Below are 55574 nucleotides of genomic sequence, written 5' to 3'. Positions count from 1 at the left end.
TCGCTGCGGGAACGGGGTCGCCAGGCTACGCGCCCGCCCCCAGGAACACCGGATTCGTGAACGCCGCCAGCGCCCCGGGCAGCCCCGGGACCGTCGGCGCGTGCCGGACCTCCGCCCGGACATAGGCCGCGTAGGACGGTGTCGTGCGCCAACTCGCCGAGCCCGCGCCGGAGTCCGGCAGCGCCGGGGACGTGAACAGGGTGCCCTCGTCCGTGACGAGATGGAGCGTGCAGCCGGGGGCGCCCTTGACCTCAAGGGTCACCGTGACCGGGGTGTCGGGGCCGACCGGGAGGCGCTCGCCGATGCCCGCCAGCCCGCCCTTGCCGCCGGCCGCAGAGAAGGAGACCTCGACGTCCTTGGACTCGGCGACGTAGGAGCGGCCCGCCCGGATGCCCGCCTGGATGGCGTCGCGGGACAGGTCGTCGGCCAGCACCACCGTCTGGGGGCCGCCGACACGGTCCGGGTCGCGGTGCGCGTCGCTGTTGCCCATTGCCGGGATCCAGCCCGAGCGGCGGCCCGAACGGGCATAGGAGACGAGGGTGTTGTCCCAGTCGGCCAGCGAGATCTCGTCGTCCGGGGTGTACGGGCCGTTCCACACCTCCACCGCGTCCGCCTCGCCGAAGCCGAACTTCCAGCCGCAGCCGATGCACGTCGCGTGCGGGTGCGCGGGGACGACCAGACCGCCCGCCCGGCGGATCTCCTGCGCGTACTTCGCCCAGCGGTTGTCGCGCGCCCGGTAGCGCCAGTCGATGAACGTGTCGGGCTCGGTGCCCAGCGCCAGTACGTGGCCGTTGCGCGTGGTGACCTCCTCGCCGAGCATCACCAGCAGGTCGTCGCCCGCCACGTCCGCCCAGTGGGCCTGCGCGGAATGGGTGTTGTGGTCGGACGTGTTGATGAAGTCCAGTCCGGCCGCGCGGGCCAGCGCGCCGATCTCGGCCGGGGTGCGCTTCCCGTCCGAGTACCAGCTGTGCAGATGGCAGTCGCCCCGGTACCAGGCGCGGCCCCGGCCGCGGGCCCGGGTGGGCGGGTACGTGCGGGCCGGGGTCTCGCCCGGAGCGCCGTGCGTCAGCGTCACCGTGACCTCGTACGGCAGGCCCTCGGGCGCCACCGTGTACGGGCCGAGCGCGACGTGCCAGGTGCCGGCGCGGACCGGGCCCGGGATGTAGCCGGGCGTCGCGTCGTCCGCGCGCACGAAGAACTCCGTGCGGGCGCCGCCCGACCAGCCGCGGAAGCCCTTGCCGCCGAGCGCCGTGCCGCGCTCGTCGAACAGGCCGATGTCGAGGGCGTTGTTCTGCGTGCCCGCCGGGACCGTCGCCTTCGTGTACGTGTACGCGACGTGGATCTCACGGACCCCGCGCGGCACCTCCACCGGCAGGTACACGAAGTCGGGGGCGCCCGGCGGCAGGGTGCCCTTGAGCGTCCTGCTGGACTGCGAGCCCTCGGCGGCGCTGGCGAAGCTCATGGTGGTGAGCGTAAGCGCGCCCGCGGCCCCGGTCGCGAGCAACGCTCGTCTGCCGATGCCGTGTTCCTGCCCGTGCGTGTCGTCCTTGCACATATCGCGGCTCCCCAGGGTGTCGGGTGTGACAGGTGCGACCCTGGCATTGAGCCGTGAACTTCCCTCCAAGGGAAGGGGAGCGGCGGATTACGGGCGGCTACGACCGGTTCCGCCTGCGGAACAGGCCGGCGACGAGCAGCACGACGATCACGATCACCACGATCAGGATCCAGCCGAGGAACCCGAGCGACCCGCCCTTCTTCTTCCTCTTCTTCCTGCTCTTCGAGACCGTGCCCGACTCCGGGACCTTCTTGGCCGGTTTCGCGGCCGGCCGGTGCGGTGCCACGGGCGCCTGCCGGCCGGTGGCGACGGATGCCGTCGATGCCGCGGCAGGGTGCGCGGACGCCGCCGCCGGTACGCCGCCGAGAAGCAGCGCGCCCAGCAACAGCAGCACGGTCGTGGGACGTGAGCGAACAAGCATGACGAACCCCCCGGTGGCCCCCGTGGTGCACAACCCGGGTGAGCGTAGACGCGGGCATGGACTCCTGGAACCCCCGCAGATAGGAATGCCGCATGCGGATCTCGACCACGATCTTCCTGACCGACGAGACCATCACCCCCGTGCGCCTCGCGCGCGAACTCGAACAGCGCGGCTTCGCGGGCCTCTACCTGCCCGAGCACACCCACATCCCCGCCGAGCGCACCACCCCGTACCCCAACGGCGGGGACCTGCCCCGGGAGTACACCCGCACCCTCGACCCGTTCGTCGCCCTCGGCCAGGCCGCCGCCGTCACCGAACGGATCGCCCTCGGCACCGGCATCACCCTCGTCGTCGAGCACGACCCGATCGCCCTCGCCAAGCAGATCGCCACGCTCGACCACCTCTCCGGCGGCCGCTTCACGCTCGGCGTCGGCTTCGGCTGGAACAAGGAGGAGGCCGCCGACCACGGCGTCGAGTGGCGCACCCGCAGAGAGCTGACCCGGGAGCGGATCGCGCTGATGCGCGCCCTGTGGGCGGCCGAACCGACCGTCCACGAAGGCGAGTTCGGGCAGTCCGTGCGCGCCAGTCTCGCCTTCCCCAAGCCGGTGCGCGACGGCGCGCCCCGCATCCTCGTCGGCGGCGCCGCGGGCCCGAAGCTCTTCGACCACATCTGCGCGTACTCCGACGGCTGGATGCCCATCGGGGGCGGCGGCCTCAGCAGCACCCTGCCCGGACTGCGCACGGCCTGGGCGGCGGCGGGCCGCGACCCGGGCGGCCTCCAGGTCGTGCCGTACGCGGTCCTGCCGACACCCGGCAAGCTCGCGCACTACGCGGACCAGGGCGTCGAGGAGGTCGTGCTGCAACTGCCGCCGGGCGACGAGACGACGGTCCTCAAGGTCCTCGACGACTACGACCAGTACCTATGAGACTCCGGGGGCGATCGGTGCGGGGCGTCCGGGCGCCCTCGAACCGTGCCGGATCCGCTCGTATGCTCGCGTCATGAGTGATCCGGACGCCGTACCCCAGACGCAGGCAGAACGACCCACCGCCAACGCGATGCGCCGCGCGCTCAAACGGGCCGGCAACGGTGTCGCCCTCGACGTCACCGAGGCCGCCGTCCTGCTCCAGGCGCGCGGCGACGACCTGGCGGACCTCACGGCCTCCGCGGCCCGGGTGCGCGACGCGGGCCTAGACGCCGCCGGACGGCCGGGCGTCATCACGTACTCCAAGAGCGTCTTCGTCCCGCTCACCCGGCTGTGCCGCGACAAGTGCCACTACTGCACGTTCGTCACCGTCCCCGGCAAGCTGCGGCGCGCCGGGCACGGGATGTTCATGTCACCGGACGAGGTCCTCGACATCGCGCGCAAGGGCGCCGAACTCGGCTGCAAGGAAGCCCTGATCACCCTCGGCGACAAGCCCGAGGACCGCTGGCCCGAGGCCCGCGAGTGGCTCGACGCGCACGGCTACGACGACACCATCGCCTACGTACGCGCCATATCGATCCGCATCCTGGAGGAGACGGGCCTGCTCCCGCACCTCAACCCCGGGGTGCTGTCCTGGACCGACTTCCAGCGGCTCAAGCCCGTCGCGCCCAGCATGGGCATGATGCTGGAGACCACCGCCGAGCGCCTGTGGTCCGAGCCCGGCATGCCGCACTACGGCTCCCCGGACAAGGAACCGGCCGTGCGGCTGCGGGTCCTTGAGGACGCCGGCCGCTCGTCCGTCCCGTTCACCAGCGGGCTGCTCATCGGGATCGGCGAGACGTACGAGGAGCGCGCCGAGTCGCTGTTCGCGCTGCGCCGCGTCGCCCGCTCGTACCACGGCGTCCAGGAACTCATCATCCAGAACTTCCGCGCCAAGCCGGACACGGCGATGCGCGGCATGCCCGACGCCGAGCTCGACGACCTCGTCGCCACCGTCGCCGTCGCCCGGCACATCATGGGCCCCTCGGGCAATCTCCAGGCCCCGCCGAACCTGGTCGACGGCGAGTACAAGCGCCTCATCGGCGCCGGCATCGACGACTGGGGCGGTGTGTCCCCGGTGACCATCGACCACGTCAACCCCGAGAAGCCCTGGCCGCAGCTGGACGAGCTGGCCGCGCGGTCCCGGGACGCGGGCTTCGAGCTGCGCGAACGGCTGTGTGTGTACCCGGAGTTCGTCACGCGCGGCGAACCCTGGCTCGACCCGCGCCTGCTGCCCCACGTACGCGCCCTCGCCGACCCGGCCACGGGCCTCGCCGTCGCCGACGCGCCCGTCGTGGGCCGCCCCTGGCAGGAGCCCGACGAGGGCTACGTCGCCGCTTCGGGCCGCACCGACCTGCACCGCACCATCGACACCGAGGGCCGCACCGGCGACCGCCGCGAGGACTTCGACGTCGTGTACGGCGACTGGGAGGCACTGCGCGAGCAGGCCGCTCCCGGCATGGTGCCGTCGCGGATCGACGCGGACGTACGGGAGGCGCTGGCGGTCGCGGCCGACGACCCCACCCGGCTCACCGACGACCAGGCCCTGGCGCTGCTGCACGCGGACGGTCCGGCGCTGGACGCCCTCTGCCGGATCGCGGACGATATCCGCACGACGGTGAACGGCGACGACGTCACGTACATCGTCACCAGGAACATCAACTTCACGAACGTCTGCTACACCGGCTGCCGCTTCTGCGCGTTCGCCCAGCGCCGCACCGACGCCGACGCGTACACCCTCTCCCTCGACCAGGTCGCCGACCGCGCCCAGCAGGCCTGGGACGTGGGCGCGGTCGAGGTCTGCATGCAGGGCGGCATCCACCCGGACCTGCCCGGCACCGCGTACTTCGACATCGCGAAGGCGGTGAAGGAGCGGGTGCCCGGCATGCACGTCCACGCCTTCTCCCCGATGGAGGTCGTGAACGGCGCGACCCGCACCGGGATGTCCGTCCGCGAGTGGCTGACCGCCGCCAAGGAGGCGGGCCTCGACTCGATCCCCGGCACGGCCGCCGAGATCCTCGACGACGAGGTCCGCTGGATCCTCACCAAGGGCAAGCTGCCCACGGCGACCTGGATCGAGGTCATCAAGACGGCGCACGAGCTGGGCATCCGGTCGAGCTCGACCATGATGTACGGGCATGTGGACCAGCCCCGCCACTGGCTCGGCCACCTGCGGACCCTCGCCGGGATCCAGCAGGAGACGGGCGGCTTCACGGAGTTCGTGACGCTGCCCTTCATCCACACGAACGCCCCGGTCTACCTGGCGGGCATCGCCCGCCCCGGCCCGACCACCCGCGACAACCGGGCGGTCACGGCGATGGCCCGGATCCTCCTCCACCCGCACATCCCCAACATCCAGACCAGCTGGGTGAAGCTGGGCACGGAGGGCGCCGCCGAGATGCTGCGATCCGGCGCCAACGACCTCGGCGGCACGCTGATGGAGGAGACCATCTCCCGGATGGCGGGCTCCTCGTACGGCTCCTACAAGTCGGTCAAGGACCTGGTGGCCGTCGCGGAGGCGGCGGGCCGCCCGGCGAAACCCCGCACGACGCTGTACGGGGCCGTCCCGGAGGAGCGGGTGCGGGCCGCCGCCGCGTCCGACGGGCACCTGCCGGAGCTGCTGCCGGTGCTCGGGGACTGACCCCGGCTGGGACCGGGGCCGGGGCGTCAGCGTCCCAGGTCCCTGCCCAACTGGGCGTCGCTCTCAGGCACCTTGACCGTGTCGGGCCCGAACGACGTGATGCCCTCGACGGTGAGACCGCCCGTCGCGCCGCGCAGCACCCAGGCGGCGCCCGAGTCCCGGTACGTCCCGTCCTCCAGCGGCGCGGCGGCGGTCAGATCGGCGCGGCCGTCACCGTCGACGTCGGACAGCAGCACCTGCAGCCCGAACGCGTCGCCCTTCTCGCTCGCGCCGGGCACCCCCGCCGTCGACTGGTGGAAGGCCTGCGCCCCGGTGCCGCTCAGTCCGGCCCTGCCGCCCTTGAGGAGGACCACGGCGCCCGCGTCCGCGACCGTCCCGATGGCCTCGCCCGGCACGCCGACGGCGATGTCGGCGTACCCGTCGCCGTTCACGTCACCGGCGGCGATGTCCGTCCCGAACTGGTCGCCGCTCTCGCCGGTGCCCGGCACACCGCTCGTCTCCTGGGTGATCGTCTTCGTCCGCGTGGTGGAGGGCCCGGCCGCGGACCCGTACAGCACCCGCACGATGCCCTTCTCGTAGGCGATGTCCTCGTAGTTGTCGCCGATGTCGTGCACGACGAGGTCGCCGTACCCGTCCCCGTCCACGTCGGCGACAGCCCCCGCGAGGCTGGAGGTGAGGGCGGTGGCGGTGTGGCCGACACCGTCCTTCCCGCCCTTCCAGAACTTGCTGCCGTACGCCGACTCCTCGAAGCCGTGACTGGTCACGATGTCGTCGGCGCCGTCACCCGTGACGTCTCCGACGACGAAGTCGTGCGGCCCGAACGTCTGGCCGGTCACGATGGTGTCGGTGCGCGCGGCGGCCCCGGTCGCCCGGTCGAAGGGCCCGTACGAGACGGTCATCCCGGCGTCGTCGTCGTCCGGGTCGTCGCTGCGCGGGTAGTCGTCGGTGACCAGGTCGCGGTGGCCGTCCCCGTCGAAGTCGCCGACGGAGAAGAGCCCGGAGCCGCCCGGCAGGCCGACACTCCCGGCACCGCTCAGGCCCGTCGCGGACCCCCACAGCACCACGGGGTGCGAGCCGTTCACCGTGCCGACCACGAGATCGGTGAACCCGTCCCCGTCGAGATCACCGGTGGCGACCCGCTCCCCGAAGTACTCCCCGCCGGTCGCCGCCCCCGGCACCCCGGCCGACGCCCGCGTGACCGACAGGGCGTGCGCTACATCGGCCCCGCCCTTGCCCCCGTACACGACCGAGACGGCCCCGGCGGCCTGCTTCCCGCCCACCGTGCTCCCCGGCGCGCCGAGCGCGAGGTCCGCGTACCCGTCGTGGTTGAAGTCGGTGACGGGGGCGCGGGGCGGCACGGGAGCGGCGGCGGCCGACGTGACCGTCAGGGCGGACGTGGCGGTGAGTGCTGCGGTGACGGTCAGGGCGATGACGATGCTGCGGCGCACGGGGGCTCCCGGGTGTCCAGTGGGGGGATCTCAGGCTACGGAGAGGTACACAGGGGAGACGTGTGACGGGGGCGAAGCGTTGTACGGCGCCGCCGGCCGGTTCCGTCCCGCCCGTCTCCGTCGCCGTGTGCTCTCACGTGTCAGTGCCTGCTGTTAACCTCCTGCGACCCGTGTGCAGAGCGGGACGACAGGGGAGGGGCCAACATGCCACGTAGTAAGAGGACTTGGAGCAGACTCAGACGGGCGGCCGTCGTGTGCTCGGCGACAGTGACGGTCGTCGCGGCACCGTCGGCGGCCCTGGCGGCGGACAACCTGCCGCCGCTGCGGCCGCTCGTCCAGGATCTGGGGACCGGGGGGAAGGCGTGTGCGGCGGGGGAGGGGCGGCCGTACGTCTCGGGACCGCCACGACTGACCGCCGTGCTCCACGACCCCGAAGGCGACAACCAGCCCGCCGAGGCCAACCTCGTACAGGGCGAGTTCGAGGCGTGGTGGACGGATGCCGACGGCGCTGAGCAGCGCCGGACCCACACCTCGTACATGTCGCTGTCGGGCAGTTCGCAGTACTGGCAGCTGCCCGACGAGGTGCCGCCGAACATCGTCGTGTCGTGGCGGGTCCGCGCGAACGACGGCAAGGCGGCCTCCGCGTGGAGCTCCGAGGACGGCGGCTCCGTCTGTGAGTTCGTGTACGACGACGAGAGCCCGCAGAAGCCGGTCGTGTCCTCGACGGACTTCCCCGAGGACAGCTGGACCGCGCGCGTCGGGGAGTACGGCACCTTCACGGTGGACTCGGCCTCGGACGACGTCGTCGAGTACCGCTACTCGTACATCGGCGGTCCCTACGCGACCGCGTCGCCGAAGGTGCCCGGTGGGCCGGTCGACATCCGGTACCTGCCGGTGGAGAGGGGCCCGGAGACGCTGAGTGTTCAGGCCGTCGACCGGTCGGGCCGCATCAGCGGCCGCGTGGACCACTCCTTCTTCGTCGTCGCGGGCCGTGCGCCCGTCGCCCACTGGAATCTCGCCGATCCGGCGGGCACGGAGTCGGCCGCCGCCGAGACGGGTCCCGCCGCACGCGCCGGCACCGGCGTGACCTTCGGCGCGGCGGCCCCGGGCGGTACCGGTCTGACCGCCACCGCGAGCCTGGACGGCACGGGACACGGCTTCCTGTCCCCGGGCACGGCCGTGACCGACACGCGGCGGACGTTCGCGGTGGGCGGCTGGGTGCGCCCTGCCGCCACGGACGGGGTGCGGACCGTGGCGAGCCAGGACGCCGACGGGGCCCCGGGCTTCACCCTCGGGCTGCGGCCCGGTGACGGCTCCACGCCGGTGTGGTCCTTCCGGATCGGCGGCGCGCAGGTCTCCGGCGGCACTCCCGAGGCGGGCGAGTGGGCCCATGTCTTCGGCCTCTACGACAGTGAGACGGGGCTCGCCGCGCTGTATGTGAACGGCCACGAGGTCGGTACCCGTCAGAAGGCGACACCGGCCGAGGCCACGGGCGCCTTCCAGATCGGGCGGGCCCGCGGCGCCGCGGGATACCGCGACCGCTGGCAGGGCGAGGTGGGTGACGTACGGGTCCACGACCGTGTGGTCACCCCCGGCGAAGTGGCGGAACTGGGTGCCCGCAAGCCCGAACTGAAGGGGCACTGGTCCCTGGAGGACGCGGACGGCGGGGTGAGCCCCGAACTGTACGGTGGCGCGCCGCTGAAGCTGTCCGGCGGCGCGACGATCCGTCGCACCGAGGAGGACGACTGCCCGGTGAACCCGGACTGCACCCCGGTGACCGACTATCCGCTCGTGGGCGACGGAGATCTGGCTCTGGACGGGACAACCGCGCACGCGGCCACGGACCAGCCCGTCGTGGACACGGGCGACAGCTTCACCATCGGCGTGGTGGTCCGCCTCGCGGACACCGATCCCGACCACCCGATGACAGTGCTCTCCCAGGGCGGCGAGAACACGGACGCGTTCAAGGTGCGCTACGTCCCCACGAGCCACACGTGGCAGTTGATCGTGACCAGCGCCGATGAGGCCGGGGCAGCGGAGACCGTCGTCGGGAAGCAAGCCGTCGCGGACGGCGGTGAGGGCCGGGGCCAACGGCTGGCGGTCGTGTACGACGACGCGACCGACCAGATCAAGCTCTACGTGGACGGCTACACGAACTCCGAGGCGACCGCGTCCTTCCACGGCGCGTGGCACAGCAGCGGTGGGCTGCAAGTGGGACGGGGGCATGTCGACGGCGCCTGGGGCGAGTACCTGCGCGGTGTGGTCGACGAGGTGCACGCCTTCTCCGGAGCGCTGAACGATTCCGACATCGGCCCTCTCGGCTACGGCACCGAACCCTGCCTCTGCTGAGGACGGGTTGAAGGGCGGACGTACCGGTCGTGGTGCGTCCGCCCGGCCTCAGCTGTGGTCGACGAAGGAGACGAAGGCCTTCCAGGAGGCGGCGGGGACGGCGAACCGGCCGTCTTCCGGGCGCTTGGAGTCGCGTACGTGGACGGTGCCGGGGGAGGTGGCGACCTCGACGCAGTCCGAGCCGGCCTCGTTGCTGCTGTAGCTGCTCTTGAACCACTCCAGCGTGGAGTCGGTGCTGATCATGTCTCTCCCAGCAGTTTTTCGATGAACGCGAGGGACTCTCCTGGCCGGAGAGCCTCCGCTCGGATGTTCCCATACTGCATCTCGAGCGACTGCACCTCTTTGGGGGCAGAGAAGAACCGCGTGAAGTGCTGGACTTCCGTATAGCCCAGCGTCGTCCCGTTCCTGAGTTTGAACACTCGAAGGGAACCGCCGAGTCCCGGGTGGTTCTCGGTGTCCGTCGGCATCACCTGAATCGTGATGTTCGCCAACTGGCCTACGCGCAGGAGGTGTTCCAGCTGGCGGCGCTGCACCATCCGTCCGCCTACCGGCCGCTGAAGTGTCACCTCTTCCAGGACGAAGCTCATAACGGGCGAAGGGTGTGCGGCGTCGATGATCTCCCGCCGCGCCATGCGAGCCGTGACCTCTCGCTCGACGATCTCCTCGGTGTACACCGGTCGCCGCATCCGGAAGATCGTCCGCATGTACTCCTCGGTCTGCAGCAGCGCGTGGATGTTGTGCGTGTAGTACGCGCCCATCTCGACGGACTCGGCCTCCACCTTGGCCAGGTCGCGGAGGTTCTTGGGGTACTGGGCCTCTTCGACGTCCTTCCTCATGGCCGTCAAATGGCCACCGGCTCGCAGTAGTTCATCCGCCCGCTCAAGGAATTCGGGCTTGGGGACCCGTCGCCCCCGCTCCAGCGCCGAGATCGTCTCCTCGCTGTACCCGAGTGCCGCGCCCAGTTCCGCCTGGGTCAGCTGGGCGCTCTCCCGCCACAGCTTGATCTGTCGCCCAACCGCCTTGAGCATGGCGATGGACTCGTCGTCGTCGATCGTCGCCACAGGTCCGACACCTCTCGCGCGTACACCCCGGACAGCCCGGCGCGACACCCGGACCATCACGTTCCGTACGGGCGGCACCTCTGTTCAAGAGAAACACGCGTGACCACGCTGAGTGACATGAACGAGAAATTCACCGTGCTGCTGTCGTCCACGCCGCGTGGCGCCCGCCTTGCCCGACTCCTCACAGAGCGCCAACTCGCCGAGTGGAAACAGGAGTCGGCCGAGGCGGAACACGTCGTCGCCGAGCTGGCCGCCAACGCTGTGCGTCATGGCAGAGTCCCCGGCCGTGACTTCCGCCTGACGCTCACCCTCGACGCGGCGCGCACGCTGCGTATCGAAGTCACCGACGCGCGGGCCGACCGGATCCCGCGGATCCGCGTCGCGGACGCAGAAGGGGGACGCGGCCTGATGATCGTCGCGTCGTACGCGAATCGCTGGGGCGTGACCAGCGACGAAGCGACCGCGCCCCACAAGACCGTCTGGGCCGAACTCCACGTCCCGGAACCCGAGTCGGCGTGATCCGGTGATCCGGGACGCTAACCACCAAAGGAACCAGGGAAAGAAAAACCAACCCCCCCTCACCACACCCCGGCGGCAACCCCCAGGGCTGCGTCACCCGTGCGAGTGGCGAACGCCAACTCGGCTGGCGTGCAGGACAGTTCGTGGTGCAACCTCTGCCGCATATGCAAAACGGCCCCCGCCGGGACTGGCATCCCGGACGAGGGCCTGACCACCAAGGAAGAGAGACCTTCCCGATGTCTAGGTATCAGCCTAGCGCGCATGCGCGCGCCCATTCCGGCCGTTCGGCCACTCCGTCACCTGGTCTCCGCCAGCGCCGGGAGCGTCACATGGAACAGTTCACGGTCATCGGGCATCACCTGGCCCAGCACGCCGACCTCTCCCTCACCGCGATCGGCCTCGCCACGCACATCCAGTCGCTGCCCGAGGGATCGAAGGTCGGCATCAAGGATCTCGCGGCGAAGTTCCCCGAGGGGGAGGTCCGGGTCGCCGCCGCGTTGCGGGAGTTGGAGGAGCACGGCTACCTGGAGCGGGTCAAGGAGCGGCTGCCGTCCGGGCGGATCATCACGCGGACCACCTCGTACAACAAGCCTCCGCACCTGCGCGGCCAGGACGAGCAGCTGCCGCCGCCCGAGCCCCACCCTGCCGAAGCGCCCCGCGCCGAGCCGCAACCCCGCGCGCCGCGCCCGCAGCGCCGACGCCTGCGCACCCCGCAGCCCGACCCGCAGGACCCCGACCCCGAGCCGCTCCGCACCGCGGCCGCCGACCTCCTCGCGGGCCTGCGCACCCACGACTCCCGCCTCTTCCTCACCGAACAGGACGTACGCCGTCTCGCCCCCGCCGCCGCTGCCTGGCTGGAGCGGGGCATGGCCCCCATCGACGTGCAGCGCGCCCTGGCGGCCGGACTGCCCGCCGAGCCCGTCGTCCGCCCGGCCTCGCTCGTGGCCTTCCGCCTCAAGAACTTCCTGCCACCCGCGCTCCCGCCCGCGCCACACGTCCCCCGCCCGCTGCCGCTCCAGAACTGCGACGGCTGCGACCGGGCGTTCCGGGCGGCAGGGCCCGGGGAGTGCAGGGACTGCTCAGCGGCAGCGATGGTGACAGCCGCGTGAGAAGTTCTCGCGTCCGCTGTCACAGTCGCGCGTCGCGCTGTGTCCAACCCGAGTGAAGGCCCGGAGGAACCGGGCTCGATCCGCCGGAGGGCACGCTCATGTCGATCAGTACTGGCACCCGCACGCACACCACCCCCGTCCTCGACTCGTTCATGACCCACCAGGAGACCGGGCCGGGGAGCGGCTCGGGTGACGGGCCCGCCGTCGTCTTCCTGCACGGCAACCCCACCTCCTCCTACCTGTGGCGGGGCGTCGTCCCGTACGTCGCGGAGCAGGCCCGCGTCCTCGCCCCCGATCTCATCGGCATGGGCGCCTCCGGCAAGCCCGACATCGGCTACCGGTTCGCCGACCACGCCCGCTATCTCGACGCCTGGCTCGACGCGGTCGGGCTCGACGAGGTGGTGTTCGTCGGGCACGACTGGGGCGGCGCCCTCGCCATGGACTTCGCGGCGCGGCACCCCGGCCGGGTGCGGGGGCTCGCCCTCGTCGAGACCTTCCTCAGGCCCTTGACGTGGGTCGAACTGCCGCCGCTCGGGCAGGAGTTGTTCCGCGGGTTCCGTACGCCCGGCAAGGGTGAGGAGATGGTCCTGCGGGACAACATGTTCATCGAGTTCAACCTCCCGCACGGCATCGCCCACCTGTCGCCCGAGGACCACGACGTGTACCGCGCGCCGTATCCGACCGAGGCATCCCGCAAGCCGCTCCTCGTGTGGCCCCGCGAGATCCCCTTCGACGGCGAACCCGCCGATGTGCACGCGCGCGTGGTGGCGTACGGGCAGTGGCTGTCGTCCCCGGAGTCGGCCGCCGTGCCGAAGCTGGTCATGCATGTCGACGACGGTCTGGGCATGGGTTCGGCGGGGGTCGTGGCCTGGGCCCGGGAGACCTTCACCAGCGTCGAGACGGCGAACATCGGCGCCGCCGGGCACCACGCCCCCGAGGACCAGCCGGACGCGATCGGCACCGCCGTCTCCGACTGGCTGCGCCGGCACGCCGACGTGCTCACAATGTCCGTATGAGCGACGACCCCGCGCGCAGCACGGTGACCGACCCGGAACTCCTCGCCGAGGAGCGGGAGTTGGTGGAGCGCGCCGTCGGCGGTGACAAGGCCGCGCTGGAGGACGTCGTGCGCCGCGTCCAGGACCCCCTCTACCGGCTGGCCCTGCGGATGACGTGGCGGCCCGCCGACGCCGAGGACGCGGCCCAGGAGATCCTGATCCGCGTCGTGACCGGGCTCGCCACCTGGCGGGCCGAGGCGCGCCTGCTCACCTGGGCGTACCGCGTCGGCGTCAACCACCTGCTGAACCTGCGGCGCCGCACCCCGCAGGAGGCGGCGGGGCTGAGCCTGGACGCGTTCGGCGAGGACCTGGTCGCCGGGCTCGCGGCGAGCGACTACGTGGGCCCCGACGCCGAGCTGCTCGCGCGTGAGGTGCGGCTGACCTGCACCCAGGCCATGCTCCAGTGCCTGGAGCGCGGCGAACGCGTCGCCTTCGTCCTCGCCGAGGTCTTCGGCCTCGCGTCGGCCGACGCCGCCTGGATCCTGGACGTCTCACCCGCCGCGTACCGCAAGCGACTTGAACGCGCCCGCACGCGCCTGCGCTCCTTCATGGACGCCACGTGCGGGCTCGTCGACCCGGCCGCGCCGTGCCGCTGCGCGCGCCGGGTGACGCCCGCGGTGGCGGCGGGCCGCGTCGACCCGCGCCGCCCCGCCCTCGCGACCCACCCGGTCAGCCCGGGCGGCCGCGACCTGGCCCGGGCCTCGGCGCAGATGGGCCGGCTGCACGACGCGGCGACGGTGCTCCGCTCCCACCCGGACTACGCGGCGCCCCGGGCCCGGACGGAGGCGGTGCTGAGCCTGCTGGATTCCGGGCGGTTCCCTCTGCTCTCGGACGGCCGGTAGGCGGGACGGCGCCCGTCCGGCCGTCACGGGGCTCCGCTCCTCGAGCGCCGGAGGAGCGTGGTCTCATCCGACCAGCAACTTTTCACGCAGCTGTCGAAGCTGACGTGCGTCGAGCCCGAGCGCCCGCTTCTCGTACGCGCGGAACGAGCCGAACTTCTCCTCGACCTCGTCGAAGCCGGAGTTCAGGTACTCGGCGCGCACGTCGAGCATCGGCTTGTAGACCTTCGCCTGCTCCGGCGGCATCGCGGCGAGCGCCGCCGCGTTGGCCTCGGCCCGGTAGTCGTTCGAGGCGAGGTAGTCGGCCGTCACCGTCTCGCGGGGTACTCCGAGGGCGGTGAGGAGCGCGGCGCCCGCCCAGCCGGTGCGGTCCTTGCCCGCGGTGCAGTGGAACAGGTCGCCGCCGCCGTCCACGATGCCCGCCATGACGGTGCGGTAGGCCGCCTTGGCGGTGCCGGAGCTGACCATGGACTTCTCGCCCTGGACCATCATCTCGGCGGCCGCTGCCTCGGAGGCCGGCAGCTGGAAGACCGGGCTGTCGTCACCGAGGACGTTCGCGACGACGTACGAGGTGCCGGCGGGGACGCGGTCGGGCGCGGAGCTGCGCTCGCCGGTGGTGCGCAGGTCGTAGTCCGTGCCGATGCCGAGCCGCTTCAGCGTGGCGAGGTCGGCGGCGGTCAGCTTGTCGAGGGCGTCCGAGCGGTAGACCTCGCCCATCTTCACCCAGTGGCCGTCGGCGGTCCGGTAGCCGCCCGCGTCACGGAAGTTGACCGCGCCGTCCAGCTTGACGAGCCGGTCCGCGAGGTGGAGGCCGCGGCCGTGGTCGGGCACCAGGTCGAACCACTGGCGGTCGACGTCCGCCGGCAGACCGGTGACGGTGACCCGGCCGGTCGAGCCGCCGCGCGCCACGGTACGGCCGCCCGCCTCGACGGCGACGTGCCGCACACCCGGCGCCGTCCAGGTGATCTCGTACGTTCCCGGGGTCGCCGCCGCGGTCACGGTGGCCTGCGTGAACGGAATGCGGGCGGGGGCGTGCCCGGCGGAGCGGTGCCCGGCGTGCGCGGAGGCGGCGGGGGCGGCGAGGCCGACGAGGAGCGCGGCGGCCGACAGGGCGCAGAGCGAGGGAGCGGTGGCCCTGACACGAGTCATGTGCGTCATGGGGCGGATGTTTCGGGCCCCCGGGGAGCGGGACGCGACGGGGCGGTGAACAGCGGGCGAACCCGGGCGGAGCACCCGGGTGCGCGGGGCGCGTACGCCTTCGCGAATTGGGCAAATCCAGTCCGAAGCGACCTCAAGGGCGTCTCTTCGCATACCCGTTGAGGTCGCATGAGTCGCGCAAGCGAACGTTCCCGGTCGTGCTCGGTCGATTACAGTGCTGCCAGTCGGAGGGGAGGGGATCCCATGGGCGCACCGGTCGCCGCCGCGGCGGTCTGGGGCCGCGCCGAGCAGCAGGACTTCCGCAGCCGGGTGCGCGGCACGCTGCTCGGCAGCGCGCTGGGCGACACCCTCGGCGCCCCGCTCAGCGACCTCACGCTCGACGGGATCAGGGAGGCGCAGGGCCCCGACGGCCCGGCCCGGCTCCTGCCCGCGTACGGCCGTACCGGAGCGGTGACGGCGGCGACGCAGCTCGCGCTGTTCACCGTCGACGGCCTCATCCGCGCCCAGGTGCGCCGCGACACCGGAGCCTGGCACCCGCCGACCGATGTGCACCGGGCCTATCTGCGGTGGGCCGCGACCCAGCGCGACTGGGGGCCCGACGAGCGCCGCAAGGAGGACGGCTGGCTGGCCCGCGAGGAGTGGCTGTACTCCCGGCGCGGCGCGTCCCAGGCCTGTCTGCTCGGACTCGGCAACGACGTCATGGGCACCCTCGACAAACCCAAGAACCCGGACGCGGCGGGCCCGGAGGCGGTGACGCGCTCCGCGCCGTTCGGGCTCCTCGTCGGCTGGGAGCCGCAGCTCGTGCTCCAGCTGGCCGTCGAGTGCGCCGTCCAGACCCATGGCGCGCCCGAGGCCTATCTGGCCGCGGGCGCGTACGCCGTCATCGTGCACGCGCTGGCGCGCGGGGAGTCGCTGGACGCGGCCGTGCAGCGCACCCTGGTGCTGCTCGCGGCGCGGCCCGGGCACCCGCCGGTCGTGGGCGCGCTCAAGCACGCGGTCGGCGCCGTGCGCCAGGGCATGCCGAGCGCGGCGCGGGTCGGTGAACTGGTCGGCGACGGCGACGCCGTGGGCGCCCTCGCGGCCGCCGTGTACTGCACCCTGGTCGGTGAGGACATCCGGCACGGGCTGGGCCTCGCCGTCCAGCACGACGGCCCCTCGGCCCAGGTCGGCGCGTTGTGCGGCGGCCTGCTCGGCGCGCTGCACGGCGAGACGGCGCTGCCGCCCGCGTGGGTGGCCGAGCTGGAGGGCCGGGCCACGATCCTGGAGCTCGCGGACGACTTCGCCATGGAGATGACCCAGGGCGCGGCGCTGCACGGGCCGGGGGCCGCGTCGCCGGGCTGGCTGGCCAGATACCCGCGGGCCTGAACCACAGGGCAGCACGAGGGCCCGCGACCGGTCTCCCGGCCGCGGGCCCTCGTCGCGCACGGCCCGCTACAGCCGCTGCACGTCGTCCTGCGCGCCCGCAGGCGCCGGCACCGCGGCCGCGCCCGCCGTACCGGGACCGTCGTCGTCGGTGTTGATGCGCTCGATGATCGCGTCCCGCTCGGGGGTGTCCTCCGGCTTGACGAAGCCGATGACGATGTAGAGGACGAGCGAGACGGCCAGCGGGATCGACACCTGGTACTGGAGCGGGACGCCGCCCTCGACGTTCCAGTTGATCGGGTAGTTGACCAGCCAGAAGGCGACCAGGCCCAGCGCCCAGCTGGTGAGCGCCGCGGTCGGTCCCGACCTGCGGAACGGGCGGAGCAGACCCAGCATCATCGGGATCGCGATCGGGCCCATCAGACCCGCGACCCACTTGATGACGACCGTGATGATGTCCTTGAACGTGGGCGAGTTGACCTGCGTGGCGACCGCCATCGACAGCGCGAGGAAGACCACCGTGGTCAGTCGGGCCGCGATCAGTCCGGTCCGCGGGCCCCACTCCTTGGCCTTCGCCGACACCGCCGGCATCACGTCCCGGGTGAAGACGGCCGCGATCGCGTTGGCGTCGGACGAGCACATCGCCATGGTGTGGGAGAAGAAGCCGACGATGACGAGGCCCAGCAGGCCGTGCGGCAGCAGCTGTTCGGTCATCAGGCCGTAGGAGTCGGAGCCGTCCGGCTTCTGGGCGTCGACCAGCAGCGGCGACATCCACATGGGGAAGAACAGGACGACCGGCCACACCAGCCACAGGACCGCCGAGAGGCGGGCCGAGCGCGTGGCCTCGCGGGCGGAGCCGGTGGCCATGTAGCGCTGGGCCTGGTTGAGCATGCCGCCGTTGTACTCGAAGAGCTTGATGAACAGGAACGCGAGCAGGAACACCGCGCCGTACTCACCGACCAGCGGCTTGTCGTGGCCCTGCAGCTCGGGCTGGTTCCAGGCGTCGAGGAAGCCGATGTTCTTGTCGTTGAGCTTGACCACGACCGCGACGAACATCGAGACACCGGCCAGCAGCTGGATGATGAACTGCCCCAGCTCCGTGAGGGCGTCGGCCCACAGACCGCCGATGGTGCAGTAGACGGCGGTGATGGCACCGGTGATGAGAATGCCCTGGTTCAGCGAGATGCCGGTGAACACCGAGAGCAGTGTGGCGATGGCCGCCCACTTCGCCGCCACGTCCACGATCTTCAGCAGCATGCCGGACCAGGCGAGCGCCTGCTGGGTGCCGAGGTTGTACCGGTTCTTCAGGTACTCCAGCGGTGAGGCGACGTGCAGCCGTGAACGCAGTCGGTTGATGCGCGGCGCGAAGAGCTGCGCGCCGATGGCGATGCCGAGCGCGATCGGGAACGACCACGTGACGAACGACGTGATGCCGTACGTGTACGCGATGCCGGCGTAGCCGGTGAACAGCACCGCGCTGTAGCCCGACATGTGATGCGAGATGCCGGAGAGCCACCAGGGCATCTTTCCGCCGGCCGTGAAGAAGTCGGAGACGTTGTCCACACGCTTGTGGGACCAGATTCCGATCGCGACCATCACACCGAAGTATCCGATGAGCACGGCCCAGTCGAGACTGTTCATGTGCCCCCTCCAGGGGTCCGCCTTGTGAACGTTGCGGCTCTTCGTCAGTACGTCCGTGTCAGCGGGCGCCCCCGTGCGGGAGTGGGGACTTCGGGGATTGAACCGCCTGTCCGGTGGACCGGTCAAGAGTTCCACGGGTCACGGATGTGAACCGAGATCAGCAAGTCGAACGATTTTGCATTTTCGTTACTGGGCGGGGAGTTGTCGTGAACGTGACGTCGGACACACGATGAGCGGGCACTTCGTCAGTAGCCGCACAGACGCGAACGACCGCACGGGATGCGGGTCCCGTGCGGTCGCGTGCAGCAAGGAGGGGTCGTCACTCCCAGCGCATTCTCAGTACGTCGTCAACGCATCAACTCACCGGCGTTCACCAGCAGTTGCTGGCCGGTGATGGCGCGGGCCCGGTCCGACGCGAGGAAGACCGCGGCGTCCGCCACGTCGCCGTCGGTGGCGAGCTCCGGCAGCGCCATCCGCTCGGTGAGCCGTGCCAGCACCTCGTCCTCCGGCACGTTCTCGGTGTGCGCCGTGAACTGGACGTAGGCCTGTACCGGCGGCCCCCACATCCAGCCCGGCAGCACCGTGTTGACCCTGATCCGGTCCGGCCCGAGCTCCCGCGCCATCGAGTACATCGCACTCGTCAGCGCCCCCTTCGAGGCCGCGTACGCCGCCTGCCACACCTGGGACGGCGCGGCCACCGCCGACTGCGTCCCGATGATGACGACCGAGCCGCCGCGCACCTTCAGGGCGGGCAGGCAGGCCCGGGTCATCCGCAGCGTGCCGAGCAGATTGACGTCGATGACCTGGCTCCAGGTGTCGAAGTCGGCGTCCTCGAGACCTCCGAAGTAGCTGTCCCAGGCGGCGACATGGACCACCGCGTCCACCCCGCCGAACCGCTCGCGCGCCAGCGCCGCCAGGGCCTCGCACTGCGCCTCGTCGCCGATGTCGGTCGGCAGGTACGCGGTCCGGGTCCCCTCCGGGTCCAGCTCGGCCGCGGACTTGGCGAGATTGGCCTCCGTGCGCGCCCCGAGCACCGCGTTGCCGCCGTCGCGCACCACGGCCGCCGCCACCTGACGGCCGAGCCCGGCGCCGACCCCCGAGACGATCACGGTCTTTCCGGCGAGCAGCTCACCGTTCCCCATTGGGTGCCTCCCGGCTCTGGCCATCTTTCTGACGGGGCGTCAGAGTATGGGCGTCGGGCGGAGGACGGAAGGGGCTGGGAATGGACACCCACAGCGAGACGTACGCGGAACTGGCGGCCGTCGGCCCGTACGGGGTACGGCCGGGGCACGCCCTGATCACCATGGTCGAACCGCACCCGGGGCACGAGTACGCGTACAACCGCTGGTACGAGGACGACCACTACTACGCCGGCGCGATGGCCATGCCCTGGATGTACGCGGGGCGGCGCTGGGTCGCCACCCGCGACCTGCAGCTCCTGCGCTACCCGGAGAAGTCGGCGGTGGCCGAACCGGTCACGGCGGGCTGCTACCTCTCCACGTACTGGGTCACCGAGGGCCGCTACGACGACCACATGAAGTGGACCGTCGGCATCAACAAGCGGCTGAACCGCGACGGGCGGGTGTACCAGGACCGGACCCACGTCTTCACGGCCTTCCAGGACCACGAGGCGACGGTGTACCGGGACGGCGCCGCCGGGCCGCGCGACTTCCACGCGCTCGACCACCCGTACGCCGGTCTGGTGGTGGAGGTCATCGACGTCGAACCGGCCGAACAGCGCAGCGAGCTGCTGGAGTGGCTGCGCTCGCGTCACCTGCCGAGGGCGCTCGCCGGCTCACCGGCCGCGATGGTCACGATCTTCCGGCCGACGCCGCTGCCCGGCGACAGGATGACGTACGTGAAACAGGTGGAGGGCGTCGACACCCGGCTCACGCTGCTGTGGTTCCTGGAGGAGGATCCGCGCGCGTGCTGGCAGGAGCATTTCGCGGGGCTCGGGGAACAGGTGGCGGGTGCGGGGCTCGGGGCGCGGGTGGAACTCATGGCGCCGTTCGTCCCGACGGTGCCGGGGACCGACCGCTTCGTGGATCAATTGCGCTGAGAAAAATGCCGAGCCCCCTCGGCCGGGACGGCGGGCCAGTCGAGAGGGCTCCCACGTGGTGCTGGTCGTGCTAGTCGTGCTGGTGATGCTGAATGATGCCTGATGGTGCATATGTGATTGTTGTGCCGTTCTTCGTTCAGAACGAACCCGTGCTCACCTCGTGCACGAACGCATTCCAGGTCTCGGGGCCGAAGCCGATCGACGGTCCCTGTGTCACCTTCGAGTCGCGCACGGCGATCGCGTGCAGCTCGGGGGACTTGACCTCTACGCATGCGCCGTTCCCCGTGGAATACGAGGACTTGATCCAGGATTCCGTAGCGCCCTGCTGAATTGCCATGTCTGCTCCGGTCTAGCCAGTGGTCGTATGCATCCCCGCCCCGGGGTCCAGAGCGGTTCTCGCCAACGATGTTGTCCTGATGGCGTGATCGACGCTACTCGCCAACTCGACTGCGTGAAGCGGGCATTCACCCAACCGGATGGCATATTCCATAGGGGTCTTCCATTCCCCCGAGGCGAAGGTGTACCGTGCGGCGCCTTTGCCTCGGAGGCAGGAAAATCGGGGGATCCTGAGCGGAATCTGACCTTCCGGAGTTCGTCGGTACGCGCACTCAGCGCGCGTACTCCTTGGCGATCTCCGAGATGAACTGTCGCGATTGCTCCACATTCAGCGCCTGCGCCCTGAGATGCTCGTACATGACGCTGTACTTCTGGACATCATTGGCTTTCTCCAAGTAGAGATCGCTGGTGACGCCCTCGATGTAGACCACGCTGGAATCCGCCGCGTCGGGGAACTCCAGGATCGCGTACTGCCCGTTGAGCCCCGGATGCGCCCCCATCTCGAAGGGAATCACCTGCACCGTCACATGCGGCAGCTGGGACTGCTCGACCAGGTGCTCCAGCTGCTCCCGCATGACGTTCCGGCCGCCGACGCCGCGGCGCAGCGCCGCCTCGTCGAGCACCGTCCACAGCCGCAGCGGGTTGTCCGGCGCCTGGATCCGCTCCTGGCGGCGCATCCGCACCTGGACCCGCTTCTCGATGTCCTGCGGGGTCGTCTCCGGCAGCGCGCCGTTGATGAGGGCCTCGGCGTAGCCGCGCGTCTGCAGCAGGCCGGGCACGACCTGCGGATCGTAGACGCGCAGGCTCGCCGCGTCGGTCTCCAGACCGATGTAGACGCTGTACGGGATGTCGCCGAAGGAGTGCCACCAGCCCTGCTGGCGCGAGTCCTTGGCCATCTGCATCAGCGAGTCCACGATCCGGTGGTCCTCGACCTCGTACACCCCGCACAGGTCACGGACGTCGCGCTGGCTGATGCTGCGCCGCCCGTTCTCCAGACGGCTGATCTTCGACTGCGACACCAGCAGGCGCTCGGCGACCTCCTCGGCGGTCATGCCCTTGAGCTCGCGGAGCCGACGCAGCTCCTGGCCCAACCGGCGTCGCCTGACGGTGGGATTGACGTTGGACGCCACGGGACGTGCACCTCCGGCTGCGTGCATTTTCATACGTTGCGTATCTGCTGCTCAGCAGATTGCCACTCAGGGGCTCCTACCGCTGGGAAACAGCGGATAAGTGCGGGACACCCAGCGCAAACGCGACCGCGCGGGGCGATGGCCGGGGTCGTCGTCCGGACGTCCGGTCCATCGCCCCGCGCGGTACAGCGGCTCCCGAACCGGGTCTTGGGGACTGCGGTGCGGCGCTGTTGCGGGTGTTCTACGGGTGCTGCCTGTGCTGCGCGTGGTGCGTGTGGTGCTGCTCCTCGTGCCGGTCGCCTAGTGGGCCACGGCACGAGCCATGGGACCGCGGCGCGGCTGCATCGGAACGCCCCTGGCGGGCTCCGGTGCGGGCCTTCCCGCCGGGGCGGCGGGCGAGCGGCGTGGCTGAGCGGCCACCCCGTTCTGGACGTCCATCACCGCGTGCGCGACGAGACCGCCCATCGGATCGTGCCTGATCAGGTCCCGTAGCCGGGAGCGCGAGGACCGTCCCTCGTTGCCCGGGTACAGGTGCTTGCCGAGACCGACCGCATGGGCCAGCGCGGCGAGCGCCGCGGTCCGTGGGTCCGGCGGGACGCCGGTCCGGATCGCTGAATCCAGCCGGGACCTGATCTCCCGGCTGATCGCCGTGTCCGTCGCCTGGTAGCGAGTCGTCGGCAGTACCCCGCACATCTGGCCGGCCACGGCATGCACCATGCCGCACCGCTCCAGGTGCGAGAGGTAGGTCTGGCGCAGCCCGAGACGCGGCCCGCCAATCCAGTGGACTGCCCGTACGGGAGCGCCGCGCCTTCGCAGCAACTCCAACGCGCAGTCCAGAGTCGGATCTCCGGTCGGCCGTGGTGCCACCACGGCGATACGATCCCCGTCTGGGGCTATCCGTCCGGCCAGCGCCAGCTCTACTAGCTGTGCTCCGGCCAGACCTAGGTCGAGCGACTGCGGCTGCGCTGTGGTACCCGTGGCCGGGTCCAGAGCGAGCAGCAGAAGCTCCTCCGGAATTGTTCTGCGGCTCCTGCCCATCCATGCCTCCCCGCGTGGATGAATGACAGGGTGACCCCTCTCACATTGGTCTGTCGAGAGTGCGTGGGGGCTTTGGACGGGAACCGGTAGGTATGTCGTTCTCGTCTACCACGTGGGTTAAGCCCCCACACAGGACACTGGTACATGGTTCGGACAGGGCCGGAGACAGGGACAGACAGGATCTGCCTGTCCGGCACATAGCGGTTAGCGGTCGAGGAGGCATCGGTGGCGGGGACCCCCGACAGGTCGGAAGAGCAGAAGGCGTCGGGTGTTCCGGCACCGGCGGAGGAGCGGGATCCGCGCCTTGCGGTGGCGCGGGAGACTCCGTCGTCGTCCGGTGTGGACCGGGCTACGGCGGTGTTCTCCGTCCGTGACGTCGCCGAGGCGGGCTCCGGTTCCGCGGCGGCGGACGAGCCCGGTGACGCCCGGCTCAGAGCCGCGGTGGCGGCCTGGGTGTCGGGCGGTCCCGGGGACGCGGACGCGGATGCGGGGCCGGGGCGTGACGGTGCGGATGCGAAGGGTGCGGACGTGGAGGTCGGCGGTGCTGCCGGTGCCGGCGGTTCGGGTGCGGGTGTGAAGTCCGGGGGCGCGGCTGGTGCTGACGCCGGGCCGGGCGAGGACGCCGGTGCCGCCGCTGCCGATGCCGAGGACGCCACGGCCGACGCGGCGAAGTCGGCTGGCGACGCCGAGTCGGGTACGGACGCGGAGGCTGCCGCCGAGCCGCGTACGGATGCCGCGTCGGCCGGGGAGGCCGGTTCTGAGTCGGACGCGGCGCCCACCGACGCCGAGCCGCGCTCGGACGCCGACGCCACCCCTGAGCCCGGCGCGGACGCGGAGGCTGCCACAGAGTCGCGTACGGATGCCGCGTCGGCCGGTGAGGCCGGTTCGGGTGCCAAGGCCGTCGCCGGGTCGGAGGACCCCTCCGACGCCGAGGCCGGTGCGAAGCCGGAGGCGGCCCCTGCCGACGCCGAGCCGGAATCGGACGCCGAGGCCGGTGCGGAGTCGCGTACGGATGCCGTGTCCGACGCTGAGGCCGGTTCGGGCGCCAAGACCGGTGCCGAGTCGCAGGCTGCCCCTTCCGACGCCGAGCCGGACGCGGACGCCACGTCCGACGCCGAGCCGGACGCGGACGCTGAGCCTGGTGCCGGCGAGAAGGCCGCTGCCGAGCCGCGTACGGGCGCCACGTCCGACGCCGAGTCGAAGGCAGCCCCCTCCGACGCCGAGGCGAACGAGGACGCCGAGCCGGGCGCAGGCGCGAAGGCCGACGCCAAGCCGGACACGGACGCCAAGGCCGACCCCAAGCCCGTCGCGGACGCCAAGCCCGGCCCCGGCGCCACGTCCGACGCCAAGCCCGACCCGGACAAGACCCCCGGCGCCAAGTCCGACGCCAAGAAGCCCGGCGCTTCCGGCGCGGGGCCCGTCGATCAGCCCACCGCCGTCTTCAAGGCCGTCGCGCCCCCGGTGGACCAGCCGACGACCATGCTCAAGTCGCCGGCCGGGAAGCCGGAGGGCGAGGCCGAGCGGACCAGCAAGTTCGTGCCGCTGAAGCCGCTCGACGACACCGCGGCGCCCGCGACCGACAAGCCCACCGCGGAGCAGCCCGCGCCGGAGCGGACCACGCAGCAGCCGCTGCCGCCGAAGCCGCCGCTGGATCTGCTGGCCGAGCTGACCAACACCCCGCCGCCGCCGGAGACCCGCGTCCGCACCACCGTGCGCCGGGTCAAGGTCTGGACGCCGCTGGTGCTGCTCCTGGTGATCGTCTTTGCGGTCGTACAGGCCGTGCGCCCGCTGCCGACCCCCACGCTCGAGCTCACCGCGCAGGAGACCGTCTCCTTCGAGGGCGGCAAGCCGAACGTGCCGTGGCCCAGCCAGGGCCAGGCGGCCATGGACGTCAACGGCATCGGCACGTTCGGTACGTACGGCGACCAGAAGCCCGTACCGATCGCCAGCATCGCCAAGGTCATGACGGTCTACCTGATCCTGCGCGACCACCCGCTGAAGACCGGCGAGAAGGGTCCGAAGATCCCGGTCGACGCCGCGGCGCAGAAGCACTACGAGACCGGCAAGGCCGAGAACGAGTCGGTGGTGAAGGTCTCCGAGGGGCAGCAGATCTCCGAGTACGAGGCGCTGCAGGCCGTCATGTTGCCGTCCGCGAACAACGTCGCCAAGCTGCTGGCCCGTTGGGACACCGGCAAGAGCTCCGAGGACGAGTTCGTCGCGAAGATGAACAAGACCGCCAAGGAGCTGGGGATGAGCAACACCCACTACACGGACCCCAGCGGCCTCGACAAGACGACCGTCTCCACCGCCCAGGACCTGGTGAAGCTCGGCCGCGCCGCGATGGAGAACCCGGTCTTCAAGGAGATCTCCCGCCAGCCCAGCTACGTGGACCTCAACGGCGACAAGCAGAACAACTTCTTCGGGCTCGTCCCGACCGTCGCCATCGGCATCAAGACCGGCACCACCACCGCGGCGGGCGGCAACATCCTCTTCGCCGCGGAGAAGACGGTCGACGGCAAGAAGCAGACGATCATCGGCGCGGCCCTCGGCCAGTACGGCAAGCCCGGTGTCGCCAACATCGACGAGGTCACCGGCGTCGTCAGCAAGCTGATCGAGTCGGGGCAGAGCGCGCTCACCGCCAAGACCATCGTGAAGAAGGGCGACGTCGTCGGCCGGGTCGACGACGGACTGGGCGGCACCACCCCGGTCGTCGCCACGAAGGACGTCTCGGCCGTCGGCTGGTCCGGCCTGACCGTCAAGCTGCAGCTGGACGAGCAGAAGGGCAAGACGCCACCGCACGCGGCGAAGGCCGGCACCGTGGTCGGCGTGCTGAGCGTCGGCGACGGCAAGAACGACGCCGTCGAGGTCCCCGTGGCACTCCAGAAGGACCTCACCGAGCCCGGCTTCGGCCAGAAGATCAAGCGCGTCGGATGACGGCCGCGCGGGGGGCCGGTCCGCACCGGCCTCCCGCGGCGCCCGGGCCGGGCGCCCGTGCTAGCGTCGCGAGACCGGGGCAGGACCGGGACGTTCCCTCGGTCGCTTACGAGGTACGTACGGGGAGTGTCAGCAGTGACCACAGCGGAGCCGACGCGCGCCGACGACGCGGAGCCGGGTGCCGGACGCGTGCGAATACGGTTCCCTGCCCGGCCGCCCCGCGGCGAGGAGCCGGCCCCCACCGACACCGGCGGGCGGTCCCGCTGGGCGACCCGCGCCCACCGGCATCCCGTCGTCGTCGCCACCGGTGCCGCCGCACTGCTGCACCTCATCTGGTTCTTCACGTTCGCGAACAGTGGCGGCGACCTCGCGGCGCAGGACGCCTGGGCCGAGTTCGTCGGCCGGCACCCCGACTCCGCGTACAACCTCGCCTGGTACGGCGGCATGCACCCGGTGTCGTACAGCGTGGTGTCGCCGTATCTGATGTCCGTGCTGGGTGTCCGCACGACGATGATGGTCGCGGGCACGCTGTCCGCCGCCCTGCTGACCCTGCTCCTGATCCGCACCCGGGTCGTGGCCAAGCCCCTGTGGCCCGCGCTCGCCGGGGTGTTCGCGCTGCTGTGCAACGCCGCGTCGGGGCGCGTCACCTTCGGGCTCGGCATGATGTTCGGGCTCGCGGCGACCGCGGCCGTGTTCTGCTGGCCGTACCGCTGGCGCTACAAGCGGTGGGCGAAGGCGGCCGTCGCCGCGCCGCTGGCCGGCATCGCGACGGCCTGCTCACCGGTCGCGGGCCTGTTCGTGGGGCTCGTCGCCGTCGCGCTCTTCCTGCAGAAGCGCCGCCCCGGCGCGTACGCGCTCGGCATCGCGCCCGCCGTGGTGGTGGGTCTGTCGGCGTGGCTGTTCCCGTTCTCCGGTACGCAGCCGATGTCCGTGTGGTCGGCGCTGCTGCCGGTCGTGTTCGGCGCCCTGCTGTGCGTCCTGGTCCCCAAGGAGTGGAAGACGGTCCGGATCACCTCCGCCGTCTACACCCTGTCCGTGCTGCTCGTCTGGCTGATCAGCTCGCAGATCGGGTCCAACATCACCCGGCTGCCCATGCTGTTCGCGGGCGTCGCGCTGCTCGCCGCGCTGCCGTTCACCGTGCCGCGTTCGCGCAAGTGGTACGTCGTCGTGGTCGCCTTCGTCGGCCTGAACGCCTGGATCGGTTTCAAGTCGGTCGACGACGTGGTGCGGACGACCCCGGCCGCCTCCTGGGCCCGCGAACTCGCCCCGCTCGTCAATGAACTCCAGGAGGTCGACGCCGTGCGCGGCCGCCTGGAGGTCGTGCCGGCGCGCTCGCACCGCGAGGCCTCCGCGCTCGCCCCGTACGTGAACCTGGCCCGCGGCTGGACCCGGCAGGCCGACATGGAGCTCAACCCCCTCTTCTACGACGACACGCTCAACTCGGCGAACTATCACGAGTGGCTCAAGCGCTGGGCCGTGCACTACGTCGTGCTCCCCAAGGGCGATCCCGACGGGACCGGCGGCGAGCGCGAGCGGGAGCTCCTGCGGCGCGGGCTGCCCTACCTCAAGCAGGTCTGGGGCGACGCCAACTGGCAGTTGTTCGCCGTCACCGACCCGACGCCGATGGCCGGGCCGAACGCGACGGTGGTGGCCGCCGAGCAGGCCCAGCTGACGGTCGAGGTCACCAGACCCGGACGCGTCGTGATCCGTATCCCGTACTCGCCGTGGCTGTCCGTCGTCGACTCCGACGGCAAGAGCCTGCAGGCACCGCAGGAGACCGAGGCGTCGAAGGCGGCGCGGCAGAGCGACGACACGCTGCCCAAGCGGTACGAGAACGTGCACGGGTGTCTGCTGGAGACGGCCGAGGACGAGTCCGGGGACAAGTGGACCGAGCTGGTCGCCCCGCGGGCCGGCACGTACCACCTGGCCGCGCCCTACAAGTGGTCGCGCGGAACGCCCTGCCCGGAGGAGCTGAAGTAGGCCGTCCCGCTCCTCAGCGGCAGATGTCCGTGGGCGCGCGGATGCCCTCCGGGGTGGCCGTTCCCGCGATCCGCGTGCGCACCGTGTCCAGCTGGGCCAGCAGCTTGCGCAGCGTCGCGTCGTCCGGCGAGCGGAAGTACTCCAGGACCGCGCGGTAGAACGCGTCGCGCAGCACCGGCGGCATCACGTCCGACGCGTCGAAGCACAGCGTGTTCCCGTCGTCGACGAGATACGACGCGATCTCCTGAGCCGCCGTGGTGTCGTCCGGCCGCGGATCGGAGCCGTCGGGGAAGAACGGGCGCAGCTGCGGGCGGGCCGCCCGCGACCACTGTTCCCGGCCGTCCTCGTCGGTCAGCCGCTTCACCAGCTCCTGCGCGCCGGGGCTGTCGGTGAGCACGGCGGCCATGTCGCCCGACACCTCGAACGTGTTCCGGTACGCGGCCGACCCCTTCAGGAACCGTCGCGCGGGCTCCACCCGGATGTCGTCGCGCGGCGCGTACACGAACCGCACGAACGACCCCTGGTGCTCGTGCGTGCAGCCGGGCAGGGAACCGCCGAGCAGACCGCGCGGGTCCCCGCCCGGCCGCTCGGGGTCGGGGGTGCCCCAGAACGACATGGTCAGGGAGCGTTCCACCGCGCTCCGTGAGCTCGGGCCGCCCTTCTCGAGCAGCTGCGCCCAGGTGGTGAACGCCCGCTTCACCTCGGGGGAGGTGGCCCAGTCGAGCCGCCCGGTCGCCCACTGCGTGTACGTCGCCGGGCCCGCCTGGTGCAGCAGGATGTCCTCGACCCAGTCGGTGCCGGGCCACCCGGACGTGGCCTGCGCCGCCATGCCCACGCACCACTCGGGATCGCTGCCGGAGGTGCCGGACCTGCTCCACACCAGGCTCTTCAGGTCGACCTTGAGCGGCACCCAGTACGTGCGCCGCCTGCCGTCGATCATGAGGGTGGGCGACCAGGGCGGATAGGCGCGTTCGGCGGTGGACGGGTCGAGGGGCTTGAGCTTGTTCCGGACGGCGTACTCGGTGAGTTCGCCGATGCTGTTGAGGATGGCGACGTCGGGCGGCGCGTCGGCGGCGAGCTGTGCGACGAGCGTCTCGCGCAGCGAGCGGGTGCCCTTGTAGACGTACGTGTACCCGGAGCCGCGGGACAGGTCGTGCAGGACGCTCTCGAACGCGGCGCCCTCCGGCCCGGTCCACGGCCCGAGCACGACGACCGGCGTGCCGTCCCCGGACGAGCAGCCACCGCTGAGCGCGGCGAGCACCGACAGGCAGGCCGCGAGAAGGAGGCGCAGGGCTCGTCTCATGTCCCGCCCCCACCGGTGCCGCCGCGGCCCACCACCAGGTACTCCCGCCGGTACGCGTGCAGCGCCCCGCCCATGACCCCGCCGACCACCAGGCCCGCGGGCGCCACCCAGCCGGCGGCCGCCCCGATGTCCCCGAACCGGCCCTGCCGCACGGTCCGTTCCATCCGGGCCGCCGCCGGGCGGATCGCCGTCGGGCCCGGCACGGCCGACGGATCGTCGTCCATGGCAGCCTCCACCCCCGGTGACGCCTGCTCGGCCAGCACCCTCGCGTACGGCACCGCGTCCTGCTGCGCCCGCCACGCCCGCACCCCGTCGGCCACCAGCCACGGCACGACGAGCAGCGGCAGGGCGGCGGCGAGCAGCGGCACGCTCGCCCGGATCCGCATCCGGCGGCGCAGCAGCAGGAGCGTGCGCCACAGGCCCACCGACAGCAGGGTGAAGGACACCAGCGAGACGGCGCCGGCGGCCAGCACGCCGGGCCCGAGCGCGGCGCGGTCGGCCAGGCGGCGCCGCAGGTCGCGTTCGAGGGCGGCGATCCGGTCGACGACGGTCGTGGCGTCGACGCCCCGCACGGCCCCGCACGGCGGGTAGGGCGCGTGCCGGTCGGCGGCCGGTTCGGTCGCGGCGTCCGAGCACAGCATGCTCTGCGCGTACGCGAGTCCGGCCTTGCGCAGCGACCCGTTGCCGACGTTCGTCCTGGCCCAGGCGATCCACTCCTCGTAGCCGTCGATGAGGCCGGAGACGACGTCCAGCTCCTGGCGCTGGGCCTCGCCGAACGCGCCGCCGCGGGACAGCCGGGCGATGTCCTGGGCGGCGGCGCCGGTGCGGGCGGCGTAGCGGGGGCCGAGGCCGGACAGTTCGACGGCGTGCCCCGCGTCGAGGCCGACCTCGGCCTCCCGCTGGGCGATCTGCAGCGAGATCCGCGCGTCGGCCAGGTCGCCGAGGGCCGGGGCGAGCTGGGTGCGGATGTACGTGGAGTCGTCGCGGACGTCCACGTAGGCCCGGCCGAGCGTGCCGAAGGCGACGACCGCGAGCAGCGGCAGCGCGATCAGCCGGTCGCGCAGGTAGGTGCGGTTGCGGGCGCGGCCGGCGGGCGGCCACAGCAGGCGGTGCGCCACGGACACCCAGCGGGGCGCGGGCCGGCGGGACAGCACCCTCATCCGTCCCGCCTCAGCAGCGGCCGGAGCAGGGCGGGCAGGGGGCGCCGCTCGCGGTGGTGGCGCAGGGCCATCGGGCGGACCAAGTAGGCGCGGTCCAGGAGCTGTTCGGCGATCTCGTCGGCGTGCGGCAGGTCCGCCGAGCGGGCGGCCTGCCGGGCGAGGAAGAGATAGAAGCCGGACAGGTCCCGGCCCAGCGCCCGCTCCTGGGCGGGGAACGCGAGCCGGGCCGCGGCGTCCCGCGCCTCGCCGTCGCGGGCGGCCGTCTCGCGGGCCAGCCGCGCGAGGCCGTCCGCGTCGACGGCGCCGTCCGCGACGAGCCGCTGCGCCGCTTCCCACACCTCGGCCTTCATCCGGACCCGGGCCGGTTCGTCGGTGAGGCCGTGCTCGGTGAAGAGCCGGGCGAGCCGGACCAGGGCGGCGCCCAGGGTGTCGCTGCCGGTGGCGTACCCGACGGCGATCCGGACCGTCGCGGTGCGCGCGGCGGTGCGGTGCCGGGAGTGCTGCGGCACCGCGTCGAGCGCCTCGATCGCGGCCGCGCAGGCGCGCGGCCCGCCGAGCGCGAGCCGGGTCCGCGCGGCGCCGAACGCGGCGCTGCCCAGCGACGGATTGCGCAGCCGCACCGCCTCGTAGAGCGTGAGCGCCTCGTGGTGCCGGCCGAGCCGCTCGGCGCAGTGGCCGAGGGCGAGCTTCGGCGCGTACTCACCGGGGATCGCCCCGTAGACCTGGTCGAAGTGGTCGCGGGCCGAGGCGACGTCGTCGCGGGCGAGCGAGACGAGGCCGTGGTGCCAGTCGACGCGCCAGTCGTGCCGGGACCGCTCCCGGCCGATGGCGTCTGCGGCGGCCCGCAGCTCCTGCTCGGCGAGCGTCAGACCGGCGTCGTCCGGATCGGCGCGCAGCGCGACCCGGAGCCTCAACCGGCAGCGCAGCAGGTGCACTTCGGGAGACTCGCGCCAGTCGGCGGTGTTCTGCAGCAGCGCCGCCGGGTCCGCGTCGGCGAGCCGGCTGAGCTCGGCGTGGTGGTCGTCGTGCGGGTCGGGCCGGGGCACCGGCAGCCGGGCCGCGGCGTCGGCGGCGGCCGGCGGTTCGTGCAGCGGGCCCGGCGGGTCCTCGCCGGGCGGGACGGCCCAGCGGGGCAGCGCGGGCGCGGTGCCCAGGCCGCCGTCGAGGGCGTACGGCGACTGCAGGAACAGCGGCGACGGCTCGAAGGTCTCGTCCCGGGTGCGCAGCGAGCGCAACTCCCGCCACACCCCGCGCAGTTGGGCCTCCATCTCGTGGGCGTCGGCGAACCGGTCGGCGGGTGTGGAGCGGGTGGCGCGGCGCAGCACCCGGGCCAGCGACAGCAGGCCGAGGCCGGCGGGCGCGGTCGTGGTGGTCAGCCGGGCGGCGCGGGCGGCGAGCGTGTCGCCCTCGCGCAGCCGGTCGAGCGCGCCGAGCGGCCCGAGATCGCGGGCGTGCTCGCCGAGCCCGCACAGGGTGCGCAGCGTCTCGCCGAGCCCGAACAGGTCGTCCTGCGGCCGGCTCGCGCCGGCCACCCCGTTCGGCCTGAGCCGCACGTTCGGGGCGCGGAACCCGTACGTCGTCAGGCCCGGCGCGCCCGCGGGCCGGATCGAGCCGACGTCCACGACCTTGATGGCGGCACCGTCGTGCATCACGTTCTGCGGCTTCAGGTCCCCGTAGACCAGGGCCCCGGAGCCGGGCCGGGAGTGCAGATGGTCCAGGGCCGACAGGATGCGCACCCCGTACGCCAGCACGAACTCGTGGAAGCGGGCCCCGCCGAACCGCCCCGGGTCGAACCGCGCGAGCGCCCGCACCTCGTCCAGGTTCAGCCCGTCGACGTAGGGCAGGACGAGGAAGTCGCCCACCGTGTCGTGGCTGCCGTAGTTGAAGACCGGGATGATGCCCTCGTGGTTGAGGTCGGCGAACGCCTGCCGCTCCTCCTCCAACGCGCTCTCGGCGAAGGCGACATGGCCGGGCCGCAGGGTCTTGACGGCGACCTCCCGCTCGTCGACCTTCTCGTCACGGGCGAGATACACGTCGCCCATCCCGCCGAGCCCGAGCCGCCGCACCACCCGGTACTGCCCGGCGAGCAGTTCCCCCGCGGCCAGCCCGGCGCGGGTCTCCTCCGGGTCGGGGCCCACCGGGTCGCGGGGCCGGATCTCCGGCAGCGCCGTGACGTCGGGACCTTCCGCGGGCAGCCCGACATCGGCGTCACGCGGCGCGTCGGGCTGCGGCATGACGATCAGTGGCCCCGAGGAGTCCCCCTCCATGCCGACCCAGGATAGGTGCGGGGGACCGGTATCGGCCCCACTGTGACGTGTGCGGATTCATCCACAACATGGGTACAGCAGGCGGGAGTTGGTAAAGAACGCGCCAAGGGGTGAGGGTGATGGCCGAACCGCCGCGCGGGAGCCGGGGAGGCATTCGGGCGAGCCCGGTGACCACCCCGCTCGTGGACCGGCCGGCGGCGAGCCGGGCCGGTGCCTGGATCTGCGCGGCGCCGTCGCGCTGCTGCGGCTGACGGTGTCCCTGCCCGGCTGACGCGTCAGGGCCTGCCCGGCGGACGGGCCCTGAGCGTCTCGGCGCGGTTCACCACTCCGCGAACGAGCCGTCCGTGTGCCGCCAGACCGGGTTGTGCCAGCGGTGGCCGGTCGCCGCGGCCTTGATCACGGCCTGCTCGTCGACCTCGATGCCGAGGCCGGGCGCGGTGAGGCGGGCCATGTGCCCGTCCGTGGTGTCGAAGTCGAAGACGGACGTGTCGACGAGGTAGTCGCCCAGGTCGGAGCCGACGTTGTAGTGGATGCCGAGGCTGGTCTCCTGGATGAACGCGTTCGGGCTCGCGAAGTCCACCTGGAGGCAGGCGGCGAGCGCGATCGGCCCGAGCGGGCAGTGCGGGGCGAGCCCCACCCCGTGCACCTCGGCCTGCGCCGCGATCCGGCGCACCTCGGAGATGCCGCCCGCGTGCGAGAGGTCGGGCTGGGCGAGCGCGATGCCGGACCGCAGCACCTGGTCGAAGTCCCAGCGGGAGTACAGGCGCTCGCCGGTGGCCACCGGGATGCTCGTCGACGCCGTGAACTCGCCGTACTGGGAGGTCAGTTCGGGAAGCAGCGGCTCCTCGATGAACATCGGGCGCAGCGGCTCCAGGGCGCGGGCGAGCTGCTTGGCGAGAGCCGGTGACGTACGGCCGTGGAAGTCGATCGCGACGTCGCCGTCCGGGCCCATGACCTCCCGGACGGAGGCGACGCGCTCGACGACCGCGTCGATCTCGCGCGCCGTCTCCAGGTGCTTGAGGCGCCCGCCGACGTTCATCTTCACGGCCCGGTAGCCCTGTTCGAGCCGTTCCCGCGCGTGCTCGGCGGCCTCGCTCGGGTCGTCGCCGCCGATCCACGAGTACATCCGCATCCGGTCCCGCACGGCGCCGCCCAGCAGGTCGTGCACCGGGACGCCGTGGAACTTGCCCTTGATGTCCCACAGGGCCTGGTCGATGCCGGACACGGCGGACGACAGGACCGGGCCGCCGCGGTAGAAGCCGCCCTTCGTCATGACCTGCCAGTGGTCCTCGATCCGCAGGGGGTCCTTGCCGACGAGATGGTCCGAGAGCTCGTCGACGGCGGCGGCGACGGTGTGGGCGCGCCCCTCGACGACGGGCTCGCCCCAGCCGGTTATCCCCTCGTCGGTCTCGACCTTGAGGAAGAGCCAGCGGGGGGCGACGAGGTAGGTGGTGAGGGCGGTGATCTTCATAGCGGCTCCTAAGGTGAGCCCCTCCGGCGAGTGAGGAGCGGGGTCCGGGGCAGAGCCCCGGGTCAGTGCGTCAACAGCGCGGCGAGCAAGGAGAGTTGCGCCGGATCCTCCAGCGCCGACCCGACGGCGACGACCCGGGCCCCCGCCGACAGGTACGCGGCGGCGTTCCCCGCATCGATCCCCCCGGTGGCAACGAACGGCACCTCCGGGAACGGCCCCCGCATGGCCCGGAACCAGTCCACCCCGAGCACGCTCGCCGGGAACGCCTTGAGCCAGGTCAGCCCGAGCGCCCGCGCCGCCTGGACGTCGGTGGCCGTGGCCACCCCGGGCAGATGCGGCAGCCCGGCCGCGAGGCTGGCCCGTGCCACACCGGGATCGAACCCCGGGGCCACCGTGAACGCGGCCCCCGCCGACACCGCCCGCTCCAGCCGCTCGGCCGAGGTCACGGTGCCCGCGCCGACCGGCTTGCCGCGCTCGGCCCCGGCGGCCACGACGGCGGCCAGGACCCGCCCGGCCGCCTCGTCCTGCACCGGGACCTCGACGCAGTCGATGCCCAGGTCCCATGCGCGTACGGCCAGTTCGACGGTCCTGTCGGCCGGCATCCCGCGCAGGATCGCCATCACGGGCGCCCCGGCGAACAGCTCGTCGAAGCCGGGGGTCCCGGCGGTTTCGGGGTTCACGGACGCCATCCCAGCTCCTTGGAGATCGTCTCGGCGGTGGCCACCAGGTCGGGCAGCACATCGGACGCGAGGGCGGCGAGGTCCGCCTTCGCCTTGAGGGCGGTCACGGACACGGCGGCGACCACCTCGCCGCCGCTGTCCCGGACGGGGACCGCGAGGCAGTTCACGTAGTCCTCGTACTCGCCGTCGTCGACGGCCCAGCCGCGCGCCCGCGTCTCGTCGAGGGCCTTGCGGTAGGCGACCGCGCCGGTGATCGTCGTGCCGGTGTGCGGCGCGAAGTCGCAGTCGGCGAGGAGTCCGTCCGCGCGCTCGCGCGGCAGGTGCGCGAGGATCGCCTTGGCGACCCCGGCGGTGTGCAGCGTCACCGGGCGGCCGATCTGCGAGTAGAGCCGCACCCCGTCGACCGGGTCGACCTTGTCGACGTACACGATCCGGTCGCCCTCCAGCGCGGCGAGATGCACGGTGTGCCCGCACCGCTCGCCCAGGCCGCGCAGGTGCTGGCCCGCGACGTCCTTCAGCCCGAACTGCTCCAGGGCGAGCTGGGCGAGCCCGGCCAGCCGGTGCCCCACCGCGTACCGCCCGTCGGGCAGCCGGCGCGCGAGTCCGCCCTCGGTGAGCGACTCCAGGATGCGCAGCGCCGTCGAGCGGTGCACGCCCAGATGCTCGCCGACCTCGGTCTGGGTGCGGGGTCTGCGGGCGACGAACTCCAGGATGTCGATGGCCCGCCGTACGGTCTGTGACACGGCGTCAGTTCCCCTCTGTGGCCGCCGCTGTGGCGGGTACGTAGTCCTCGATGCTGCGCAGGGTGCGCCCGGCGAGCCGGTGCCCGAGGGCGAGCCGCTCGCGCGCCGGCGCCCCGTGCAGCAGGGCGCTGAGGTAACCGGCGGCGAAGGCGTCCCCGGCGCCGACGGCCTCGACGACGTCCACGGCGGGCGCCGCCACGAACTCCGGTGCCCCCGAGTCGAACTGGGTGGCGCCGACCGGCCCGTCCTTGACGACCAGCGTGCCGCACGGCGCGAGGTGGTCGCGGATGTCCTCGGCGGTCGGGGCGCCCCACAGGGCCTCGCCCTCGTCGCGGCCCACGAGGACGACATCGGCGCGACGGGCCAGACCGAGGAGCTCCTCGGCGGCCTCCTTCGCCGAACTCCACAGTGCGGGGCGGTAGTTCACGTCGAACGACACCAGGGTGCCGGTGGCGGCGGCCCGCTCCATCAGGGTCCGCACGAGCGCGGCGCACCCCTCGGACAGGGCCGGGGTGATCCCGGTCAGGTGCAGCAGCCGGGCGCCGGACAGGTCGACGCGGCCGGCGTCGGCGGGCGACATCCGGGAAGCCGCGGAACCGCCGCGGTAGTAGTGCACGCGGGTGCCGTCGGGGCCCGGGTCCTTGAAGTAGACGCCGGTCGGCGCGTCGGGATCGGCCCGGACGCCACTCACGTCGACGCCCCGCGAGGCGACGGCCGTCACGATCCGCCGCCCGAACGGGTCGTCCCCGACCCGGCTGACCCAGGCGGCCCGGTGGCCGAGGTCCGCGAGGTACTGGGCGACGGTCGACTCGGCGCCCGCGACGGCGAGCCGCAGCTCACGGCTGTGTTCGAGTCCTGCCCCGTCGGCGGGCGTGACCTGCGCCATCGTCTCGCCGAGGCAGACAGCCGTACCGGTCATCACCGCTCCTTCATAGACATCCCATTGACATCCCGCTGGGGCCGTGAAGAACATTAGCAGCTCTTGCGCAACAGGCGTGCATATGTTGCAACAACAGGGGTTCCAGGTCGTCCCAGCCAGCGTGAAAGGGAGTGAGATGAGCCCGAAGGCGAGCGCATCCGCCCACAAGGAGTCCGCCGAGGAGTTCTCCGAGGAGTTCTCCGAGGAGGCCCGCAAGGATTCCCGCGAGGAGTCCGCCCCGCCGAAGGAGATGAGCGCCCGGACGCGGCAGCGCCGCACCGCCGCGGCGAGCGTCGTCGGCTCGATCCTCGAGTGGTACGACTTCTTCCTCTTCGGTGCCTGTGCCGCGCTGGTCTTCAACAAGGTCTTCTTCCCGGACGTCTCCCCGTTCGCGGCGACGCTCGCCTCGTTCGCGACGTTCGGCCTGGGCTTCGCGGTGCGCCCCATCGGCGGCCTCGTCCTCGCCCACCTCGGCGACCGGATCGGCCGCCGCCCCGTCCTGATCCTCACCGTGCTCCTGATGGGCGTCGGCACCCTGGCCATCGGCGTCCTGCCCACGTACCACCAGATCGGCATCTGGGCGCCGGTCCTGCTCGTGCTGTGCCGGATGATGCAGGGCTTCGGCGTCGGCGCCGAACTCGGCGGCGCGTACGTCATGTCGACGGAGGCCGCACAGGACGAGAAGCGCGGGTTCTACGGATCGCTGCCCGGCGCCGGCGAGTTCATCGGCGTCGTCATCGCCTCCGGCGCGGTCGCCGCCGTCTCCACGCTGCCCGAGGACGACTTCCTCGGCTGGGGCTGGCGCATCCCGTTCCTGGCCAGCGCCGTCGTCGTGATCATCGCCCTGCTGATCCGCAACGCGGCACCCGAGACCGAGCAGTTCGAGGCCACCCGCGACAGCGGCAGGCGCGAGAAGCTCCCGGTCCTCGCCGCGGTCAAGGAGCGCCCCAAGGCGATCGCGCTGCTCATCGGCTCAGGCTGCGCCACGGCCATCGCCTCGTACGCGATCCAGGGCTATCTGCCCAGCTACCTCACCCACCAGCTCGGCCTGTCGTCCGGCACCTCGGTCCTCGGCATCACCATCGCCTCGGCCGTCTCGATCCTCACGATCCCGCTGGCCGGAGCGCTCTCCGACCGGATCGGCCGCAAGCCCGTGATGATCGGCGGCGCGGTGGCCATCACGCTCTTCGCGTACCCGTTCTTCTGGCTGGTCGACACCCGCGAACCGTGGCTGATCTATCTGGCGATCACGGTCGCGTTCGCGCTGATGCTGAACTCGATCTTCGCGGTCGCCGGCACGTTCTACGCCGAGTCGCTGCCCACCGAGGTCCGCTACAGCGGCCTCGTCTTCGTCCGCGAGATCAACGGCGTCATCTTCGCGGGCACTTCACCGTTCGTGGCGACGCTCCTGGTCGACGCGGGCGGCGACCGGCCCTGGTACCTGGCCGCGTACATGGCGGCGGCGGGCCTGGCCAGTGCCCTGTGCACCTGGCGCCTCCCGGAGACGGCGCCCGCCCGCACCAAGGGCTGACCCGGCCCCGTAATCCCGGATGCGGGGACCGGGCGGGCCCGGCGATGATGCGGACATGCCGATCGAGACGAAGCACACCATCACGCCGGGCACCCTGGCCTCCGCCCGACAGCCGACACTGCGCTCACCGGACGGCGAACTGGTCCTGCGCCGACCCGAGTTCGGCGACGCGCAGACCGTCCACGACGCCTTCCAGGACCCGGTCCTGCGCCGCTGGCACGCCCGCAGCATGGAGTCCCTCGACGAGGCGCGCGCCTGGGTGGAGACGGCGCACGAGACCTGGCGGCGGGAGACGGCGGCCCAGTGGCTCGTGACCCGGGCCGCCGACGGCGCCCCGCTCGGACGGATGGCGCTGCGCGCGATGGACCTCATGGAGGGCCTCGCCGAGATCGGCTACTGGGTGCTGCCGGAGGCCCGCGGCCGGGGCGCGGCCCCCCGGGCCCTGGCCACCCTGACGGACTGGGCCTTCGGTACGGGCTTCCACCGCCTGGAGCTGGAGCACTCGACCCGCAACGAGCCGTCGTGCCGGGTGGCCCACAAGGCCGGCTATCCACTGGAGGGCACCCGCCTCAGCTCGGCGCTGCACACGGACGGCTGGCACGACATGCACGTCCACGTCCGCATCCAGGGCCTGTCCTCCTAGGAGAGGACGAGAGCGGCGACGACCGGGGCCACGTACACCAGCGGGAACGGGACGTGCGAGAACCAGCGCGCCCGCACCACGGTGACGACGGCCCCGGTGAAGTACAGGACGAGCCCGATCGCCGCGGCGATCCCGACGGCCGGCACGGCGAGACCGACGAGCAGGCCGGCCGCCCCCGCGGCCTTCGCGGCGCCCAGCCACGGCATCCACGCGGCCGGCACCCCGTAGTCGGCCATCGGCTGCACCACCCAGGCGGCCCGGGCGAGGACGGAGACGGCGGAGAAACCGGCCATGACGGCGGCGACAACGGTGACGATCACGTGGGCGACAGACATCGAACACTCCTCAGCAGGCTTTTTCTCAGGCGGAGTCGATCCGCCGTCTCCCTGACCCGCCGGGCCGCGCGAACGTGACACCGCAGGGGCAACTGATCGTGCCCGAAGCACTCTTGACAGCGTGCGTACTATTTCGCGACCTTTGAGCCCCATGGGGGAATAGGGGGGCATCCTCAGGTGAAGATCACGACCTACAGACCCGAGGAGCTGAGCGCGGCGCTCCGCGGGGCCTGGCACGAGACGATGGACCAGTCACCGGATTACCAGAATCCGTTCCTGGCACCGGAGTTCGCGGCCGGGGTCGGCAGACACCGGGGCCGGGCGCAGGTGGCAGTGCTGCGCGAGGGCGGCGAGCCGGTCGGCTTCTTCCCCTACGAGAAGGGCCCGCTGGGTGTCGGCCGCGCCATCGGTCTCGGCCTGTCGGACTGCCAGGCGCTGGTGCACCGGCCCGGAGTCGCCTGGGACGCACAGGAGCTCCTGCGCGCCTGCGGGCTGGCGGTCTTCGAGTTCGACCACCTCGTCGAGGAGCAGAAGCCCTTCAGCCGCTACGTCACGGGCTCGTTCGCCTCACCGGTCCTCGACCTGAAGGACGGCGGCCACGACTCGTACCCGGAGTGGCTGCGAGCGACGTATCCAGGCCAGGCCAAGACGACGTTGAAGAAGGAACGCCGCCTGAGCCGCAACGTGGGGGAGATGCGCTTCGTCTACGACGAGCGCGACCCCAAGGTGCTGCGCCAGCTCATGCGGTGGAAATCCGCCCAGTACCGCAGGACGGGCCGCATGGACCGCTTCGCCCGCCCCTGGATCGTCGGCCTCGTCGACCACCTCTTCGACGTCCGTGAGGACCACTTCACGGGCGTCCTCTCGGTGGTCTACGCGGGCGACCGCCCGGTGGCCGCCCACTTCGGCCCGACGTCCCGCTCGGTCCTCGCGGCCTGGTTCACCGCCTACGACCCCGAGTTCAGCTACTACTCGCCCGGCCTGATGATGCATCTGCGCATGGTCGAGGCGGCCGGCCGCCACGGCATCCGCCTCATGGACTGGGGCCGCGGCGAGAAGGAGTACAAGGACTGGCTCAAGACCCGCGAACTGCGCGTCTGCGAGGGCTTCGCGACCCGCGCGCACCCGGTGGCGGCGGCACACCGCCTGTGGCGGCGGCCGGTCCGCGGCCTGCGCAACACGGTGCTGGCGCATCCGGCGCTGCGCGAGCGGGCGGACCGGCTGCTGAAGACGGTGGGGTCGATGCGCGAGGGCGGCCCGCCCGGGTCCGGTCCTGGTTCCGGGCCTCGTTCCGGTCCTGGTTCCGGGCCCGGGTAGTACTCGGCCGGATCTGAGTACGTGTGCGCTGGCCGGCGCCGGGGCGAGCCGGGAGGCTCGACCCATGGAACAAGGACCGCGCAACCCCGTCCGCCGGCTGACGTCCGACCTGGTGCCGGGCCTGGCGCTGGCCGGCCTGGCCCTGGCGGCATGGGCCGCCTGGCTGGGCTGGGACCAGCACCGTGACGTGCACCCCGACGGCACGACGACCGGCCCGTACGCGGCATGGCAGGTGATCGGCCTGGCACTGACGCTGCTGGTGCCGGTGTGCTGGGCGGCGTCCCGGCGCCACGTCACCGGCACGGTGCTGGGCACCTCGGCCGGCCTCACCGTCGCCGCCTTCGTCGACTGGTCGGACGACTCCAGCGGCCTCTACGCGGTCGGCGCGGGCATGGTCATGGTGGGGAGCCTCGCCGCGACCGCCGTCGTCTGCGCCCTGATCACCTCGGTGAGACGAGCGGCCTGACAGCGGGCCGGCCCACGGCCGGGCCACGCCCGCCGCCCGGAAGCGGGAGCCCTCCGGGCGGCCGGGGCGGCCGGGCCGTCCACCCGCAACCGCAGGAGGCGGGTGCGGCGCGTGACAGCCCCGACCGAGCTGTTGGGACAGCCCAGCCGGGCGGTCCCGGAGCCGGTCCGTCACACCGCGCGCTCACGGCTCCGGGAACTGTGTGGACTCCGGGGACTCCGTGGACTCCCCGGGCGGTATCCGCAACAGCCCGGACCGGGCGGCGAGGACGACCGTCTCCAGCTGACTGTGCGCGTCCAGTTTCGCCATGATCCGCTTCACATGGCCACGCGCGGTGTGCGGGCTCACCACGAGCCGTTCCGCCATGGCCCGCGGACCGAGTCCCTGGCCCGTCAACCGCAGCACCTCCCTCTCCCGCGCGGTGAGCCCCGACCGGTCTTCTGCTTGCGGCTGCGACGGGCGCCGCCGCCACCGGCCTCCGGCACCGGCCCGCCCTGAACTCCCCAGCGCCTACGGCCTCGCGGTCGAAACCGACGATCCCGTACCGGCAGACGCCCGGCCTGAGCTCGGGTGGCGTGACCACCTACGGGAACCGGGGCGAACCGATTGGGTACAGGTACTCACGACACAGCCGCGCTTCCGCCGGAACCTTGGGGCACACCACGTCTCCAGGGGGAAACCGATGAACGCTCGCACTGTGTCCCGTCTGACGTTCGGCAACGCGGCTTCGGCGGCTTACCTGGGCCTTGTCGGCGCGTCGGTCGTCTTCGAGGTGGCCGCGGCGCTGCTCGCGGACCCCGGAATCGTCGGAGTATGGCCCTTCCTCCTCACCGCCCCCACCTCCTTGCTGGCGGCAGGAACCGTCGGGGCGGTCGGAGGCATGCACGCGTCCGTCTGGTACCTGGCCGGCGGGGTCGTCATCAGCGCCCTGCTCCAGTCGTTCGCGCTCGGACTGCTCCTGGAGACGCTGCGCGGGCGTCGCGGAGGGGCGGCGGCTCGTCTGCGCCGGGGCTGAATCGCTCCGCTGCCTTTCCGCGGTCAGACGTCTGCGCTATCGCGCTCCATAACGTCGGGAACACCTCAAAGAACTGAAGTGTGCCCGTCACTTCTAGGCGTCGACGCGCTACTGCGCTGAGTGGCCCCGCAAGGCAGAGCGGGTTCTCTCCTTTGCGTACAGGCTTCAGCAGCGCGCAGAGGGCTTCTGCGCTGAAGAATGTGGCGTCGGACAGGTCGACCACGATCTGTTTCCCTGACCGTCGGCCCAGATCAAGACTCGCCCTCAAGCCTTGAAGGCCCCACTCGTCTTTCACGTTGTCGCCCAGGCAGATGACGAACTGACGGTTCAACTCCGCGACGAGAACTGCCTGTTCGGGAAGGGGAGAACTGGATTGCATGCTGTACTACCTCGGCGCCGACAGATGTGTGACTGACCCCGAAACACCCGAGTCCCCCGCGCTTGTCGAGGCCGCGGAGGCGTACGGGCAGGGCTCCACGCGTATCTCCGTAGAGCGCAGCAGCGGGAGCCGGGGTCCGGGGTTCCCGCTGTTGAGCCGGGCGGGCTGCGCTGCCCACCCCATCTCGTTCACGTCATGTCCGGCACGCCTTCGGTGACGCTGAGGGGAGGCTATGGCCCTGCGGCAGCGGGCAACGCTCCGGATTGCGCGGCACTATCCAGAAAACGCGAGACATATGTAAGCCGGCTAGGACACCGGCAGTTTCGATGCTGCGCGGTCGGAAGGTGGAACGCCGTGGGTCAGAAGGTGCGCAGGGTCTGGGAGGGCGTTTCCCCGAACCGGACCCGGTAGCGCTGTGCGAACCGGCCCAGGTGCGCGAATCCCCACTGGTAGGCGACATCGGTGACGGTCGCGGTGCCCGGCGGTGAGGTCCGCAGCTGCATCCGTACGCGCTGCAACCGCACCTCGGTGACGTATGCCATCGGGGACATGCCGACGTGCTTGTGGAACGCCTCCTGCAGGGTTCGCAGGCTGACCTGGGCGACGGCCGCGAGCCGGCCCGCGTCGTACGGCTCCGCCGGGCGTTCCCGCACGACGTCCATCACCCGCTTGACCGCGGCAGGGCGCATCGGCGGCGGCGCGGCCTCCAGCTGGGCACGGTAGGAATGATCGGTCGCCAGCAGCAGCCCCTGGAGCAGGGTCTGCTCCAACCGGCCCGCGATGAGGGGCTGGCGCAGCAGGCCGTGCGGGATGTCCCAGTCCAGCAGGGTCCACCGGGTCAGGTTCGCCCAGCTGCGGCCGGGGCCCCGGGTGATGTCCATATACGGCTTGAAGCGTGGCTGCCGCCCCAGTGGCCTGCCCAACAGGGTTTCCAGCTGGCGGTGCATAGCCGGCTTGTCGACCTTCACGGCGAGGACACGGCAGTCGGGTGACCAGTCGTAGACGCTGATGTCCCGGGCAGGGTCGTAGATGATGGCCGTGCGTGTGGTGGTGTGCACGGGCGGGGCGGAGCCCTCCTGGACGCCGAAGCCGCCTACGAGCGGAACGCAGACGTGGTAGAAGCCCGGCTCGCAGTAGCCCGTCGTGATCTCGGTACCGAAGCTGACGTCGCCGACGGTCAGCGCGCCGAGGTCGGCCATGTCGATCCGGGTCACGAAGTCCTGCGCGTCCGCTTTCTTCACATCGAGCCGAAGGTCGTAGTACACCTCCGAGAGCACGTGACTTGCTTCCTCCACGGAACGCGTGACAAACGTGCTCGACTCGGCCGCCTGACCGTGCGTGGACCCCATGACCTGCCCCCCCTTGCGCTGGCACCAGGATGGCCCGCACCGGGGTGGACACACGGAAGGATGGCGATTCTTGGAGTCGGCTTGTCCGCTCTTTTGGATGGTGGTGATGATCTCTGCTCGGTGGATGAACTTCTGTGCATCCTCGACTTGCCCAGCGGTGCTTCTGCCAGCGGCTGCGTAGTCGGTCAACGGTGCGAACTGCCGTGGCACGGTGGGCAGTTGTCATCGTTGGTCACCGCTGAGCGTCCTCCCACTGCTCGTAGACGGCCCGGCCCGGACTGTCACGGGGCGAACCGCTCGGGGGAGAAGTCCGCAAGCATCTCGTCTCTCTCCCCGCTGAGGATCTCCGAAGCAAGCAGGCGGCCGATTACCGGCCCGAGCGTGATGCCGCTGTGGGAAACGGCTTCGTAGTAGCCCGGCACAGACGGCACTGCTCCCACCGAGGGAAATCCGTCGGCTGGGATCGGTCGGTTGACCACACGTGTCTGTGCGATGCGACCGCTGCCGAGATCGGGCACGACCTGTCGCGCCGATTCGTGGAGCAGCCGTGCGAGTTCCGACGGATCTTCGCCGGTGTCGATGAGTGCGTCGATCTCGCGGCTGTGGAGGACTACCGAAGAGCTCCCGTCAGGACGGATCTCGATACGAGGAGCGTGCATGGCCCGGCGAACCGGGACCTGAGCACAGCCGATCCGCGTGACGACGCCGGGTTCCCGGCGCATGGGCAACTGCCGCGAGACGAGCTCGGCCACGTCGGCAGCGTCGGGGCCCGCCGCGTTCACGACGATGTCGACGTCGAGACAACTCCCGTCGGACAGAGCAACCGACCGGATGCTCCCGTCGGCGCCGGTGCCGATGTCACGGACCGTGGTGCCGAATCGGTGCTCGGCGCCGGATGCGACGGCCTTGTTCACCAGGCGGCTGACCAGATGACGTCCGTGCACCCAGGCTTCGTCGGGGTAGAACACGACGGGAATGTCGTCGGGCACCGTGAGAGCAGGTTCGAGGCGACGGCGCACCTCGGCCCCCGTGCACACTTCGACCTGGTAGTTCCAGCTGGCCAGCAGCTCCGCTGCTTTCAGGAGCTGTCCCTCTGCTGTGGGATCGGCTGCCCAGCGCAGATGACCACTGGGATACCACCAGGAGTCCGGACCGATGATCCTGGCAAGCTCACGGTGCGCTTCCATGCCCGCGACGTTCAGGTCGAAGTAGGACTTGCGCACCGTCTTGTTGCTGGCATTGGCCCACGAGAAGGACCAGTTGGTGACTCCTTCTCCCGGCTGGCCTGCGTCGATGAAGACCACTTTGACGCCGCGCCGGGACAGGTTCCAGCCCACGCCGGCTCCGAGGACGCCTACTCCGACGACAGCAACTCGTTCAGGCTTCACGAACATGCCTTTCCCCCTCCCAGCTCGCGGCAACCCGGCACTCACCCGGGATGGGAGCCCACCACGCTCACCACGATGGGAGGCAGGAGCGGCGCCCCGAGCGGATCCGGGAAGCCCGCCGAGAGACTCGTAACAGCTCGTGAGGACTGGTCCGTCGAGCGTGCCTCCGCCTTGCGATCTGGCTGGTCGCCAGGTGTTGTTGAAGTGACGGATCGCCCCCTCAACCGCTGGTGGTCCAGTCGCCGCACAGAGGATGATGGCGGCCCTCTCTTCAGGAGGTCAGAGGGCAGGGAACCAACTGCGATGACTGCCGCCGCTCGGGCCGGGACTGGCGCACTTAAAGCGCTGCATCAGCCCAGGATCCGCGTGTTCAGGCTTGGTAGGAGCGAGGTTGGGCCCCGCCTGAACGGTGGCGCACGTCGCTGAATGAGACGGAAGCGGAGACGGAGATACCACTCACCTGCCGGCCTCTGTCTGGTCTTCTTGCTCCGAGTGGCACGGCGTACCTTGGCTCGCTGGGTATCTCACTGGCGGAGGCGGGGATGATGACGGGTGGCCAAAGGGCGGGGAAGACCGATTCCGATGGCACGCGGCAGGACGGTCTGGCCCAACGCATGCGACACATCGCCATGACTCATGGGCTCGACCTGGGCGAGGTCCGGGCAGTGGACGGCTCGTCCGACGATGCGGAGGCTGTCAGCGACAGAGGGCCGATCCTCGTGTCCCTGCGCACGGACGGGATGATCCATGTGCTGTTTCAGCGTCACCGGACCTTCCCGCTGACGAGCGGTTGGACAGACGAACTCGTCGCTGTAGTGGAAGCGGCAGCCTTGTGGCGCCGAGGATGCACTCTGCGGGCCCTGCATGAACGCTTCCCGTTCATGAGCTGGAGCGAACTGGAGCAGGCGTTTGAAGACGGCAACCCGGTTCCCGTCAAGTGGACGCAGCTGCTTGCCAGCTCATGGCACCTGAGTGATCGGCCGTTCATTCAGGCGGCCCACGACCATCCTGAATTGCGCCTCTTTTATCCGGACATCAGCCACGGGAGCTTGATACTGAGCCGGAAGCCGTTCGAGATGGACGCCGGCCTGGCGAAGGTCACTCCGCTTTCGGAAGGCGATTACCTGGTGACCATGTTCCCGGGTGGGTTCCGGCGGGAAGTGAAGACGCTGGACGCGGCCCTTGAGGTCGCAGCAGCCTGTTTCCGTTCACTTGGCTGAGTACTCAGGCGAGCGGGAGACCGAGTGCGAGGGTCGCCAGGCTCTGCCCGGCGGCATCCGCGTCATCCGGCTCCACGATGCTCGGCACGGCGCCGCGACCCTCCTCCCAGCGGCCGGAGTACGCACGTCGTCCAGGACACCCGGCGCGAAGCGATGAGCGACATGGATCGGCTGCTCAGGACGCGTCGCGGTCGTCAGTGACCACACGCGTTGATGTCAGCCGTAGATGCCAAAGGCCCCGGACCATGATCGGTCCGGGGCCTTTTGGCTGGTGCCCCCGGCAGGATTCGAACCTGCGACACCCGCTTTAGGAGCGAGGTTGGGCGACTTGGCGGCTGACCTGCGGAAGTGGCGCTTCGGCGGACGTGGGGTACGCGCCCTGCCGGCGCCTGCTGTTTCCCGTGGTTCCCCGCTCGATCTGGCACGGTAGTGGCACGGGGGAGCATCTGATCCGTAGCTCTATGTGGATCGGTCAGGCTGGGGCAGAGAGGTCATCATCTAGGCGATGTCGGGTGTTGCTGTCCGCGGCTGGTTGCTGTGGTTGCGGTACTTCGCAGCTGTACTGCTGGCTGCAATGAACAGGCCAAGCAGCGCTCCTGCGTCCGCGTACGCACCGACGATCTTGGCCCAGGATGGTGAGACGAGCACGATCACAACGATGACTGTGATCATGGCCAGTTGGTGATGCGGGTTTGACACGCAGCGCTCGGCAAGGGGCAAACTCATATAGAGCCTCCGGGTTCGGTCGCCCACCTGCCGCTCGGCCTGCCAGCATGCGCGGTCAGGTGGGCTTCGTTCTGACCTGATGGATGCTAGCCGGCGACAAGCTGTCGCCTCAGTTCGTGCGATTACTCCCGGCTGCGCGGGTCGCACCCCGACTCTCAGGTGAACACCGAGCGTGACGACAGGTGCAAGAACTGCTTGCACCTTCGCAAGGCATTCTTGCGTTACTCACTGACACTTGGCCTTTGGTGGGGCTTACGCCAAGTAATTGTGGCGCACAGTGTTGGCGTGTTCTGGTTCCTCGCGGTACGTACCCAACTGGGCGTTCTACTCAAGCAAGATCTCTTCTGGCCGCCGGTTCGTGATCGCGATCTCCCTCTGGGTGAGGATGTGATCGAGGCAGGCCTCTAGGTCTCCCCCGTGATCATCTCGGGCCATGCTTCTAAGTTCCCGAGCTAGTTCCAATCCGTTGATCAAGACGATCGGGTACTGGTCTTCGACCATTTCTGTCTGTGCTGGCACGGAGTAGGCCCCGGTGGTGACGTACACGCCGATCCAGCCGCGGCGGAGTCTGGCCACGACGCGGGCGATCTGCTCCGCGGTGACGAGGTTGTCGAGCTTGACGCATTTGGCCTGCCCGAGGACGACAAGGCTGGTGCCAGCCAGTCCACTGCCGATGTCGAGCCGGCCTACGAAGTCGGCGCCACCATCGCCGGATCGACGCGTCAGCCACCCTTCGACGTAGCTGTTCCCAGCACCACGCATCACCCGTGCTGCTACTGCTGAGGCCACTGCCTCGAAGTCGTGCTTACGCCCGTCGAAGTGCTGGTAGATCAGCTCCAGGTCCTTGGCCTCAACGGTCCCCGGCTTGGCCCGCTGCTCGGGCACCTTGGTCACCTTGGCCCGGGCGACCCGCCGGCGGAGCCTGGGCAGGGCTGAGTGCCCGTGCTTGACCCACTCCCGCCAAGCCTGCGGGGCGAGTTCGAGCGTCTGCTCGTCCGCCATGTACTTGTCCCTGCGAGAGTCAATCCACGCCCAGGCAACCGTGTCGTCCTCGGTAGTGAGGTCGATGAGGGCGATGTCGTAGACGTAGTTCGTGAACGTCGCGTGGTCGCTACCGCCCCACTGCACCAGGCGCTCGGCCCGCTCGATCACGCCCAGTCCGCAGAACTCGACGTGCCCCTTGACCTTTCCGCTGCGCGATACCGCACGGAACAACAACAGCGGGACGGCGGCTGCCCGTTCCTCGGGCGTGTGCCCCTGGTGTCCGGTGAAGGCATCGAGCAGGGCTGCGTTTCCCGTGGTCCTGCCTGGCGCCGCGGTGGTCGTGGCCTTGTGGTCCCCGAAGTAGCGAACGTGCCCGTTGTCCATGTCGAACACGTCGTGCCAAGGCGTCTGCTCTGAGCCTGCCTTCCAGGGACTCGACCGGATGAGGATCACTGGCCGGCGCTCGCCGTCCGATGTCCGGACCTTGGCCATGCCGTTGATCCCAGCCTCCAGCAGAGCCCGTGCACGCTCCGGCGAGTGAGTCACGTGGTGGAAGTTGGGGTGCCCCTCGATCGCTGCTGGCTTTGGGTCCTTGCCTGTCGCGTAGCGATAGACCCGACCAACACGCAACTGCCCACCCACATGAACCCCCACCACAGAACTGGTCTGACGATCACCATGACCGTAGTGGCCAGCACTGACGGGCGGCCCAGACTCGTAAAGCCCTGAGCTTGGGAAGCTTGGGTGATCTAGGGCTAGTTGGGCGCCTGGCCTGCGGAGGAGTGGTCGGACGACCCTTGGCGGCGACGGACCGTTGACCCCTGTCCCCCGTGGCTCTCCGCCCAACCTGGCACGGATCTGGCACAGATCCAAGAAAGACGGTAGACGGGCCACTGGTGGGCCTCGCGTGACTTTTGCGCTTACTGACAAAGCGCGGGCGCGAGATGACCAATCGTTGCTAGCCTTCCGGGCGTGTCACAGGAGACCGGGCCGGGAAGCCAGCCCGAACAGAGCCACATGATCCTGCTTCCGATCAGATTGCATGAGAACCGCACCGTTGAGGGTCTCGACTTCGTGCCGTCTCCATGGGGGGCTCCCCTCGCTGCGGCGCTGAGGGGCAAGGGCGACGACGGGCAGCCCTGGCTTGCTATCGCCAACGAGACTCCGGTCAGTTGGCTTCGCGTCGGCACGCCGATCCCCAAGGCAGAATTGGAGATTCTCCACCTGCAACGGCTCGCGACTGATCACAGGTCTTCTACGGGTGGCGAACTGTACGATGCGATAGATCCGGTTGTCCCCGGTGAAGATCCCCCTGACATTTATGCACACGTGGCCGGAAGTAAGATCGGCTGGGAACTCACCGCGTTTAGTAATTCCAGTCGAAGGTACGCTCAAGCTCTCTTCTTTGAGGTCTCCAGGCGTCTTGCACTTCAGCAAAGGCATCGCATCGGTCACCTGACCGGTTACCACATTTCCATGTGGTTCGGCGCTTCCGATGATCCTGCTGGCTTGCCATTCAAGGTCAACAAGCAGAGCTCCTACGATCGTTTGATTGATGCCCTTGTAGCGCATCATCCAGATCCAAATCAATTCTTGGTGAAAGGATCTGGTCCCCCTATGCAGCTTACAAATGCCGACCCAGTGAGAACGCCTGACGATGTCAACTTCATGTCTATCCCGCTACTCGGAGGCTCTCCTGCATCTGGGCTTTTCTCAATGACCGGGATGAGTGTGGGGTTGGCTTTCCAGTCTGACCACTTCGCATCGCAAGAGTGGGCTAACCTGCGAAAGGTCGTAGAGCGGAAGGATAAACCTGCCAATAACTGTCTCCTGATTTCGGCTGGAGCCCCGGATGTCATGGGTAGGTGTTTTGTTGCTGAAGAGATCCTAGCTAATTTCATGATTGATCACCCGGAAGGTATCTCGGCGAATCACTTGACGTCAGTAGTTCTCCATTTTTGGAGCAGTGGCAGGGCTTTCGAATTGATAGGCCATGAACCCGTGGAGTTGTGGCCCGCTCTGTATCGGGGTTTGCATCCGATGGTGCACCCTTTCGCTCTGCCGGCATAAAATAGCGACTGCCATCAAGTCTTTGACTTGTCTCATCTCCGTTGTGCGGGCAACTGCTTACTGGTGAGCAGCCGACGTGACGCGCCCTGTCGACCTTCCCGACTATCGATATGAGAGTGTGATGGAGTCAGCGGATTGGATTGCTCTCTACGGCGCGATCGTAGCCACAGCTGTTGCAGTTTTTCAGGTGGCAACCCATTTTCGGGATAACCCGAGGGTCACGGTCACAGCGGCTTTTTCCTATTTGGCTAGCTCGGATGAGCAACAGTCCGCGACGCGTGGAACCCTGCGCCACGTAGAGCGGGGCGGTGACCGCGTGACTGAGGAGATGCTTATTTTCTTTACCGTCATGAATCGCGGGCGTAGGGCAGTGCAGATATCCTCCATTCACTGTGAGGATCTGCACGAGGCTACGCTGCGGACCTTTGAACTCACTCCCTCACCTCTACCAGTTACGCTCGAACCCCTCAGCTCAATTGAAGTGAGTATTCAAAAAGAAGTAGTGGACATGTTGGATAATGTGACGTCTATGGGGGCAGTTGATGCTCTGGGGCGGAGGCATAAAATATCTACGAGTGAGACGATTGAAATAGCCCGCGTCAGTTGGAATTCTCCAACGCGTGTTTCCTGGTATCGTCGCCGCGATGCTCCAGAGCGGCCACCCGTCCGAGCTTTTCAGATGCAAGATAATGCTCGCTTGCATTCTAGGCCGGCGCGTCCTTCTAGATTCTCGCGAAGTCCTTCAGTGATTGTGAGGCGCGATACTCCTCGACCGCCCAGTACTCACTGAGCGCTATAGTAAGGTCGGCGGAGTCTGAATGTTCGCGTCAAGGCGGCAGGGCTCTGTCCTGTCGATGAAAAACGTTACCCGGCCCAGGCTTTGAGTTCCGGTCTCAGCCTTATCGGGTCGATCGAGGCGCTCTCTCGACCGTGATGAACGTCCACTGAACCCTGGCCCGGCTGCCGCTGAGGTTCGGCGTTGATCGGCGCCGTACACCCTTGTTGGTGTCAGCCGCTGGTGTCAGATGACCTGGACGCCTTGACAGTTCGGCCGTCATTGCTACCAGCGGCAGGGGAACGTGTAGGCGTTACTGCACCAAAGTGAGGTTGTCCCCAGCAAGGCACCAGCGACGCCCATGCGAGTCGGTGAAGGAAACGCGAGGCACGTAGCTCCTCGGGTGGTCATCTTCCTTCCACTCACGGGCCTGGAAGTAGCACATAGAGCCGCGGCTCAGCATGGGAACTGTGAGTGGCAGTTCTTCACCGGCCCCTAGCTCCCTCCACTCGCAGGCTCTAACCGCTGGGCCGAGATGCCCAAAGTCAGCCGTTATTTCCTGAATTTCAGCTTCGCTCTGATTGTGTACAAGTACCGCTGCGGTCTGGTCATCAGCTTCGATGATGCCTTCGAAGCGATGACCGCTGAGTCGGACTCCGCGAGCCTGACGCTCTGTGCGTTCCTTCCGCTCCAAGACCAGCACGTCTCGCTCCACAGTGAGGACCGAAGCTTGCTGCGAGATGAACTCGCGCTGTTCTCGGATCTGATCTCGCTGGCTTTTAAGCGTCCAAGCAGCTGCACCAGCCGCAAGTGCGGCAAAGATCGCTCCTACCCACGTTGGGGCGTCCCCCCAGTCGATCGCATTCATCGAAACAGGCTAGGTACACCAGCCTGCACGCGGGTGGCTTTCCTCAACCACTACTCACCCCAGCTCCCATCCCGTCCGCCGTCGACCCACACGCCTGTGGAGCGGGCGTGGTTCATGGCGTCCAGGTGGAGCGCGCCACTGTACGAACGACCTGGACGCCATGAGCCGCGTCTGCTCGGCTCTGCCTGGGTCGACGATGGACGGGATGGGAGCCCCCAACGCTCGCCACGATGTGCCCGCGGCCGGGAACGGCGCCCCCTCCCACCCGGTGCCGGCCGATCCCCCGCCGGAGGCATCGTCTGTGACCGTGGGCCGGATGCGTGAAGTGCTCGACTCATGCCTCCGGGCCTATCTACTGTGGGCGCGCGTCGGCGCAGCGCCCGTAGCGCGGGCCGAAGGCATGAGCGCGAAGGGCAGCGGAGCCGGGAAGCGCGCCCGGCGGAGCGGAGCGCAGCCGGGGCTTGATGAGGTAGAGAAACTCGTAACAGCTCAGGCGGTCATGGGTCGCGGACTGGCCGTCCGGTCGGTGAGTCCGTGTTCAGCTTCCCGGGCCTGGCGTTGGGCTAGCCATCCCGAGACGCGAGGGCCTCCATTGACGGCGCCGCCGTGGAGAACGGTTCGTACATGCTGGAACCCCTGGCCCAAGTAGTACCGCTGGAGCGGCTCGTTGGTGGTCCACGCGTCGAGGCGAACCCACTTGGCACCCGCTCTGTACGCCCGGTCGCCGGCCCAATCCAGTAGCCGCCCGCCCCAGTTCTGCCCAGCGTAATCACGTGAGACCGTCAGCTTGTTGACGAACAACGACGGCTCCGCCAATTCCCCCTCCGTCCACAATCCCTCTTCAGCTTCGGGGGTGAGGGTGATGGTGCCGGCAGTCCTCTCTCCATCGCGCAGCATGAAGACGGTGCCCTGCTCGATGGTCTTCAACAGGCGGTCTGCCGGATACGGCCGACTCCACTGGTCGCTACCGAGTCGACTGATCCAGTCCGCGGCTTCGCGACGGAAGGCAAGCAGGTAGGAAAGATCGTCGGCGGTGGCGTTGGTGATGATCACTGAGGCTCGTTCCCGTCCCGGCCGGAAAGGTCGCCGATCTCGTAGTTCATGCGGTTGAGGTCGCCGCGCATCGTGGTGATGGTGCATCGAATGGGACGCTCGGCCGAGTAGCCGGTCCGGGTCCAGAGCAGTACCGGTACGCCGGCGCCAATCTCCAGAAGCCGGGCTTCTTCTGGGGTCGGCATGCGGGTCGCGACCTCGTCCCAGTAGCCGATCTGTTCGGTTCCCAGGCTCGTGAGGTAGCGCGTAGTCCCCTCGGCGATGTCGCCTGGTTCGGCGAGCCGTGGAGCCTCCGCCAGAAGCCAGTCCGGATAGTGCGTGGCCTGCGTCGACCACGGCACGTCATCAACAAACCGGTGGCAGAACCGCAGCACGGAACGCGAACCCGTCTCGATCTTCAGCCGCTGAGCGATGTACTCGGGCGTGGTGGTCAGCTCGACGCGGAATGTCTGATGCGGGCGCCGGCCTGCGTTGGACACGTCCGTGGAGAACGCGTCACCGTTCTGTGGGAAGGTCAGGTTCTCGAAGCGCGAGGCGTTGAGCTCGAACACCTCATGCTTGCGGACCTCGTAGCCGAGTCCCTGACTGGACGCGATGAGTCCCTGGCTCACGAGCAGACTCAAGCCCGACCGGACCGTGTTCCGAGAGGCGTCGAAACGCGCAGCAAGCTCCGACTCAGAGGGCAGTCGAGCACCGGGGCCGTACGTGCCGTTGTCGATCTCGCGCCGTAGCGCGTCGGCCACCTGTTGGTACTTCGGCTGCTTGCTCATGTCCCCATCATGACGCACTCGCTCAACTTGTTGGTACATGTTCGCGCCAAGTGCTTGACGTCTCACTCTCGGTGCCGCACTCTCGTAGACATCAGCCTGTACCAACAAGTTGACCAAGCGGTCCAACTGGGCCGAGTCTGAACTCAAGGGGACAGTTATGCCTTCCTTCAAGATCGACCTCTCGACCGCTGTGGTGTTCGTGGCGACCGCGCCGGCGCCGAAGTTGGCGAACAAGGCGACGGGTGAGCGGGCCATGGACCGGGAGACGAACGCGCCGTTGTCGACGGTGGGACTGCTGGTCTCGGACGAGGGGGAGGGGAGCCTGTATCAGGTGACCATCCCGGAGACGGGCATCCCGGAGGGTCTCGCGCCGGGTATGCCGGTGGCGGTGACCGGGCTCAAGGCGCGTGACTGGGAGAACGAGTTCAACGGGCAGAAGCGGCACGGGATCTCGTTCCGTGCGATCGCTGTCACCGCGGCGGCCTGATCATGACTGACCTGGCCCTGTGGGCAGAAGCGACCGGTGCCTTAGCCGGCGCGGGTGGCATCGGCTACATGAAGGTCCGTGCCCCGCGGGCGTACTGGACCACGGTCGGACTGCCCCTGACCTGGGGCCGGTTCACCGTGCAGTACCGGACCACGATGGACGTGTGCGGCCTGACGGTGCACCCGTCGGGGCTGCGGGCGTTCATGGCCCGCAATGTCGCCCGCCGCGAGGTACGGCCTGTCGCCCCGAAGATCCGCCGGGTGCGGGCCACGGCGACCGGTCTGCGGGTCACCCTCCGCCTCCCGGCCGGCCTGGAGCCTGCCGACATCGCTGCCGCCTCGGAGCGGCTGCGGCATGCCTGGGGTGTGCACGCGGTGAACGTGATCGCGACCAAGCCGGGCTATGTCGAACTGCGGATGACCGGTTTCGACGTGCTGCGCCGGGTGCGGATGCCGCGCAAGGTTCAGCCGCACGACTTGGTGGTGCCGGTCGCCCTGCGCGATGACGGGTTCGCCTATCTGCGGGATTACCGCAAGGTTCCGCACGCGCTGACCCTGGGCGCGAACCAGTCGGGGAAGTCGATGTATCAGCGGAACCTGATCAAGGGGCTGGCTCAACTCCCGGTTGCCCTGGTCGGGATCGACTGCAAGCGCGGGGTCGAGCAGTCCCGCTACGCGGCCCGGCTGTCGGCGCTGGCGACGAATCCGGATGATGCCGCTTCCCTGGTGGATGTGCTGGTGGCGGAGATGGAGGACCGCTTCGACCTGCTGGCCAAGCACGGCGCCTCCGACTTGTGGTCGCTGCCGGAGCGGTTGCGGCCGGCGCCGATCGTGGTCCTGGTCGACGAGATCGCGGAACTCTTCCTGATCGCCTCCCGGGCCGATGAGGCTCGCCGCGAACGCCTCGTCACCGGCCTGATCCGGCTGGCCCAACTGTCCCGCGCGGTCGGCATCTACCTGGAGATCTGCGGGCAGCGCTTCGGCTCCGAGCTAGGCAAGGGCGCCACCATGCTCCGCGCCCAGCTCACCGGCCGGGTGGTGCACCGGGTCAACGACAAGCAGACCGCGGAAATGGGGCTGAACGACGTGGCCCCGGAGTCCATCCCGGCTGCGTGCACCATCCCCCCGGACCGCCCCGGACTCGCCGTGGCGGCCGACTCCTCCGGCGGCTGGTCGCGCATCCGTACCCCGGAGACCAGCGAGGCTCAAACGGTCGCCGTCTGCGGCCAGTTTGCGCACCTGATCCCGGACCTTCCGGCCCTGGACCCGTTCCGCCCGGCCGCTCCGCTCACGGGTCTGATCATCCCGCCCATGCCGGAACAGGCCCCGGCGACTCCCTGACCTCTGTGTCCTATCCGGTTGGCGTGACCGTCTCGCGCCGGGTCCCTACCCCGCCCATGCCTGAATCCGAGAGGAGAACGACGCTCATGTGCCACTCCTGCGCCGACCTCGAAGTCACGTCCGCGCTCATCTCCGATCTCAACGACTACGCCGGCCTGCCGGGCGCTGATCTGGAGTTTCTGGACGTGACCGCCTACGGGCTGGTCTCCGCGATCCGCGTCATGCAGCAGCCGGAGGCGTACCCGCCGCCCGGGCACGGCTACCCCCGTCAGGACGGCTGATCGCCATGGCCGCGAAGAAGACGCCGGCGCCTCCTGCGCCTGCTGCGTGCCCGGTCTGCAAGGGCTCCGGTGAGGTCTCCGTGACGGTCCGGGTCGGCCGCAAGCGCCGGGTCGCCGGCCAGCAGACCGGGATGTGCCTGACCTGCCTGGGCTCCGGCGAAGCACCCACCGACGACTGACCCGCCCGGGGCCGGGCGGCCGGACCAAGTTCCCCGCCCCGCCCCGGGCTCAACGCCCGAATGGAGGTGATGCGACATGACCCGCTCACTGCGCCCGGACGCCGTACTCATCCAGGCCGTGATCGCCGGGGCGCTGTCCTTCGCCCACCTGCACGACCTTGCCTCGGCCGCCGGCCAGTCCGGCTGGAAAGCCTGGGCCTACCCCATCTCGGTCGACCTGCTCTTGGTCGCTGCCTGGCGCCGACTGCGCACCGCTCG

Annotated in this window: 51 protein-coding genes and 1 pseudogene (1 of these 52 cut by a window edge); 24 read left to right on the top strand and 28 right to left on the bottom strand. The window is 70.3% G+C overall.

Annotated elements, in window-relative coordinates; translation table 11 throughout:
* Positions 1–25 precede the first annotated feature (25 nt).
* Together ACQUQD_RS18000 and ACQUQD_RS17995 are read right to left on the bottom strand one after the other, a co-directional pair.
* Positions 26–1555, bottom strand: a complete 1530-nt coding sequence (locus tag ACQUQD_RS18000; protein ID WP_428953116.1) for a CehA/McbA family metallohydrolase — start codon at positions 1553–1555, stop codon at positions 26–28.
* Between the two features lie 97 nt (positions 1556–1652).
* A complete protein-coding gene (locus ACQUQD_RS17995; RefSeq protein WP_428953115.1) occupies positions 1653–1976 on the bottom strand; it encodes a hypothetical protein in 324 nt (107 codons plus the stop codon).
* Between the two features lie 92 nt (positions 1977–2068).
* Here ACQUQD_RS17995 and ACQUQD_RS17990 point away from each other — a divergent pair, with 92 nt between their 5' ends.
* Positions 2069–2902: an LLM class F420-dependent oxidoreductase gene (locus tag ACQUQD_RS17990; protein WP_428953114.1), complete on the top strand. Its 834-nt coding sequence runs from the start codon at positions 2069–2071 to the stop codon at positions 2900–2902.
* 73 nt (positions 2903–2975) lie between these two features.
* Positions 2976–5579, top strand: a complete 2604-nt coding sequence (locus ACQUQD_RS17985) for a bifunctional FO biosynthesis protein CofGH (protein WP_428953113.1) — start codon at positions 2976–2978, stop codon at positions 5577–5579.
* A 26-nt stretch (positions 5580–5605) separates the two neighbouring features.
* Here the strand turns inward: ACQUQD_RS17985 and ACQUQD_RS17980 are convergent, their stop codons facing one another.
* A complete protein-coding gene (locus ACQUQD_RS17980; protein WP_428953112.1) occupies positions 5606–7027 on the bottom strand; it encodes an FG-GAP and VCBS repeat-containing protein in 1422 nt (473 codons plus the stop codon).
* Positions 7028–7231: 204 nt separating this feature from the next.
* Between ACQUQD_RS17980 and ACQUQD_RS17975 the strand changes: the two genes are divergently transcribed.
* On the top strand, positions 7232–9376 hold the full coding sequence (locus ACQUQD_RS17975) for a LamG-like jellyroll fold domain-containing protein (RefSeq protein ID WP_428953111.1): 2145 nt from the start codon (positions 7232–7234) through the stop codon (positions 9374–9376).
* Positions 9377–9424: 48 nt separating this feature from the next.
* Here the strand turns inward: ACQUQD_RS17975 and ACQUQD_RS17970 are convergent, their stop codons facing one another.
* Together ACQUQD_RS17970 and ACQUQD_RS17965 are read right to left on the bottom strand one after the other, a co-directional pair.
* A complete protein-coding gene (locus ACQUQD_RS17970) occupies positions 9425–9619 on the bottom strand; it encodes a DUF397 domain-containing protein (RefSeq protein WP_428953110.1) in 195 nt (64 codons plus the stop codon).
* Complete coding sequence (locus ACQUQD_RS17965) at positions 9616–10437, bottom strand: helix-turn-helix domain-containing protein (RefSeq protein WP_428953109.1); 822 nt, start codon at positions 10435–10437, stop codon at positions 9616–9618. Before ACQUQD_RS17965 ends, ACQUQD_RS17970 begins: the two co-directional genes overlap by 4 nt.
* A 117-nt stretch (positions 10438–10554) precedes the next feature.
* Between ACQUQD_RS17965 and ACQUQD_RS17960 the strand changes: the two genes are divergently transcribed.
* The 4 genes from ACQUQD_RS17960 (at position 10555) to ACQUQD_RS17945 (ending at position 13962) form a co-directional block, all read left to right on the top strand.
* Complete coding sequence (locus ACQUQD_RS17960; RefSeq protein ID WP_428953108.1) at positions 10555–10956, top strand: ATP-binding protein; 402 nt, start codon at positions 10555–10557, stop codon at positions 10954–10956.
* 329 nt (positions 10957–11285) lie between these two features.
* A complete protein-coding gene (locus tag ACQUQD_RS17955; protein WP_428953107.1) occupies positions 11286–12065 on the top strand; it encodes a helix-turn-helix domain-containing protein in 780 nt (259 codons plus the stop codon).
* Between the two features lie 98 nt (positions 12066–12163).
* Positions 12164–13081: a haloalkane dehalogenase gene (locus tag ACQUQD_RS17950; RefSeq protein WP_428953106.1), complete on the top strand. Its 918-nt coding sequence runs from the start codon at positions 12164–12166 to the stop codon at positions 13079–13081.
* Entirely contained in the window at positions 13078–13962 is an 885-nt protein-coding gene (locus ACQUQD_RS17945; protein ID WP_428953105.1) for an RNA polymerase sigma factor, read from the top strand. The genes ACQUQD_RS17950 and ACQUQD_RS17945 overlap by 4 nt, the downstream gene beginning before the upstream one ends.
* A 63-nt stretch (positions 13963–14025) precedes the next feature.
* On the opposite strand, the gene ACQUQD_RS17940 is transcribed toward ACQUQD_RS17945, so the two are convergent.
* Positions 14026–15117 (bottom strand): tyrosine-protein phosphatase, encoded by a 1092-nt coding sequence (locus tag ACQUQD_RS17940; protein ID WP_428953104.1) that lies wholly within the window; start codon positions 15115–15117, stop codon positions 14026–14028.
* A 243-nt stretch (positions 15118–15360) separates the two neighbouring features.
* On the opposite strand from ACQUQD_RS17940, the gene ACQUQD_RS17935 reads away from it, so the two are divergent.
* Entirely contained in the window at positions 15361–16482 is a 1122-nt protein-coding gene (locus tag ACQUQD_RS17935) for an ADP-ribosylglycohydrolase family protein (protein ID WP_428953103.1), read from the top strand.
* Positions 16483–16548: 66 nt separating this feature from the next.
* On the opposite strand, the gene ACQUQD_RS17930 is transcribed toward ACQUQD_RS17935, so the two are convergent.
* On the bottom strand, positions 16549–18120 hold the full coding sequence (locus ACQUQD_RS17930) for a sodium:solute symporter family protein (protein WP_428953102.1): 1572 nt from the start codon (positions 18118–18120) through the stop codon (positions 16549–16551).
* 347 nt (positions 18121–18467) lie between these two features.
* Positions 18468–19262, bottom strand: a complete 795-nt coding sequence (locus ACQUQD_RS17925; RefSeq protein ID WP_428953101.1) for an SDR family oxidoreductase — start codon at positions 19260–19262, stop codon at positions 18468–18470.
* Between the two features lie 80 nt (positions 19263–19342).
* Here ACQUQD_RS17925 and ACQUQD_RS17920 point away from each other — a divergent pair, with 80 nt between their 5' ends.
* Positions 19343–20179, top strand: coding sequence for a hypothetical protein (locus ACQUQD_RS17920; RefSeq protein ID WP_428953100.1), 837 nt, complete (start codon positions 19343–19345; stop codon positions 20177–20179).
* A gap of 136 nt (positions 20180–20315) precedes the next feature.
* Here the strand turns inward: ACQUQD_RS17920 and ACQUQD_RS17915 are convergent, their stop codons facing one another.
* From ACQUQD_RS17915 to ACQUQD_RS17905, 3 genes are all read right to left on the bottom strand, one after another.
* On the bottom strand, positions 20316–20516 hold the full coding sequence (locus ACQUQD_RS17915; protein ID WP_324776946.1) for a DUF397 domain-containing protein: 201 nt from the start codon (positions 20514–20516) through the stop codon (positions 20316–20318).
* Positions 20517–20787: 271 nt separating this feature from the next.
* The gene (locus ACQUQD_RS17910) at positions 20788–21645 is read right to left on the bottom strand and encodes a helix-turn-helix domain-containing protein (protein WP_428953099.1); all 858 of its coding nucleotides are present in this window, start codon (positions 21643–21645) and stop codon (positions 20788–20790) included.
* 300 nt (positions 21646–21945) lie between these two features.
* On the bottom strand, positions 21946–22683 hold the full coding sequence (locus tag ACQUQD_RS17905) for a GOLPH3/VPS74 family protein (protein WP_428953098.1): 738 nt from the start codon (positions 22681–22683) through the stop codon (positions 21946–21948).
* Positions 22684–22908: 225 nt separating this feature from the next.
* Between ACQUQD_RS17905 and ACQUQD_RS17900 the strand changes: the two genes are divergently transcribed.
* Together ACQUQD_RS17900 and ACQUQD_RS17895 are read left to right on the top strand one after the other, a co-directional pair.
* A complete protein-coding gene (locus tag ACQUQD_RS17900; RefSeq protein ID WP_428953097.1) occupies positions 22909–25617 on the top strand; it encodes a D-alanyl-D-alanine carboxypeptidase in 2709 nt (902 codons plus the stop codon).
* Between the two features lie 135 nt (positions 25618–25752).
* Positions 25753–27597: an MFS transporter gene (locus ACQUQD_RS17895; protein ID WP_428953096.1), complete on the top strand. Its 1845-nt coding sequence runs from the start codon at positions 25753–25755 to the stop codon at positions 27595–27597.
* 13 nt (positions 27598–27610) lie between these two features.
* Here the strand turns inward: ACQUQD_RS17895 and ACQUQD_RS17890 are convergent, their stop codons facing one another.
* From ACQUQD_RS17890 to ACQUQD_RS17860, 7 genes are all read right to left on the bottom strand, one after another.
* Entirely contained in the window at positions 27611–28900 is a 1290-nt protein-coding gene (locus tag ACQUQD_RS17890; protein WP_428953095.1) for an extracellular solute-binding protein, read from the bottom strand.
* Positions 28897–30060: a hypothetical protein gene (locus tag ACQUQD_RS17885; RefSeq protein ID WP_428953094.1), complete on the bottom strand. Its 1164-nt coding sequence runs from the start codon at positions 30058–30060 to the stop codon at positions 28897–28899. Before ACQUQD_RS17885 ends, ACQUQD_RS17890 begins: the two co-directional genes overlap by 4 nt.
* A complete protein-coding gene (locus ACQUQD_RS17880) occupies positions 30057–32327 on the bottom strand; it encodes a tetratricopeptide repeat protein (RefSeq protein ID WP_428953093.1) in 2271 nt (756 codons plus the stop codon). The genes ACQUQD_RS17885 and ACQUQD_RS17880 overlap by 4 nt, the downstream gene beginning before the upstream one ends.
* Before the next feature lie 319 nt (positions 32328–32646).
* Positions 32647–33798, bottom strand: coding sequence for a galactonate dehydratase (gene dgoD, locus ACQUQD_RS17875; RefSeq protein WP_428953092.1), 1152 nt, complete (start codon positions 33796–33798; stop codon positions 32647–32649).
* A 62-nt stretch (positions 33799–33860) separates the two neighbouring features.
* Positions 33861–34487 carry a bifunctional 4-hydroxy-2-oxoglutarate aldolase/2-dehydro-3-deoxy-phosphogluconate aldolase gene (locus ACQUQD_RS17870; RefSeq protein ID WP_428953091.1) on the bottom strand — a complete coding sequence of 209 codons (627 nt, stop codon included), beginning with the start codon at positions 34485–34487 and terminating at the stop codon, positions 33861–33863.
* Positions 34475–35221, bottom strand: a complete 747-nt coding sequence (locus ACQUQD_RS17865; RefSeq protein WP_428953090.1) for an IclR family transcriptional regulator — start codon at positions 35219–35221, stop codon at positions 34475–34477. Before ACQUQD_RS17865 ends, ACQUQD_RS17870 begins: the two co-directional genes overlap by 13 nt.
* Positions 35222–35225: 4 nt before the next feature.
* A complete protein-coding gene (locus ACQUQD_RS17860) occupies positions 35226–36140 on the bottom strand; it encodes a sugar kinase (protein WP_428953089.1) in 915 nt (304 codons plus the stop codon).
* Between the two features lie 136 nt (positions 36141–36276).
* Between ACQUQD_RS17860 and ACQUQD_RS17855 the strand changes: the two genes are divergently transcribed.
* Together ACQUQD_RS17855 and ACQUQD_RS17850 are read left to right on the top strand one after the other, a co-directional pair.
* Complete coding sequence (locus ACQUQD_RS17855) at positions 36277–37671, top strand: MFS transporter (protein ID WP_428953088.1); 1395 nt, start codon at positions 36277–36279, stop codon at positions 37669–37671.
* Between the two features lie 55 nt (positions 37672–37726).
* A complete protein-coding gene (locus tag ACQUQD_RS17850; RefSeq protein WP_428953087.1) occupies positions 37727–38314 on the top strand; it encodes a GNAT family N-acetyltransferase in 588 nt (195 codons plus the stop codon).
* On the opposite strand, the gene ACQUQD_RS17845 is transcribed toward ACQUQD_RS17850, so the two are convergent.
* A complete protein-coding gene (locus ACQUQD_RS17845; protein ID WP_428953086.1) occupies positions 38311–38649 on the bottom strand; it encodes a DoxX family protein in 339 nt (112 codons plus the stop codon). The two genes, ACQUQD_RS17850 and ACQUQD_RS17845, sit on opposite strands and share 4 nt — an antisense overlap.
* Positions 38650–38826: 177 nt before the next feature.
* On the opposite strand from ACQUQD_RS17845, the gene ACQUQD_RS17840 reads away from it, so the two are divergent.
* On the top strand, positions 38827–39966 hold the full coding sequence (locus ACQUQD_RS17840) for a GNAT family N-acetyltransferase (RefSeq protein WP_428953085.1): 1140 nt from the start codon (positions 38827–38829) through the stop codon (positions 39964–39966).
* A 64-nt stretch (positions 39967–40030) separates the two neighbouring features.
* The gene (locus ACQUQD_RS17835) at positions 40031–40432 is read left to right on the top strand and encodes a hypothetical protein (protein WP_428953084.1); all 402 of its coding nucleotides are present in this window, start codon (positions 40031–40033) and stop codon (positions 40430–40432) included.
* A gap of 183 nt (positions 40433–40615) precedes the next feature.
* Here ACQUQD_RS17835 and ACQUQD_RS17830 read toward each other — a convergent pair whose 3' ends face one another.
* Positions 40616–40939, bottom strand: coding sequence for a response regulator transcription factor (locus tag ACQUQD_RS17830; RefSeq protein ID WP_428957592.1), 324 nt, complete (start codon positions 40937–40939; stop codon positions 40616–40618).
* Between the two features lie 175 nt (positions 40940–41114).
* Here ACQUQD_RS17830 and ACQUQD_RS17825 point away from each other — a divergent pair, with 175 nt between their 5' ends.
* The gene (locus ACQUQD_RS17825) at positions 41115–41447 is read left to right on the top strand and encodes an SCO4225 family membrane protein (protein ID WP_428953083.1); all 333 of its coding nucleotides are present in this window, start codon (positions 41115–41117) and stop codon (positions 41445–41447) included.
* On the opposite strand, the gene ACQUQD_RS17820 is transcribed toward ACQUQD_RS17825, so the two are convergent.
* From ACQUQD_RS17820 to ACQUQD_RS17810, 3 genes are all read right to left on the bottom strand, one after another.
* Positions 41353–41826: an STAS domain-containing protein gene (locus tag ACQUQD_RS17820; RefSeq protein ID WP_428953082.1), complete on the bottom strand. Its 474-nt coding sequence runs from the start codon at positions 41824–41826 to the stop codon at positions 41353–41355. The two genes, ACQUQD_RS17825 and ACQUQD_RS17820, sit on opposite strands and share 95 nt — an antisense overlap.
* A gap of 359 nt (positions 41827–42185) precedes the next feature.
* On the bottom strand, positions 42186–43175 hold the full coding sequence (locus tag ACQUQD_RS17815) for an AraC family transcriptional regulator (protein WP_428953081.1): 990 nt from the start codon (positions 43173–43175) through the stop codon (positions 42186–42188).
* Positions 43176–43456: 281 nt separating this feature from the next.
* Entirely contained in the window at positions 43457–44569 is a 1113-nt protein-coding gene (locus ACQUQD_RS17810; RefSeq protein WP_428953080.1) for an NAD(P)/FAD-dependent oxidoreductase, read from the bottom strand.
* A gap of 536 nt (positions 44570–45105) precedes the next feature.
* Here ACQUQD_RS17810 and ACQUQD_RS17805 point away from each other — a divergent pair.
* Together ACQUQD_RS17805 and ACQUQD_RS17800 are read left to right on the top strand one after the other, a co-directional pair.
* A complete protein-coding gene (locus ACQUQD_RS17805) occupies positions 45106–45783 on the top strand; it encodes a DUF6193 family natural product biosynthesis protein (protein WP_428953079.1) in 678 nt (225 codons plus the stop codon).
* Positions 45784–45817: 34 nt separating this feature from the next.
* Positions 45818–45984, top strand: a pseudogene (locus ACQUQD_RS17800) (site-specific integrase); the annotation flags it as partial.
* A 297-nt stretch (positions 45985–46281) separates the two neighbouring features.
* On the opposite strand, the gene ACQUQD_RS17795 reads toward ACQUQD_RS17800, so the two are convergent.
* Together ACQUQD_RS17795 and ACQUQD_RS17790 are read right to left on the bottom strand one after the other, a co-directional pair.
* Positions 46282–46455, bottom strand: coding sequence for a hypothetical protein (locus ACQUQD_RS17795; protein WP_428953078.1), 174 nt, complete (start codon positions 46453–46455; stop codon positions 46282–46284).
* Between the two features lie 378 nt (positions 46456–46833).
* Positions 46834–48039, bottom strand: coding sequence for a restriction endonuclease (locus tag ACQUQD_RS17790; RefSeq protein WP_428953077.1), 1206 nt, complete (start codon positions 48037–48039; stop codon positions 46834–46836).
* A gap of 426 nt (positions 48040–48465) precedes the next feature.
* Between ACQUQD_RS17790 and ACQUQD_RS17785 the strand changes: the two genes are divergently transcribed.
* On the top strand, positions 48466–49563 hold the full coding sequence (locus ACQUQD_RS17785) for a hypothetical protein (RefSeq protein WP_428953076.1): 1098 nt from the start codon (positions 48466–48468) through the stop codon (positions 49561–49563).
* 1088 nt (positions 49564–50651) lie between these two features.
* Here ACQUQD_RS17785 and ACQUQD_RS17780 read toward each other — a convergent pair.
* The 3 genes from ACQUQD_RS17780 to ACQUQD_RS17770 all read right to left on the bottom strand — a co-directional run bounded on the left by ACQUQD_RS17780 (position 50652) and on the right by ACQUQD_RS17770 (position 53029).
* Positions 50652–51206 (bottom strand): hypothetical protein, encoded by a 555-nt coding sequence (locus tag ACQUQD_RS17780; protein WP_428953075.1) that lies wholly within the window; start codon positions 51204–51206, stop codon positions 50652–50654.
* Between the two features lie 489 nt (positions 51207–51695).
* Positions 51696–52259 (bottom strand): GNAT family N-acetyltransferase, encoded by a 564-nt coding sequence (locus ACQUQD_RS17775; protein ID WP_428953074.1) that lies wholly within the window; start codon positions 52257–52259, stop codon positions 51696–51698.
* Complete coding sequence (locus tag ACQUQD_RS17770) at positions 52256–53029, bottom strand: GntR family transcriptional regulator (RefSeq protein ID WP_428953073.1); 774 nt, start codon at positions 53027–53029, stop codon at positions 52256–52258. Before ACQUQD_RS17770 ends, ACQUQD_RS17775 begins: the two co-directional genes overlap by 4 nt.
* A 157-nt stretch (positions 53030–53186) precedes the next feature.
* On the opposite strand from ACQUQD_RS17770, the gene ACQUQD_RS17765 reads away from it, so the two are divergent.
* The 5 genes from ACQUQD_RS17765 to ACQUQD_RS17745 all read left to right on the top strand — a co-directional run.
* Complete coding sequence (locus ACQUQD_RS17765) at positions 53187–53516, top strand: hypothetical protein (protein WP_428953072.1); 330 nt, start codon at positions 53187–53189, stop codon at positions 53514–53516.
* A gap of 2 nt (positions 53517–53518) precedes the next feature.
* Complete coding sequence (locus ACQUQD_RS17760) at positions 53519–54856, top strand: FtsK/SpoIIIE domain-containing protein (protein ID WP_428953071.1); 1338 nt, start codon at positions 53519–53521, stop codon at positions 54854–54856.
* An 86-nt stretch (positions 54857–54942) separates the two neighbouring features.
* Positions 54943–55137 (top strand): hypothetical protein, encoded by a 195-nt coding sequence (locus ACQUQD_RS17755; RefSeq protein ID WP_428953070.1) that lies wholly within the window; start codon positions 54943–54945, stop codon positions 55135–55137.
* Between the two features lie 5 nt (positions 55138–55142).
* Positions 55143–55316 carry a hypothetical protein gene (locus ACQUQD_RS17750; protein ID WP_428953069.1) on the top strand — a complete coding sequence of 58 codons (174 nt, stop codon included), beginning with the start codon at positions 55143–55145 and terminating at the stop codon, positions 55314–55316.
* A gap of 76 nt (positions 55317–55392) precedes the next feature.
* Positions 55393–55574 carry the beginning of a DUF2637 domain-containing protein gene (locus tag ACQUQD_RS17745; protein ID WP_428953068.1) on the top strand. 484 nt of this gene lie beyond the right edge of the window, so the window shows 182 of its 666 coding nt (coding positions 1–182); the start codon lies at positions 55393–55395; the stop codon falls past the right edge of the window.

Source organism: Streptomyces sp. cg35 (assembly GCF_050410835.1).
In the GTDB taxonomy this organism is placed as follows: domain Bacteria; phylum Actinomycetota; class Actinomycetes; order Streptomycetales; family Streptomycetaceae; genus Streptomyces.
This window is presented reverse-complemented; position numbering and strand designations above follow the sequence as displayed.

What these genes read in the sequence shown, in the direction of transcription:
- ACQUQD_RS18000 (WP_428953116.1), bottom strand. Translation starts at nt 1,555, where the DNA reads ATGTGCAAGGACGACACGCACGGGCAGGAACACGGCATCGGCAGACGA.
- ACQUQD_RS17995 (WP_428953115.1), bottom strand. Translation starts at nt 1,976, where the DNA reads ATGCTTGTTCGCTCACGTCCCACGACCGTGCTGCTGTTGCTGGGCGCG.
- ACQUQD_RS17990 (WP_428953114.1), top strand. Translation starts at nt 2,069, where the DNA reads ATGCGGATCTCGACCACGATCTTCCTGACCGACGAGACCATCACCCCC.
- ACQUQD_RS17985 (WP_428953113.1), top strand. Translation starts at nt 2,976, where the DNA reads ATGAGTGATCCGGACGCCGTACCCCAGACGCAGGCAGAACGACCCACC.
- ACQUQD_RS17975 (WP_428953111.1), top strand. Translation starts at nt 7,232, where the DNA reads ATGCCACGTAGTAAGAGGACTTGGAGCAGACTCAGACGGGCGGCCGTC.
- ACQUQD_RS17970 (WP_428953110.1), bottom strand. Translation starts at nt 9,619, where the DNA reads ATGATCAGCACCGACTCCACGCTGGAGTGGTTCAAGAGCAGCTACAGC.
- ACQUQD_RS17960 (WP_428953108.1), top strand. Translation starts at nt 10,555, where the DNA reads ATGAACGAGAAATTCACCGTGCTGCTGTCGTCCACGCCGCGTGGCGCC.
- ACQUQD_RS17955 (WP_428953107.1), top strand. Translation starts at nt 11,286, where the DNA reads ATGGAACAGTTCACGGTCATCGGGCATCACCTGGCCCAGCACGCCGAC.
- ACQUQD_RS17950 (WP_428953106.1), top strand. Translation starts at nt 12,164, where the DNA reads ATGTCGATCAGTACTGGCACCCGCACGCACACCACCCCCGTCCTCGAC.
- ACQUQD_RS17945 (WP_428953105.1), top strand. Translation starts at nt 13,078, where the DNA reads ATGAGCGACGACCCCGCGCGCAGCACGGTGACCGACCCGGAACTCCTC.
- ACQUQD_RS17940 (WP_428953104.1), bottom strand. Translation starts at nt 15,117, where the DNA reads ATGACGCACATGACTCGTGTCAGGGCCACCGCTCCCTCGCTCTGCGCC.
- ACQUQD_RS17935 (WP_428953103.1), top strand. Translation starts at nt 15,361, where the DNA reads ATGGGCGCACCGGTCGCCGCCGCGGCGGTCTGGGGCCGCGCCGAGCAG.
- ACQUQD_RS17930 (WP_428953102.1), bottom strand. Translation starts at nt 18,120, where the DNA reads ATGAACAGTCTCGACTGGGCCGTGCTCATCGGATACTTCGGTGTGATG.
- ACQUQD_RS17925 (WP_428953101.1), bottom strand. Translation starts at nt 19,262, where the DNA reads ATGGGGAACGGTGAGCTGCTCGCCGGAAAGACCGTGATCGTCTCGGGG.
- ACQUQD_RS17920 (WP_428953100.1), top strand. Translation starts at nt 19,343, where the DNA reads ATGGACACCCACAGCGAGACGTACGCGGAACTGGCGGCCGTCGGCCCG.
- ACQUQD_RS17915 (WP_324776946.1), bottom strand. Translation starts at nt 20,516, where the DNA reads ATGGCAATTCAGCAGGGCGCTACGGAATCCTGGATCAAGTCCTCGTAT.
- ACQUQD_RS17905 (WP_428953098.1), bottom strand. Translation starts at nt 22,683, where the DNA reads ATGGGCAGGAGCCGCAGAACAATTCCGGAGGAGCTTCTGCTGCTCGCT.
- ACQUQD_RS17890 (WP_428953095.1), bottom strand. Translation starts at nt 28,900, where the DNA reads ATGAGACGAGCCCTGCGCCTCCTTCTCGCGGCCTGCCTGTCGGTGCTC.
- ACQUQD_RS17885 (WP_428953094.1), bottom strand. Translation starts at nt 30,060, where the DNA reads ATGAGGGTGCTGTCCCGCCGGCCCGCGCCCCGCTGGGTGTCCGTGGCG.
- ACQUQD_RS17880 (WP_428953093.1), bottom strand. Translation starts at nt 32,327, where the DNA reads ATGGAGGGGGACTCCTCGGGGCCACTGATCGTCATGCCGCAGCCCGAC.
- dgoD (WP_428953092.1), bottom strand. Translation starts at nt 33,798, where the DNA reads ATGAAGATCACCGCCCTCACCACCTACCTCGTCGCCCCCCGCTGGCTC.
- ACQUQD_RS17870 (WP_428953091.1), bottom strand. Translation starts at nt 34,487, where the DNA reads ATGGCGTCCGTGAACCCCGAAACCGCCGGGACCCCCGGCTTCGACGAG.
- ACQUQD_RS17860 (WP_428953089.1), bottom strand. Translation starts at nt 36,140, where the DNA reads ATGACCGGTACGGCTGTCTGCCTCGGCGAGACGATGGCGCAGGTCACG.
- ACQUQD_RS17855 (WP_428953088.1), top strand. Translation starts at nt 36,277, where the DNA reads ATGAGCCCGAAGGCGAGCGCATCCGCCCACAAGGAGTCCGCCGAGGAG.
- ACQUQD_RS17850 (WP_428953087.1), top strand. Translation starts at nt 37,727, where the DNA reads ATGCCGATCGAGACGAAGCACACCATCACGCCGGGCACCCTGGCCTCC.
- ACQUQD_RS17845 (WP_428953086.1), bottom strand. Translation starts at nt 38,649, where the DNA reads ATGTCTGTCGCCCACGTGATCGTCACCGTTGTCGCCGCCGTCATGGCC.
- ACQUQD_RS17835 (WP_428953084.1), top strand. Translation starts at nt 40,031, where the DNA reads ATGGAACAAGGACCGCGCAACCCCGTCCGCCGGCTGACGTCCGACCTG.
- ACQUQD_RS17825 (WP_428953083.1), top strand. Translation starts at nt 41,115, where the DNA reads ATGAACGCTCGCACTGTGTCCCGTCTGACGTTCGGCAACGCGGCTTCG.
- ACQUQD_RS17820 (WP_428953082.1), bottom strand. Translation starts at nt 41,826, where the DNA reads ATGCAATCCAGTTCTCCCCTTCCCGAACAGGCAGTTCTCGTCGCGGAG.
- ACQUQD_RS17815 (WP_428953081.1), bottom strand. Translation starts at nt 43,175, where the DNA reads ATGGGGTCCACGCACGGTCAGGCGGCCGAGTCGAGCACGTTTGTCACG.
- ACQUQD_RS17810 (WP_428953080.1), bottom strand. Translation starts at nt 44,569, where the DNA reads ATGTTCGTGAAGCCTGAACGAGTTGCTGTCGTCGGAGTAGGCGTCCTC.
- ACQUQD_RS17805 (WP_428953079.1), top strand. Translation starts at nt 45,106, where the DNA reads ATGATGACGGGTGGCCAAAGGGCGGGGAAGACCGATTCCGATGGCACG.
- ACQUQD_RS17795 (WP_428953078.1), bottom strand. Translation starts at nt 46,455, where the DNA reads ATGATCACAGTCATCGTTGTGATCGTGCTCGTCTCACCATCCTGGGCC.
- ACQUQD_RS17780 (WP_428953075.1), bottom strand. Translation starts at nt 51,206, where the DNA reads ATGAATGCGATCGACTGGGGGGACGCCCCAACGTGGGTAGGAGCGATC.
- ACQUQD_RS17770 (WP_428953073.1), bottom strand. Translation starts at nt 53,029, where the DNA reads ATGAGCAAGCAGCCGAAGTACCAACAGGTGGCCGACGCGCTACGGCGC.
- ACQUQD_RS17765 (WP_428953072.1), top strand. Translation starts at nt 53,187, where the DNA reads ATGCCTTCCTTCAAGATCGACCTCTCGACCGCTGTGGTGTTCGTGGCG.
- ACQUQD_RS17760 (WP_428953071.1), top strand. Translation starts at nt 53,519, where the DNA reads ATGACTGACCTGGCCCTGTGGGCAGAAGCGACCGGTGCCTTAGCCGGC.
- ACQUQD_RS17755 (WP_428953070.1), top strand. Translation starts at nt 54,943, where the DNA reads ATGTGCCACTCCTGCGCCGACCTCGAAGTCACGTCCGCGCTCATCTCC.
- ACQUQD_RS17750 (WP_428953069.1), top strand. Translation starts at nt 55,143, where the DNA reads ATGGCCGCGAAGAAGACGCCGGCGCCTCCTGCGCCTGCTGCGTGCCCG.